Origin of the sequence: Clostridium saudiense (genome assembly GCF_000577815.1) — a bacterium.
Lineage (GTDB): Bacteria > Bacillota > Clostridia > Clostridiales > Clostridiaceae > Clostridium > Clostridium saudiense.
In genome coordinates this window covers 1-57,671 of record NZ_CBYM010000013.1, presented here as the reverse complement: position 1 = coordinate 57,671, position 57,671 = coordinate 1, and the positions used below count along the sequence as shown (strand labels likewise).

The window sequence follows — 57,671 nt, the reverse complement described above, 5'->3', positions numbered from 1 at the left end:
TTTATTTCCATTATTAAAATTTTTAACTTTTACTTTAATTACACAAGATGCTGAAGTTCCCATGCTATCAGTAACCTTATATCCAACTTTATATATGCCTTCTTTATATACATTAACATAATTATATACTACTATAATCTTTCCTGTTATATCTCCATCTTCTTTATCTGAAGCACTTACCATTGCATATGGATTATACTTTTCACCTAAAGCTACTGTTATATTATCAGCATATATAATTGGTCTTGTATTACTTTTTGGTACAACATTAATATATATTTCCTTAGTAACTCTATACCCAGCACTATCACTTACTTCAAAAGTAACTGAATACTTTCCTACTACACTTATATCAACCATATTTTCAATAACTCTTATTTTTGAAGTTAAATCTCCATCTTCAGTATCATATGCATTTACTCCATTTAATGGATTAAAGCTTTCTCCTTGTTTAATAGTTCTATCACTTGCATTTATATATGGAGCCTCATTTTCTTTTTCTAAGGGTTTAACAACTGTAACTTCAATAGTTTTCCTTGTCTTACCTCCATCTTTATCCTTTATCTCATAAGTTACTACATATACTCCTTCTTTATTGACATCAACATTACTTGATACAACAATAATATCATTAGTTATATCTCCGTCTTCTTCATCAATTGCTTTTATACCATCTAACTCATTAAATTTATTTCCTAATTCTATTGTTTTATTTTCTGCATTTATTATTGGTAATGTATTTACTACTTCTTCACCTTTTTGTACTGTTATTGATATTGTTTTAGTTGCTTCTTTATTATCATTATCTTTTACGTAATAAGTTACCTTATATTTTCCTTGCTCATTTGGATTTACTTCATTTTCTTTTATTTCAATTTTATCTGTTAAATCTTCTCCATTATTTGACTTAGCAGTTACTCCATCTAGTGGATCAAACTTATCACCAACATTTATTGTTTTATCATTAGCATCTATTATAGGTAAGTTTTCAGACTCATCTCCTGTTACAACTGCTCCTTCATTTGATTTATCTTCATCCTTGCTATCTGTTGGTTCTTCCTCTGTATTATCTTTATTTTCACTATTGTCTATAACTTCATCACTTGGCTCTTCTTCTATTACTGATGAATCTGATGTATTCTCATCACTATTAATTTCAGAGTTCTCTGCCTCATTATTATCTACTACTTGATTTTCAATAATTGGTTCTGTAACCTCTTGTATATTTTCTTCTGAAACACTTTCTAACGAACCTTTTTCTACTACATTTCCATTTACCTTTACTATTTCTAATGTAGTGATTTCTTTTAACTCTCCTATATTCTCACATTTAACATTTCCTAAATTTATTTCTTTTAAGTTGCTAATTTCCTTTAATAAAGAAAATGACTTTATCTCTATATTTTCTAAATCACTATGCTCATTTTGTAATGCTTCTATATCTATCTTAGTTATTGCTTTTAATTCATCTTTTTTTATAGATTCATCTGATAATTTACCTAAAGTATAAAGTACTATTTTAAATAAATTGGAATCATAATCACCAGGATTTAAATTATTTTCGTCACTAACATTTTCCCCATCTTGATATACTTCACCTTCATTTAATTGTATATCCTTATCCTTAGTATCCTCCTCCCCCATATCTAAAACTTCTTCTGATTCGCTACTAGTCCCGGCCTCATCATTACCTTCGGCCTTAACATAAATACTTGTACATAACAATGTTACTATTATTACGCTACTTAAAAATATTGATAATAACTTCTTCTTCATACATTCCCCCATTATATTTAGAAGTAATATACTACATGCTATGATAAATTTTATGTTATGCTACCAACTGTATTCCTTTTGTATCAAAAAACACCTTCAATATTAAAAATTAATATTGAAGGTGTTTTTACATTTTAATATTATTTTATCTATTCTTTATCCTTATATTTTAGAATAACTTTATCTTTATTTTCCCCTAAAAATATATCTAAGTAAGCTAATCTATTAAAGCAAAATTCCTCTATTAACTTTTCACTCTCTTCTCTTATATAATAATCATGAGTATATCTATTTCTTAGCTTTACAGCCATTGAAAGATATCCTTTAAGCTTATCATCAAAAAAAACATCTCCCATGCTTTATCAATAAGTCCTGTAGCCGATATTGAACTTTTTAGTTTTCCATCATTAACTATTATATAACTTTCACACATATCAACTATATATTCAGTGAAATCTTGAAAAAATGCAAACATTGCTCTTCTCATAATTCTACTATTATTTTTTTATATTCAGCTATTGCCTCTTTAAGGTCTTCTAAATTATCATATGCACTTTGATATTTTTCTAAAAACTTTTCTTTCTTATATCTATAGTATGGATTCATCAATAATACCTCCAAAGTAACTGTACTGTTCATCTATTTTTAAAGTTTTTTCTAACTTTTCATTATTTCGTGCAGCTTTTAAAACATAATGATTAAAATCATACCATCTTTCTTCTTTTAATATATACTTATTATCGCTATCTACTGCCATACGTGCATATTTATTTCCAAAATCATTAAATAATACAAAGGTCAAATGAATATTGTTATAATTATAAAACTTACTAGCTATTTTCTTTATTTCATCTTCTATATCAAATGTATCTAAAAAAGTAACTTTCGGTGCAGTTACAACAAGTAAATCTATATCACTTCTATCTTTTATCCAATCATCTGTACCATAACTTCCGAATTCACATATAGCTATAATTTCATTATGTTTACTAATTGCCTTAATAAATTCTCCCTTATCCATATAAACCTCATTATTTTTACTCACTTATCTATATTATATCCTAAATAATTACTTTGTTAAACTAATGTATTAAGCTTAGATTTTAGAGAATAAATTTATTTATATTTTTATAAATCAAAATGAAACTAAGAATTTTTTATTGAAGTACCCGTGAATAAAATACTATTCTAACATTTAACTTTAGATATAATAATTTTTAAAGAAATAAGGTTAGCATTCCTTTTAATACTAACCTTAATACTTCATTCAACGTATATATAATTTTCTACTATCTTTTTAATACTTTAACACCATATTTATTTAACTTTAATTCCCCACTAACTTCTTCATTTGTAAGCATATCAACATACTTATTATCATCTAAAACAACAGTGTTATTTTCTTCACTAAAATTCATAACAAATACATAATCATTTTCACCATCAGTTCTCATTTGAGCTGTTACTCCAATAGGTAATTCAGTATTAATTACAGGTTTAATTTCTAAGTCATTTATTATTTTAGTAAAGAACTCAGTATCAAAATCATTATTAGTTCTTGCTGCTATATAATAAGCCTTACCATTTCCATAATTGTTTACTGTTAATGCAGGCATTCCAGCATAATAATCATTTTTATAAGTTGCTAATACTTCTGCAGTTTCAGCATGAATTACATCACAATAATCTCTTAATTTATAACTTCCTTTAGCACCTAACTCATTACTATCTTTAAACTCTAAATAATTTACATCTGAATCATACAATGTGTCAATTTCTTCAGCCCAAATTCCTGTAACTTCTCTTAGTGGTCCTGGGAATCCCCCTAAGAAGCATAAATCATTTTCATCAACTAATCCACTGAAATAAGTTGTAACTAAAGTACCACCATCTTTAACAAACTCTGTTATTCTTTCAGCAACACCTGGTCTTATCATATATAACATTGGTGCCACAAGCAATTTATACTTAGAAAAATCACACTCCATATTAACTACATCTACAGGAATTCCTTTTCTCCAAAACACCTTATAATAATCTTCAACAGCTTCAAAGTATCCCTTATTATCATTTTTAAGTGCTTGGCAATCATCTATTGCCCATCTATTTTCCCAATCATAAATTATAGCTACTTCTGGTTCTACACTAGTTCCAAGTATTTCAGTTAATTTTTCTAATGTTTCCCCTACTTCTGTAACTTCTCTAAATACCCTAGTATTTTCATGTCCACAATGATCTACTACTGCTCCATGGAATTTTTCAGATGCTCCTCTTCCTTTTCTCCATTGGAAGTATTGAACTGAATCTGCTCCATGTGCCACACCTTGAAGTGATGATAATAAATGCATTCCTGGTCTCTTAGTTTTATTTACCTTATGCCAGTTAACTAAGCTTGGAGTACTTTCCATTATTAAAAATGGTTGTCCGCCCTTTAATGTTCTATATACATCATGTACAAAACTAACATTAGCTGCAGTATCATATGTCTTTTCAAAATTATTATGCCATGCTGGATAATCATCCCATGATACAACATCCACTTCTTTAGCAAACTTCCAATAATCTAATCCATTAAATAAACTCATTCTTGGATAATCACCCATGAAATTAGTTGTAACAGGTATATTAGGTGTTATTTCTCTAATTGGTGCTATTTCATTTTTATAGAAATCTATAGTTTGATCTGTAGCAAATCTCTTCCAATCAAGATTATGTCCATGAACAAACTCTTCACCATGATGTGCTGGACTTTCTATTTGTGACCAACTAGTAAATTTATGACTCCAAAATCCTGTCCACCATGCTTTATTTAATTTTTCTAAATCATTTTCATATTTAACTTTTAACCATTCTCTAAAAGCTTCTTGGCAAAGATTACAATGACACTCTCCACCATACTCATTAGATACATGCCACATTATAAGTGCAGGATGATCTTTATATCTTTCTGCTAATATTCTATTAATTTCTGAAGTCTTTTCTCTATATATTGGTGAAGTAAAGCAGTGATTATGTCTTTGTCCATGAAGTATTCTCCTTCTATCTGACCAAACACGTAAAACTTCTGGATATTTTTCTGACATCCAAGCTGGTCTTGCTCCACTTGGAGTAGATAAAATTACATGAACCCCTGCCGCGGCCATATCATCCATAACTTTATCAAGCCATTCAAAAGTATACTTACCTTCTTCGGGCTCTATTGCGCTCCACCCAAAAATATTTATAGACACACAATTACAATGTGCTAATTTCAATAATCTTACATCTTCCTTTAATATCTCAGGATAATCTAACCATTGATCTGGATTATAATCTCCTCCGTGTAAAAAACCTTTAACCTTTTCATTAACAGGTTTAAATTTTTTAATCATTTTATATTCCTCCAATACCGCTTAATTATTGCATACTTCTTCTTATCTAAAATTTTGATATTTTTAAATTAATCTTATTTTCTACAAATTCTCACTTTCCATATATTTGATTGCACTAATTTCTCTTACTTTTTATATCTCTTTATTAAAAATGGCAGATGACTATAATTTTTATAAATCTTAATCATCTGCCTATTTTAAACTGGAAACACGCTACTTACTTATGCTCGTAGGTGTAGCTTTGCCCATAATAATTACTATGAGCATTACTAATAGTGAGAAGGCTATTTTAAATGAGACACACAGTGTAATTTCAACTAACCAAATTAAAATTTGGAGTTTCAGTCAACTTCAATTAACTAAATCAAAGATTTAGAATCTTTATATGAAACACACTACTCACGTTGTTCGTAGGTGTAACTTCGATTAACTAAATCAAAGATTTAGAATCTTAGTTATATGATTTAACAAATTCTGTGGCTTGTTTTTGACATTCTTCTAATATCTTATCAAATCCAGCTTGTGTTAATTTTTCTCTAAACTCTTTAACACCAGCTTCTACATCATCAACCATTCCTAAATCTAGAGGTACTCCATATTGAGTAATAACATTACCTACTGCTGCCATTTCATTTTTAACATTAGAATCATCAAATGAAAATGCAGCTAAAGGATTAGAAACTGTATAATTGTCACTCCACTTAGTGATAGTTTCTTGAACTATTTCTGGTTCAGTAGATGAAGTACGAGCAAATTTAGTAGTATACCATCCCCACGGACAAACTTCACCTGCTGGGAATGCATCACTTCCTTCTAAAGAAGTATATTCACCTTCAGCTGAATTTTCCCAATGCTCACCTTCAATACCATACCAAGTTAAGTTATTAATTTCTTCGTCATATCTTAATAATTCAATTGCCATTAAAGCTCTTTCAGGATTTTTTGAATTAGCATTTATTGCAATACCATTGTTTGTATAAGGTTGAACAACTCTGTTAACTCCTTCACTTAAATCAAGTAATGTTGCATTCCAATCTGGATTAGCTGCATTCATTTCAACAGTTCTATTTGCTACAGTACTAAGATTCCAAGTCATTATTGCAGTTTTTCCTGCTACGAAATCTTCATCTCTAGTAGCTTGGCTTGAAATTGAATCTGCTGCCCAATAACCCTTATCAGCAAATTCCTTCATTTTCGTTACATATTCCATATATTCTGGAGTATCAACAAAGGCAAATACTTCTCCTGATGTATCATTAACATCATATCCAATCGATGGTGTTGGAGCTCCACTAACAGTTGAGAATCCATATCTTTCAATCATATATGGCCATTGTAAATTTTGTCCCCCACCATTAGCCATAACCTTAATTCCATTTCCTGATTCACCTTGTGCTACAGCATCCATAAATGCTTCAAGTTCATCATAACTTGTAATTGATTCAAATCCATATTTGCTTGCTAAATCTCCTCTATAAGCAAATACGTTTGTACCATATTCATTTCTATCATTTGGAACCATATATACTTTCCCATCAATTTTTGCTTGATTCCATGCATCTGCTGGTTCATTAGCATAAATTTGTGGAGCATATTCCTTTAATAAGTCATCTGTTAACTCTAAGAATCCATTTTTAGTTGCAACTTGGCTATAATATCCCCACCCTGCAGCTGTGAATATTAAATCAAAATCTTCACCTGATTGGAATAATAGTTGATACTTAGTTGTCATATCTGACCAAGGAATAAAATTCACTTCTAAAGTTGCATTTATTTCTTCCTTCATCTTTTCGTTAACCTTTGCATAAACCTCATCAAAATCTGCTGGTTTATCTCCTATTAAGTACATTTTCAATTTAACTTCTTTTAATTCTGAAGAATTTGATGCTACACTTTTATCATCGGATCCTTTTGACCCACATCCTACCATAAATGAACTTAACATAAGCACGCTTAAACCTATAGCTGCTAATTTTTTTATTGACCTTCTTATCATTTTAAAATCCCCCTCATAACTCATTTATAAATAAACCCTTTTGGTATTTATCCTTTTTGTATTTTTTATTAATCTTTATCCTTTAACCGCTCCTATAGTTACACCACTAACAAAGTATTTTTGAATAAATGGATAAACTAATATAATTGGTCCAGTTACTATAATTGTTAATGCCATCTTTAAAGACTCACTTGGCATATTTATTGTAGAACCTAATGAAGTTCCACCACCAGCTTGTGCTAGTATTGTTTTATATGCTTCGATATTGTTTACAATCTTATATAAATAATATTGTAATGAATATAAATTTTCATTATTTATAAATAACATTGAATTATACCAGTCATTCCAATATCCTAATGCAATAAACATTCCTATAGTTGCAAGTGCTGGTTTGACTAATGGTAATATTACCTTCATAAATATAGTAAAGTCTCCTGCCCCATCTATTTTAGCTGATTCTGTTAATGCTTGTGGAATTCCACTCATATAGCTTTTCATAATAATTATATTGAAAACACTTAACAATGGTGGTAACAATAAAGATAAATAGCTATCCTTTAAACCTAAATATTTTACCATTAAAATATACCATGGAACTAATCCACCACTAAATAATGTTGTAAAGTAGAAGAAAAATGATACTTTATTTCTCCACTTAAAGTCCTTTCTTTGTAATACATATGCTGTCATCGCTACTATAAATAATCCAATTGCTGTACCAATTACAGTTAAACTTGCTGTTACTCCATATGCCCTAAGTATTGCCATTGGTTCCTTTAATGCAGTTTTATATGCTTCTAATGACAATTCCTTTGGGAAGAAAGAGAAACCATTTGCAATGATTTCTTTTTCTGCAGTGAAAGATCCAACTACAACCATTAAAAATGGTATTAAACATATTATTGCTACTAGTGCAATTAGTGTATAACTTAAAATATTAAATACTTTTATATCTTTTGACTTCTTCATATTTTACCTCCTAGAATAATGAGTAATCTGGATCATATTTCTTAACTAAGAAATTAGTAAATACTATTGTTATAAAGCAAAATACTGATTGATATAATCCAGCAGCTGCTGACATTCCAACTTCTCCTGATTGAATAAGAGACCTAAATGTGAATGTATCTATAACATCTGTTGCATTAAATAATGGTCCATTATTACCTACAAGTTGATAAAACATTTGGAAATCTCCTCTAAAGATATTTCCCACTGCTAATAATGTTAATATTATTAAAGTCGGTACCAAACAAGGAATTGTTACTTTGAAAATTCTTTGGAATATATTTGCTCCATCAATTTGAGCTGCTTCATATATTTCTGTATCAATTCCCATTATTGCTGCTAGATATAGCACTGTTCCATATCCAACATTTTTCCATGCTGAGAAAAATACTAATATAAATGGCCAAACCCATGTTGTTCCATAGAAATTAATTTTCTCTCCTCCAAGCTTTGCAATTAATGTATTAATTGTTCCATGCTCAACATTTAAAAAATTGTAAGCAATCATTCCAACAACAACCCATGAAATAAAATATGGTAAAAACATTGCTGTTTGTGTAATCTTTTTAAAGAACTTTCCACCAATTTCTGAAATTAATATCGCAAGCCCCATTTGAAGACCTGTATTAATAACAATAAACAATACATTATAAAATATAGTATTTCTGGTTACAGTCCAAGCTTGTCCTGAAATAAAGAAATATTTAAAATTGTCAAATCCAACCCATGGACTTCCAAAAATACCATCTCTAAAATTATAATTCTTAAATGCAACAATTGAACCTGTCATAGGCAAATAACTAAATAGTAAGAAATAAGTAACTGCTGGTACAAGCATCAGTAATAATATCCTATTTCTTTTAAATTGCCTTACAAAAGAAGATTCCTCATACAAAGTATTTTCCTTATTTTTGTTTTTCGAAAAAAATCCATTTTTAATTTTTTTGCTATCTAACCCTTTCTCCATATATATCCCCCTTATAAGTTATCGTTTTCACCAACTGATATAATGATAACATCTACATAAGTAATATTTATTGGTAAAATAATTAGATACTAGTAAAATATTATTATCTTTTTTATTTTGACTTACCATTTATTATAATCTTAAATAAAACCAAATTGAATAATTTTTGTATTTTATGTTTATTGTTGAATAAATTCTAACAATAATGGTATAATTTTAACATATTTGATATAGGGGGTATATATATGGTCAAACTTTTAATTGCAGATGATGAAAGTTTTACACGTCAGGGTATATTAGAAACAATTCCATGGAAGGCTTTAAATATCAGTGAAGTACGAGAAGCATATGATGGTCAAAATGCATTAGAAATTATAAAAGATTTTGAACCAGATATTTTATTAACCGATGTAAGAATGCCTCGTTTAAATGGTATAGAATTATCTTTTAAGGTTAGAGAATTATATCCTAATTGTTCTATTATATTTATGAGTGGTTTTTCAGATAAAGAATATTTAAAATCAGCTATTCACCTTAAAGCAATAAGCTATGTAGAAAAGCCTATTGATTTAGATGAATTAGAAATTTCAATTAGAAATGCTGTCACAGAAGCTCAAAAATCAAAAATAATATATAAAAACATTAAAGATAATATAGTGTTAGATTTAATTAATTCAATTACTAATGATGAAATAAATTTACTTTTATCTTCTCATTATAATTCTGACTACTACTTGTCATTATTGGACAAGCCTTCTGTAATCGTTTGTTTGAATTTAATTAATTGTATTAATATTGATCAAAACTTAATTATTTCTAATTTACAAAACTTAATTTCTATTTACAATATGGAATCTTTGATATCGTTTATTAATAAAAAACAAATTATTATTAATTTATTTCTTAAAAATACTATAAAATCATTAATATCTAATTCTGAATTTAATTCATTGCTATTTTCGGTTAGTGAATATATAAATAACTTTACACCTTTAAACTTCTGTATAGGAAATATTTTCAACAATATATATGATATTAAAAATGCTTATACTGATATTATTAAAATAGTTAACTCTGCATTCTTTTATAATCATAATTCCGTAATTTATTTAGAAAATTTTAATCCTAAAATTTATGTACTTAATAATGATATCTATGATGATTTTCAAAAATATTTAGTTAATGAAGATAAGTCTAGTTTACTTTTATTAACTAAAGAATTAACAAATGAAATTAAAAATTATCCAAGCACCTCTATAAGTTATGTAAAGGATATCTATTATAATTTACTGCTAAAACTTATTAACTTTTCAAATGATAGAAAAATTGATATCTCAACTCATATAGATAGTAACAGTCTATTTGAAGATATATTGCAACTGAATACTATCTTTGAAATTAATAGTTACCTTATAGATAAAATAAATAATTTCTTTAAATTATTAGAAGAAAAAAATAACAATAATAAACCTATATTAAACATTTTAAAATTTATCCATGAAAACTATGCTGATGTTAATCTTTCCCTAGAGGAAATAAGTAAAAATATATTTTTAACACCAGCACATATATGCGTAATTTTTAAAGATCATACTAATACTACTGTAAATAAATATATCACTGAATATAGATTAGACAAGGCAAAAACTTTATTACAAGACCCTTCAATAAAAATGAATGAAATTGCTTCAAGTGTTGGCTATAGAGATGGCAATTATTTTGCTAAGATCTTCAAAAAGGAAGTCGGCTATAGCCCCTCTGAATATAGGCGTAAATTCACATAATGAAAGATTATATTATAAATAAAATTACTTTTTTTAGGAAACTAAATTTAATACAAAAATTTCTATTAACTTATTGTATTTTAATATTAGTTCCTTTAACAGCTTTATTTGGATACTCTTATGCTAAAATGTCCAATATCATTGAAAGTAATTTATTAAATTCTACTGAAAAGGCCTTTGAACAATCTGTTGATTTTATAACTTATAAACTATATAGAATCTTTGATATTTCTAATACATTAGCTATTGATGAAAACATTGTAACAATACTTAGGAATGATCCTGATAATTATTTACTATCTGACCAAATAAGTCATTTATCATATTTAAGATTATTTCTTTCATCATACGAAGATGAATCTGAAGTTTCTAATGTAAGTTTATATGTTAATGATAATTTTATTTACAAGAATGATAATAAAAATATTTTTAGTATGAATATATTAGATGGTACTAAAGCTATAAATTCAATAAATAGTACTAATGCCCGATTTATTTGGGGACCTAGTTCTTATTTTACTACTTATAATCCACTACCATCTGATACACTCTCACTTTTTAAAACTATAAAAAGCCCTGATAATTTTGCTGAAAATATAGGTTATTTAAAGCTTACCTTTAAAAAATCTCTAATTAGCGATATTATCAATAAAATTAATTCTGTACCTAATACTGTTAGCTATATAATTAATTCTGAAGGAATCATAATTTGTTCATCCGAAGAAAAAAATCAAAATATTGAATATATAACTGATATAAATCAAATTCAAGATTTTGCAAATATAAATAATAAGTTTTCCACTACTAAAGTTAATAATTCAAAAATTTATGTTAAATCGTCTTTAATAGATAAAACAGATTGGTATTTGGTAACCTTATTACCAGAATCAAGTATTATTGCTGCTATAAATTCTCAAAGAATCTATCTTTTCATTATAGTAGTTATTTGTGGTGGAACTTCCATAGCTTTAGCTTTTTATTTCATAAAATATATAAATAAAAGATTAAATAAAGTAGTTAAAGGGATGCGTTGTGTTCAATCCGGTGACTTTAGTCATTATATTGATCATAATGATAATGATGAATTAGGAGAATTAATTGATAGTTACAATTATATGATTGGTAAAATGTCTATATTAATTGATGAACAATACAAACTTGGTAAGAGTGTAAAAAATGCTGAATTAAAGGCTTTACAATCTCAGATTAATCCTCATTTTTTATATAACACCCTAGATATGATTAATTGGATGTCATATAAAAAAATGAACTCTGAAATTAGCCATGCAGTTAAAAATTTAGCTAAATTTTATAAGCTTTCTTTAAACAAGGGTAAGGACTTAGTTCCTATAAAAGATGAGCTACAGCATGCAACATTATTTGTAAACATTCAAAATATGAGATATAACAATAGAATTTCATTAAAATTTAATGTTGATGAATCTATTAATGATTATTTAATTCCAAAGATTACTTTACAACCTATTATTGAAAATTCTATTAATTATGGAATTCTGGGTAAAGGTGAGGGAACTGGTACTATTTCTATACTAGGATATTCTATTAACTCAGATGTGATTCTAACAATTTCTGATGATGGTATAGGAATGACTGAAGATAAACTTAAAGAACTAATCGATAATAAGCTTACCTCTTCAAAAGGTAGTGGTTATGGCTTAAAAAATATCAACAAAAGAATTAAACTGTTATATGGTGATAATTATGGCCTTTCATTTAAAAGTGTTTATAATTATGGTACTACAGTCATTATTAAAATTCCACCAATTAAAGAAATAGAAAAAAATGATTAAAATATGAGGTATTAAACTATGGGTAAACAAAAAGAATTTTATGACAAACCACTTTTTTCAATTATTAATTATATAACTTGGCTTTTATTAGGAGGACTTTATTTTATTCTCCTTAATATACCACTTATATTTTTTTATACACTAACATCATATAATGCTAGTCTATTTAGTATAGCTTTATTATTTATTTGCTTAATTCCATTTGGACCAGCTTTAGGCGCTTTATACTCTACAATGGCTGAAATAGTTAGAGAAAAAGATATTTCATTCACCTCTTACTTTTTTAACTCTTATAAAACTCAATTTAAGTCTAACTTTAAATTATGGTTTGTAGAATTATTATTATTAACTATCTTCTTTGTAGATTTTCAGTATTTTTATTTAAATATGTCTTCAAGTGGACTTCATATAATATTTTTAATATTAGGAATTTTTGTATTAATATTAGGTCTTTATGCATTTCCTATTAATTGTAGATTTCATATGAAATTAAGAGATATTGTTGCATTATCTTTTTACTATTCAATAAAGAAATTCTATATAACTTTATTAAAAATAATTGTTACATTAATAGCACTTTTCCTTGTTGCTAAAATACATGCTCTGTTAGTACTATTTATACCAAGTATACTTTGTTTTATATTAACAATTTATGATAAACCTATATTATTAGAGCTTGAAAAGAAATCATCAGTTGGAACTTTATCAGCTTCTAATTAAATGTAATATCTTCAACAAACTTTATATTGAATAAATAAAAAGTAATAACTCTGATAGAAAACTTTTAGTTTTCTATCAGAGTTATTACTTTTATCTTTTATTTATCCATTATTTATTATTTCCTGTAACAAGTCTGGATAATCGGTAAATACTCCACTTACTCCTGCTGAAATTAATTTTCTCATTAAGATTGGACTATTCACAGTATAAATATTTACATCTATATTATTTTCTTTAGCTTCTTTAATAAGCTCTTCTGATACTAATCTAATATCTGGGTGAATTGCATTTGCACCAAAATCCTTAGCATAATTAACTACATCTTTTATAGGCTGATAATATAATAATCCTGTTTTAAACTCACTATCAATTTCTCTAGAAATTTTTATAGACTCATGATTAAAGCTAGATAATATTACTCTATTCTTTAACTCATACTTGTTAACTAAATCTATTACATCTTTTTCAATTCCCTCATAATGTATTTCATCAGTTTTAAGTTCTATATTTAATATTACCCTAGAAGCTTTAACTAACTCTAAAACCTCTTCTAAAGTAGGAATTCTACACTCTAAGTTATCTTCAAAATTCTTATTTCTACACTTAAAACCCTTAAGTTCTTTAAGGGTATAATCCTTTACTAACCCTTTTCCTATAAATGTTCTTTCAATATCTTCATCATGTATTACAACAAGTTTATTGTCTTTACTCTTATGAACATCAATTTCTAAACCAGTTGCTCCTGTTTTTATGCCTTCCTTTATTGATAATATAGTGTTTTCAGGATAATACTTACTTGCCCCTCTATGTGCAAAATTTATCATACAAATTCACCTCGTATAAGATATTTAATGTACTTACTTGTACACCTTATTTATTTTATCATTTTCTTTGAGCCATTATAAGTTGCAATAAAATATCCACCATAAATAATTATAAGTACAACTAAAGTAATTAATATATATTTCATCATACTTCCATCACCAACTATAGAAACTATTCCTTGTGCAAATTTTAATCCTGCTATAGAATGAACTAATGCAAGTGCTAAAGGAATTATGAAATATATTCCTATTTGTGTAAATAAAGATTTATTAATTATTTTTTCATCAACTCCAACTTTTTTAAGTAATTCATATCTATAGATATTATCTGCTGATTCACATAATTGTTGAAGTGCTAAAACTGCTGCACTTGTTATTAGGAATATAACCCCCATATAAATTGCTAGATAGGAAACCACTGCTCCAAGTCCAGCTGTAGTTGCTTCTACATTTTCTTTACTAATATAATATATTTGAGTTCCATCCTTAGCATTATTATCTTTTATTAACTTGTTTATAGCTTCTTCTGACTTTAATTTATCATCTTTATAATTTACATTTAAATAAGTATTAATAGCTGTTAATCCATTAACTACATCATCATTTACTACAAATGTACAAATATTATTTTTAAGAGTTGAATCATAAGCTACAATATTGAAAACTTTATTACTTGAAGGACTTAATTCCTTTCCATTAATATTTATTTTAGTATTATTATCTATAGCTTCCTGTATCACAGCTTGCATATCATCTATGTCACCAAAAGCTAAATACTCATTTTGCCCTAACTCTACAGTGTCTTTTCCTAACAATATTAATAACCCATTAAAGTCTGATAATGTAATTGTATTAATATTACTATCTGCAAATACAGGATAATAACTACTTCCTTTTTCAATACCATTCTTACTTAAAAATTTGCTATAAGGTACTTCACTATTATAATTTGTGTATTCTGCATAATTAGAAATGTCATCTAAATTATTTTTTCCTAATAAGTCTTCAATATTATCACCATTTAAGTTCCATATACTACTATCAAATTGCGTTAAATCTTGAACATCTTTATTGAGACCTCTGCTAATTCCAAATCCACTTGAAAATGTACATATTGCAATAAATAACATTAAGCAAATAAATGTCATTGATATAAAAGTAGTGTTTATTTTACTGTTAATTTGTCTTAATACAAACATATTTAAATCTTTCAAGTAGAATTTTTTATTGTTTTGCATAATCTTCAATAAAAACCCTGATAGTGAGAAGAAAAATAAAAGTGTTCCTATAGATCCTAATAATACTGGAATTCCTATAGCTGTTGGACTTGCTATTGCAACTCCATTTTTTAATACTATAAAATATGCCGAACCTATCATTACTATACTAATTACAAATGTTATTACAGATATCCAAATGTTTTTTACTTTTAAGCTTTCATTTTTCTTTGCAGAAGTTAATAAATCTATTAATTTTACTTTTCTTATAGTAAATGAATTAAAAATTAAAACAACTAAATAAATTAATCCAAAACAAACTAATGTCTTAATAAATGCTATTTTAGAAAATACAAAAGTAAAATTAACTAAATTAACTTTAAATAATTTAGCAGTAAATATTGATAATCCTTGTGAAAGTAAAACTCCTAAAGCTACCCCTACTACTAGCGAAACAACTCCAATTAACATTGTCTCTATAAATATCAATCTAGAAAGTTGTTTATTTTCCATACCCAATGTCATATAAATTCCAAATTCTTTTTTTCTTCTTCTTATTAAAAAGTTATTAGCATATACTATTAAAAATCCTAAAACAAAAGAAATAAATACTGAAGCAACTCCCATAACTACATCTATTAGTTGAAATGCTGCTGCCTGCATATCAGTTAAATCCATCATTACTTTTTGTGATTCAATAGAATTAAAAGTATAAAATATACAAACTCCAAATACTAATGTTAAAAAATATATAGTATAATCTTTTAAACTCTTTTTTAAATTTCTTGTAGCTAGCTTAAAATACATCTCTTTGATCACCTCCAAGTAAGGTAACAACTTCGATTATCTTATTAAAGAAATCTTTTCTGCTATCATTTCCTCTAACTAACTCATTAAAAATCTTTCCATCTTTAATAAATAAAATTCTACTTGCATAGCTTGCTGTAAAAGCATCATGAGTTACCATCATAATAGTTGCATTTAATTCTGTATTTAAATGTTCTAAACTTTCAAGAAGCATTTTTGCAGACTTTGAATCTAATGCACCAGTTGGCTCATCAGCTAATACTAATGATGGATTAGTTATTATTGCTCTTGCACATGCAACTCTTTGTTTTTGTCCACCTGATACTTCATAAGGATACTTGTTTAATATTTCCATAATTCCAAGTTTACTTGCTACTTCTTTAACTCGAATATCAATTTCTTTATGATTAACTCTTGAAATAGTTAATGCTAATGCTATATTTTCATAACAAGTTAATGTATCTAATAAATTAAAATCTTGAAATATAAATCCAAGCTCTTCTCTTCTAAATTTTGCAATTTTTTTAGAGTTTAACTTTGTAATATCATTATTATTTATAAAAATATGACCACTGCTTACTTTATCTATTGTTGAGATACAATTTAATAATGTAGTTTTACCACTTCCTGAAGCACCCATTACCCCAATAAATTCTCCTTCTTCTACTGTAAAATTAATATTATTAATTGCTTTAGTTATATTACTCTTATTTCCATAATATTTTTCTATATTGCTTACCTTTAAAACTTCCCTTTTCATACTTTCCTCCACTGAGTTCATATTTTTCAAGACTTTCCCTTGACTATGATTAAATTTTACAATTAATATGATACTCTATCCATAGAACTATATAACAGAAACCTTACATTTTTGTTATATAACAAAAATCGCACACCAAAGTGGTGTGCGTATTTTATAATTATCGCAGATGAAAATATACATATTTTCTCCTGATACAATTTATTATTAATCAACTTATACAATATAAGATAATTATTTTTATTAAATTAAAATATCTTTTCTTTTAAAGTTAATATGCGCAATTGTATATGAAATTACAATAGTTGCAATCATAACTATTATTCCATTTTGAACTGTCATATTAGGATTATTAAACGCTAATGCACTACTTCCAGTTAATACACTAATTCCATCACCATAGTTTACAAATATTAAATGTGCAACATCTTTAAGTGAATCTATTCCTTGACTTCCTATACTTAAAAATACCGTAACAACTACTGATAATGCCATAGTTATCATACTACTTTTTATTAAAGTTGAAATTAAAAATACTACTGAACAAGCTGCTATAATAAATAATCCTTGGAATAACATAGCTTTAACAAACAATTCTCCATTAGTTCCCATGTGCCCTGATCCTACAACTTTAACTAATTCAGCTACACCTTCAGAATTTATAACCTTATTATATTGAGCTCCTAAATTAACTGGATAGCTAGCTCCACCTAGTTTACTAGTTAAATTTACAAAAGCAAATCCTATAAGTTCTCCCCCTAAAATCATAGCAACAACTGTTATTGTTACTGATATAAACTTAGATAAAAGCACCTTTCCTCTTGTTACTGGTTGTACAAGTAGGAATTTTAATGTAGCTGGCGTACATTCTCCAGAAACTATATCACTCATAAATACAGCTATCCCACAAAGTAAAAGTGCCATTCCTAAAAATTGCATAAGTGAAGTCATATAGTTATAAGCTTCATATTCCCATCCATAAAGTGGCTCAATATTATTATCCTTAAGATAATTATACATTTCTAAATTATCTTGCTCTTCCATTAAATATCTTTTTGACCACTCATCATCGTACTTTTTATAACTTTCTATAATTTGCTTACTATCCTCAATCATTTGATCTAATTGAAGCTTCCATGCCTTTTCATCTAATCCATTTTTTATTATATCTTCATAGTTTTCTATTTGAGCCTTTGAATTTTCTATAGCCTCTTGTAAATATGTTATATATTCTGGATTAACATCAGTGTCTTTATTCAGCTCAAGTTCTTCATTATAATAGTTTAAATTATCTTGAGCCATTTCTAGTTGTTTCTCTGGTGAACTCCATACTCTCATATTTTTATCGCTTCTATATTGAGCAAATATAGTTACTGCTATGAAAGCTGCAAAAAGTGCAAATACTATCCATGTCTTGGACTTTTTCATAAGTTTTATTAATTCATTTTTTATTAAAGTAAATAACATTATCTTATTCCTCCCTCAACTAATTCCATATATCTTTGCTCTAAGCCTTTTCTTTCCTTATAGATTTCTTCAATATTAAAATTATTACATGCTAAATGCTTAACCAGCTTAGACGTTGAGTTAGATTCTAATATTATTTGTAATCCCTTATCATTAATTTTACATGATGAAACATAAGTTAATTTTTTAACTTCATTTTCAATTATTTTCTTATCATCATTAGAAACGAGACAAATTATATCTTTCTCAGTATCCATAGAATTTGTATCTGAATTTATTTCTTCAACAGCCTTAATTACTCCATCATTAATAAATGCAACTTTATCACAAAGATTTTGAACTTCTGATAATATGTGAGATGATACAAATACAGCCATTCCCCTTTCCTTAGCTGCCTTTTGTACAACTTCTCTAAAATCTAATATTCCAGATGGATCTAATCCATTCGTTGGCTCATCTAAAATTAGTAGCTTTGGTTTTGATAAAAGGGACGCTGCTAGTCCTAATCTTTGCTTCATTCCTAAAGAATATTTTCTTACTTTATCATCAATCCTTCCCTCAAGACCAACAAGTTTTATAGTTTCTTCTACATCTTCTTTAGATACCTTTCTTATTCTTGCAATTTGCATAAGATTTTCTCTACCTGATAAATACTTGTATAACTCTGGATTTTCAACTACTGCTCCAACTTCACTTAAAGCATTGGTTGTATCCTTACTTAAATCATGCCCACAAATTTTTATTTCTCCTGATGTTGGTTTAATTAATCCAACTAACATTCTTATTGTAGTAGTTTTCCCAGCACCATTAGGTCCTAAAAATCCAAATATTTCTCCAGACTTTATATTAAAACTTACACCTTTTATAATTTCTCTTTTTCCTAATGACTTTCTTAAATCATTTACCTCTAAAACATTCATGTATCTTCCTCCTACACTTTTTCCATCACTCCTTGTATTATATCTATAAAATCTTACTATATATTTTAAATTTTCTTAATAATTCCTTAATAAAATATGCCTCAGGTAAAATATACATATTTTACCTGAGGCATAGATATAAAAACATTTTTTCTACATTAATTTTATTTTATCAAAATACTCTTCTTTTAAAATATTATAATATAATTCATTAACTTCTTTATTATCTAATAACGGTAGTTCCCTTATCTTTTCAAACTTAAAATTAAATCCACATTTTTCAATTACTCTTTTAGATTTAAAATTATAATCAAAATGACCACACCAAATTAAATCTAAATTTAATTCTTCAAATCCATATTTTATTAATGCTTTAACAGCTTCAGGAATATATTCATTTCCCCAATATTTAGGATTTAAAACATATCCTATTTCACGTACATTTCCACCTTGCATATTTTTATCAATCTTTTTATAATGTAACCCTACTCCACCGATAACTTTACTTTCACTTTTTAAAACTACTGCGTATTCTTCATCACCATCTATAAACATATCAACTATTTCTTTACTATCTTCTATAGTTTTATGTACAGGCCACCCTGCATTAGGTCCTACTCTATCATCACTACCATAGTCATACATATCTAAATAATCATCTTTACACCATTTTCTTAATATTAATCTTTCTGTTTCAATACTCTTCATAAACTTACTCTCCCTTTTAGCACTAAAATTTCATCATATCATTTATAGGAAATAATATAGTTACCTCTGTTCCTTCATTTTCCTTTGATTTAATATTTATACCTAATCCTAACTTTTCACAAAGCTTTTTACACAAATATAATCCCATGCCAGTAGATTTTCCAAATCTTCTACCATTTTCACCTGTATACCCTTTTTCAAAAGCTTTAATTACAGACCTTTCATCCATTCCAATTCCATTATCACATATTTTTAAAATAACGTCATTTCCTATATTCTCACTATATATTTTTAAAACACTTTCTTTCTTATCCATATATTTAATACTATTACTTACTATTTGACCTAAAATAAATTCTATCCATTTACTATCACAGGATACTATTTTATCAACATTCCTAATATCAACTTTAACCCGTTTTTCAATTAAAGTATTAGCATTTTTTCTAATTACAGAATTAATAGATTTCTTTAAATTAATTTCTTTAATCAAATAATCTTTTTCTACTGCATTGCTTCTTGCATAAAATAAAACCTGTTCTATATAATCCTCAACCTTTGTTACCTCTTCTCCTATACTTTCAGTAACTTCATTATCATTATTTTCAATAAGTAATTTACAAGTTGCTATAGGAGTTTTTATTTCATGTACCCAAAGCTCTATATATTCTTTATAATCATTGCTATTTCTAATAGATTCACTTATATCATCCTTCATTGATTTTGTTGCTTGACTTATAATTTCAAATAAAATTTTACCCTCTAAAAAATCTTCTTCAGTAGCAACATCACCAATAAAATACTTTTTATCCAATTCATCTAATCTCTTTAATAAACTACTATAATACTTACTTTTTCTTAAACAATCATAAATAAAAAAAGATATACTGGCTAAAAAATTCAAAATACATATTATAAAAATTGCATAGGAAGATACATTTAATCCAAACAATAAATAAGATGTAATAACTAAAACAATTATATTAATTATTATAAATATAACTTTATCTTTAAAATATTCTATAAAGCTCATATTAAAATATACCCCTGTCCCCTCTTTGTTTGAATATAATCAACAGCACCTATTTCTTCTAATTTTTTTCTTAACCTATTAATATTAACAGTCAAAGTATTATCATCTACAAATTCATCATCCTGCCACAAAGCTTTCATTAAATCATTTCTCGAAACAATCCTCCCTTTATTTTTCATTAATGTAAAAAGAATTTTACTTTCATTTTTTGTTAACTCACACTTTTTATTATCAAATGTCATTTCACTAGTAGACATGTTATATTTTAAACCCTTAAATTCGAAAACTTCACTATCTAAATTTTGATATGTTCTTCGAATAATTGATGCAATCCTAGCAAGTAAAATTTGAGTATTATAAGGCTTAGTTATAAAATCATCTGCACCTAAATTCATACTCATAAGCTCATCTACTTCACTATTTCTACTTGTAACTACTATTATTGGAACATTAGATTTCCTTCTTATTTCTCTGCATATATAATAACCATCATAATACGGTAAATTAATATCTAACAATATTATATCTGGCTCCTCCTTCAGGGAAATATCAACTATATTTTCAAAATCTGTGGAATAACTTGTTTCATAACCATATCTATTTAAAAATGTACTTAACTCTAACCTTATTTTCTCTTCATCTTCTATAATAAAAATTTTATTATTCATTTATAAAACCACCTCTTTTTCATAATTATATCCATAATTTCTAGCAAAGCACAATTATTATATTTATAAATTAATTTCTATGTTAAAATATTTATTATACTTTTTCTTTTATATTAATTTAAAGATGGGGTGAAACTATTATGAAAGCACTTATTTTGTATACAAACACAGGTGCCGGACATGCTTCTGCTGGAAAAGCAATTTGTAATGCACTTGATAACTTAAATATTAAGACTGTAGAAATAGATACCTTAAGCTTTGCAGGAAAAAACACATCTAAAAAAGTAGAAAATTCTTATGTTAGCATAGTAAAACATAGTCCTAGATTTTTTGGATCACTTTATAAAGCTGGCGTAAAAATTAGTAACCCTAAGATAAAATCTATAATTTACATTTTAAATTCTCTTTATGCAAATAAAATATATAATGTTATTACTTCTGAAAATCCAGATATAATTATTTGCACTCATATATTTTGTGCCCAAACAATTTCTTATTTAAAAAATAAATATCCATTTAACTCCATTACTGCTGCTATTATAACTGATTATACCTGTGCACCTTTTTGGGAAGAAACAAATTTAGATTATTTTCTTATTCCTCACAAAGATTTAATTAATGAATTTATTAGTAAGGGAATAGATAAAAATAAACTTCTGAGCTTTGGATTACCAGTACATTCCAAATTTAAACAACACAAATCTAAAGTTGCTACAAAAAAAGAACTAAACCTTGATCCTAATATGAAACATATATTATTAATGGGTGGCAGTATGGGTGCAGGCAATATACTTGAAAGTACCAGAATCTTATCTGATAAACTACCTAACATTCAGGTTACGGTTATTTGTGGACATAATGAAGAATTATTTAAAGAATTTAATAAAGTAAAACTAAATAAAAATATTAATATATTATCTTTTACAGATTCTATTGATTTATTAATGGATGCAAGTGATATTTTAATTACTAAACCTGGTGGATTGACCACAACAGAAGCAATGACCAAAAATTTGCCTATTATAATGATAAACCCAATTCCTGGCGTAGAATCTGCTAATTGTAATTTTTTTAAAAGTCATGGGATGGCACTAGCTTCTAATTCAGTAAATGAAACTTTATCTCTGTGTAAATCTTTATTAACTGACGATTCATTATGCAATTCTATTATTCAAGCACAAAAGAAAAATATTAACTTAAATACGGCTGATGATATTGCTAACTTTCTAATAAAACAAGCAAATCATAGGAGGGAATAACCTTGTTTTTTAGAGATATTTTATTAATTATTTTATCTTTTTTATCAGGATCTATTATGTATTCTTATTTAATTCCTAAATTAGTTAAAGGCATTGATATAAGAAAAATATCAGATGATATGAATCCTGGTTCAGGAAATGTTATTAAATATTGTGGAATACCTTTAGGAATACTATGTATAATTTTAGATTTATTTAAAGCTTTTATTCCTGTTTTTATTTCTATTAATTATTTTTATACAAGTAACATAGCAATTATTTTTATTGCAATTTCGCCAATTTTAGGGCATGCTTATTCACCATTTTTAAAATTTCAAGGTGGAAAGGCTATTGCATCTACATTTGGTTCATTTTTAGCATTATATCCTATAAGTTATGTTGCATTAATATTTGCACTCATATTAATATTTTTTAAATTTATTTTAACTATTAAACCAAACTCTAGTGTTATTTTAGTTAGTATTTTATTTTTAGATATACTAGTATTTGCTTCTAATTCCAGTATTCATATTAAATTAATAGTATTTTTATCATCAATAATTCTCGGGCATAAGCATAGGGTAAATAGAAATGACGGTGATATAACAATCTCATTATTTAATAAATACTGTAAAAAAATTCTTTATCATAATCAAATTACTTAGTAATAACTATATAATTTTTCTATAAAATAATGAGTAGCAGATTTAGATATTTTGATTACTAAATTTGCTACTCATTCTTTCATTACATTAACTTAAGATAATTAATTTATAACTCTATACTATTCACTTTTTTCTAATTTAGAAATCTGCTTTTCTCCTAAATCAGCTAACTCCTTAAATTGACTTATAGTTTCTTTAAGCCTTGGTAATGCTTCTTGTTTATATGAACTAATTGCATTTAATGCCTCTAAAGTATCAGAAAAGGCAGATTTTAAAGTATCTACAGAAATATTAGATTCAATTGATTGCCTTTGAATTTCTGCTCCTTGCTCCTTAAGCATTTTTGATGTTCCGCTAATTAAATCATTTGTAGTTTTATTTAATAAATCTATCTTTTTCAAAACTATTTTTTGATTATATAGTGCACTAGCAACTATTGTTGCAGTTCTCAAAGCAGATATAGTTACATTTTTAGCTCTATCAACACCTCTTATAAGCTCTTTATTATTTCTTCTTATAACTTCAATTGCTATTATCCCTTGCTGATTAACAACTATCATTTGCTGCATATCCATAATTCTTTGCCTTAAAGGAAATAATATCTCCTCCGAAACAAAACTAATTCTATCCGGATCATCATTATTAACTTTTGCTTTATTTAAGGCATCTGAAATCTCCTCATCCATCATTATTCCCATTTCTATTTCTTTAGCTAACTTTTTTGTTAAATCCCTCATAGATAACTCTTCTATTTCCAAAGTAGTATTATCATTTTTTAAGGTTATCTTACCTTTTTCCAAAGATTCCATGATATCATTAATAACATTATCAGCTTTTTGATACTTATCAAAATAAGTACGTATTGGATTTGCAACCCTTCCGAAAAATCCTTTTTTTGTGAAGTCTATCATACTTGGATCAAGATCTTTCATTGCCCTTTGTAATTCTGTTAACCCAATAGCAACTTCTCCTCCTTCATCCCCCATTTTAGATAGATTTTTTATACTTACTTCTAATAAGGCGTTTTTTTGAGATGATTTTTGCATAGTATCTAACCCAAATTCATCAATTGATTTTAAAATCAACTTTCTATCCTCTAATGAATCCATATCTAAATTCATAACTGCTTCTACATTATTATCGCTTAATACTTTTAACTTTTTTACTTCTTCTTTTTCTGGCTTTACAGCTTCTATAACCTCATTTTTAATTTCTTCGGTATCACATACATTCATTGAAAATCCCATGTTCTCCCCCCTATTTCTCTACATCTCTGCATTAAATAAACTTCCTAACTTATAAATAACATCATCAGAATCTGCATTAATACTTGTTGCCTCATTAATTGCAGAAATATTTTCTAACGCCTTAATATTTGCATTATATCCAATAGTATGAACTGGTATTTCAACTGCTTCTAGGATTTCTTTTATATCTTCTAAAGAATGTCCAATATTAGTTTCACCATCACTTAATACAAAAAGCATTAACTTAGTATCTGGATTCTTTTCCTTTTCTTCTAAAAGCATTTTAACAGCTACAGCAATTCCATCAAATGTTGCTGTTCCTCCTCCAGCATCCATATCTTGTACAGCTCCAGTAAATAGTGATCTTTGATTTAAATCGAACTTTCCTATAGGAAGATTAATATTAACATCATTTGAATAAGTTACTAACCCTATAGAATTTTCTTCTCCTATATATTGTGATCCATTCAACAATGATTTTTTTAGCTCATTTAATGGTTCACCCTCCATGCTTCCAGACACATCTGCCACAAAAACTGCAGCTATAGGCTTATTACTATTTTTGTTTTCCTTCCATAGCTTTTGAGCCTGTATTATTACATCTCCTTCTAACTCTCCAATTTCACATTTATAATCTTCTAAGTTATTGAATCCATATTCTGTAGCTAAATCTTGATATTTTTCTCCTTTATAAAATTCAATGAATCTATTTAATATTTCTTTCTTTTCTTCAGATAAATTTCCAACTGCATATAATGGACTATCATGTCTATACCCAAATGGTGTAAATACATAATCTGCTTTTAATTCTGGTGAATTTATATATGTTTGATATTCCATAATAAATCCATCTAAAATACCTGATTCAGCAGAATTTCTTAATTGAAGTGTTGTATATGCTACTAATGGTATATTAGTTTGAAATTCATTAAAGCCCTCAATTGCTTTTTCACTTAATGGATCACTTGAATCAAATGTGCTTAATGTTGATACTAAAAAATTTAATCCTGTTGCACTTGCAAATGGATTTGTATATCCCATATTTATTTCTCCATTAGCAACAGCCTCTGTAACATTCTTCAAGTTAATTGAACCATACTTTTCTATTAAATCATCATACTTTTCCTTAGACATAATAATGCCAGCCACATTTCCAACCATTTTTTCATCATATAATTCAATTGTCTTGCCATTGGCTTTTATCATTTCTCCCCATAGCTCATTTGATGGATTATACGCATCTGGTAAATATTTCTCTGAAACTATATAATCCATTCCAAGCCCTGATGCTACTTGCCTTATCTTAACTGAAACAGTTTTCCCATTCACTTCTATTCCTGCCTCATTAAAATCATTAGCTACATCTATTAACCAACTATCCTTTCCAGTACCAGTTTTCTCACCTGTAGAAAATATTTCAATATAAGTGTCAGTAGTATTCTCAACTTGTGCTGGATACTTTTCAATATCCGGAATAGTATCTTTTACATCCTCAACGCCTAAATCTATGGCTGCTTTTCTAGGTTCTATTTCATTAATATCAATATCTTTACAAATCTTATTCAACTTATCAGTTGCATTTTCTTCAGATATAGCTTCTTTACTTTTTCCCCAATTTTTAGTTAAAGTTATTCCGCCATAAACTAATCCCAAAATTACAATAGCCATAACTATCAAAATACCTGCAAGTTTTCCACTTTTCTTACCACCCACTAATCCATACCCCCTACTTCTTTTATTTATCTACTTATAAAATTTTATTTTATTAATTAATTCATCAACATCCTTAATTGCACTCATATTTTCTAACTCTCCATCTTCTAAACTATTAAATTTTGATAACTCAAAAAGAAATTTATCTAATTTCAATAAAATCTCCTCATTATCTTCTATAGAATCTTTCACAAAAAATATATATTCATCAAACATATCTTTTTTCTGCTCTTCTATTTTTCCATTAAGTTTCCCATTTTTAATGTCCTTTTTTATTTTTTCATATTCTTGTTCATCAAAAATATTTATTTTATTGATAACACTCTTTATATTTATATAAAAAACATCTCTTACTTCAGTTATTGTCTTTTTAAATTTTATATAACTCATTTCATTTACAGTAAATTTTTGCAATAGTATATCATCTATTTTTTCTTGCTTTTTGTCCATTCTTTCTATTTGTTCTAATAAAATATCAATATCCTTTGAAAAAACTCTTTTACTGCTATTCTCCTTTAATGCTTCTATGTAATCTTCACTATCATCTAATTTAGAAATATCAATTTCATTATCTTCTTTTATTAATATTTTGTAATTTCCAATAATGAAAATAATAAAGCTCATTATGATTATTGTTATACCTATTGATGTTTGAAATATATTAATAAAATCTATTTTAATATTAAATAATCCTGGTGAAAAAATAATAATATTAAGCATTACAATTGCAATATTCAATCCTAGTAATGAACTTATTCTTTTAACCTTCAAATTGCAACACCTCTTTTTTTCGTTTTTTATATTAAAATATATTCTCTTTTATGCGTGAATATTTATTTTTATAAAAAAACTCTACTCTAAAAATAATTGCCCTCTTTATGATTTCAAATAATATTTATAATTTTTATAAATATGCTTATCTAAAAACAAAAAAGTCCTATATTAAGGCTTAACTTATATTCAACCTTAATATAGAACTTAATTTTTTATCTAAATGCAGATGGAGATATCCCGTAATACTTTTTAAATAATTTACTAAAATGATACGCATCATTATATCCAACTCTTTGAGCTACCACTTTAATAGGAATACTTTTATCTTTTAGTAAATCTTCTGCTTTTGATAATCTTATTTTAATTAAATGATTTATTGGAGAATCTCCAATCTCTTCCTTAAATATCTTTGAAATATAAACAGGACTTAAATACATATTCTTAGATATCTTGTCCAATGAAATATCACACATATAATTTTCATTCATATAATCAATAATTTCCCTAACTATATTTTGTTTTTCAGATGATTGAAATGAACAATTATATTCATCTTCCTGCTTTTCTTCGCTTTCAAATTCCCTACATAAAATAATCAACAATTTCATTACTAAAGATTTAAGTACTAATGGATATCCCACCCTTTTCATTTTTTCCTCTTTAATAATTTCATCACAGCACTTTAAAAATTCATTTTCATATTTTTTTAATTTTATTACAGGGCCTACTCCTTTATTATCTATGTAATTCTCTCTTATATCACTCAATTTAAAATTATGAACACCTATGTGCAATTGAGTATATTTAGAATACTCACCAGGTGTCTCCATATGATATAATCCTGGATTTGAAATTAATACTTCCCCTTTTTTTATCGTATAATTATTACCATCAATACAATAGTCAGCTACTCCAGATGTTACTATTGACAACTCTAAAAAATCATGACAGTGATACTTAAATTCCCAATGATTATCACTTCCATTTAAACTTGCTTGAAAAGCAAATAATACTTCTGGATTATATTCCTCTGTTCCTCTACCCCATTCAAACATTTCTTTCTCCTTGTCTCATAAACTTCATTATAATTATAACTTTATATAATAATATACATCAATAGTTTAAGATATCACATTTCATTTTTATACCTAAAATTATAATCTATATAAGGAAATTATATTGAATAAAAACGGAGGTAACTGTTATGGAAAGTTTAAAATGGATAATTGGGTATTTAAAATACCACATTCCCAAATACAGTATTGCATTAATTTTAGTATTAATAACTTCACTATTAAGTATGATTAATCCTTTCCTAGCTGGAGATATAGTTGATAGGGTTTTAAATGGAAATGAAAAGAATATATTAATTCCTATTCTAATCATTATGCTAGTTGTTGTTGTAATAAAAGGAATACTTACTTATACGTATCAAATGATTTTTGAAAGAGTATCACAAGACATACTTCTTAATATTCGTAAAGATTTATATTCTAAATTATTAAAATTAGATTTTGACTATTATAATAATACCAAAACTGGTGATATTATGGCTAGAATGACTGGTGATACCGATGCACTTCGTCATTTTATAGCATGGGTTGTATATAATATTTTATCAAATTTAAGCGTATTTATATTTGCAATTATTTCAATGGCTATTGTAAGTCTCCCTTTAACTCTATTTATGCTTGCTATTTGTCCTATAATTGCAATAATAACTATAAAAATGGGAGTTCAAATTTCTCCTACTTTTTATAATATAAGAGAAGCTTATTCAAGGCTTAATTCTGTTACTCAAGAAAATATAAGTGGTAATAGAGTTGTAAAAGCCTTTAGTAGAGAAGATTATGAAATAGAAAAATTTAATAAAGAAAATTTGAATTATAAAGAAAAAAATATGGATACTACCAAAATTATAGGTAAATATATGCCTGTATTAGAATACTTATCAAGCTTTTTATCAATAATAATGATACTGGTTGGAGGTATTTTAGTAATTAATAAATCTATGACATTAGGTGATTTAGTCATATTTAATGGATTACTTTGGGCATTAAATAACCCTATGAGAATGGCTGGATATTTAATTAATGATACAGAAAGATTCATAGCTTCTTCAATTAAAATAAGGGAATTATTAAATACAGAATCAAATATTAAAAACTCTAAAGCTCCTGTTAAATCAGAAAGAATTCATGGTGATATTTTATTTGATAACGTTTCTTTCAACTATGGAGATACTGCAGCCCTAAAAAATGTTTCTTTTGAAGCTAAGTGTGGACAAACTATTGGAATAATAGGGCCTACTGGAGCTGGTAAATCTACTTTAGTAAATTTAATTTGTAGATTTTATGATGCAACAGAAGGTGAAGTTTTAATTGATTATACACCAATAAAGAATATAGATATCAAGCAATTGAGATCTTCAATAGGAATGGCAATGCAGGATATATTTTTATTTTCAGATACCATTGAAGGTAATATAGCTTATGGTAACCCATCAGTATCTCTAGATAAAGTTAAAGATATTGCTAAGCTTTCAGAAGCACATGGATTTATCTCTGAAATGCCTGAAGGTTATGACACAATTATTGGTGAAAGAGGTGTAGGTTTATCAGGTGGACAAAGACAAAGAATATCTTTAGCTAGAGCCTTAATAACTAATCCTTCAATATTAATCTTGGATGATACAACCTCTGCTGTTGATATGGAAACAGAATTTAAAATTCAAAAAGAAGTTAATTTAAATAATCCAAATAGAACTAATTTTATAATTGCTCACAGAATATCTTCCGTTAAGTCTGCTGATTTAATATTAGTTCTTGATAATGGTCGAATTATTGAAAGTGGCACACATGATTCATTAGTTAATAATAAAGGATACTACTATGAAGTATATAAGACTCAGTTTGGAGACTTTAATTTATCTAAGGAGGTAATATAAATGGCTAGAAATAAATATGATATTGATGAAGAGTTACAAGAAGGTTTTAACTTCTCTCATCTTAAGAGACTTACAAAGTATATGAAACCATATAAAAATAAAATTACTATATCAGTTGTATTAATGTTAATTTCAAGCTTTGTTTCACTTCTTGGGCCCTACTTAATAAAAATAGCTTTAGATGATATTATACCATCTGGTAATCTAATAAATTTAATAATTTTATCACTCATTTATGCATTATCACTTATATTAGTTAGTGCTTTTATGAAGCAACGTATACTTACAATGGGTGAGGTTGGACAAGATATTCTTGTAGATATGAGAAATGATTTATTTGTTAATTTGCAAACTCTTCCATTTAGTTATTACGATAGTAGACCTCACGGAAAGATTTTAGTAAGAGTTGTGAATTATATTAATTCATTAAGCGATTTATTGTCTAATGGATTTGTTAATTTAATTGCTGATACTGTAACTCTTTTAATTACTATTATATTTATGTTTTGTTTAGATTATAAACTTGCATTAGTTAGCTTAATTGCTTTACCAGTTTTAATTGCTGTTATGATGTCTCTAAAAAAAGCACAAAGACTTGCTAATCAAAAACTAAGTTCTAAACAATCTAATATGAATGCCTATGTACATGAAAGTATAAATGGAATTAAAGTAACACAATCATTTTCTCGTGAAGAAGAAAATATGAAAATTTATGAGGATGTTTGTAAACAATATAGTGATTCTTGGATTGATTCAGTTAAATTAAATTTCTTGGTTTGGCCATCTATAGATATTATTTCGGTTGCTTCTATTTCTTTAATTTATTTATTTGGTATTTTAATATTTGATTCATCAATCAAGGTAGGGGTACTAGTAGCATTTATCGGATATGTGTGGAGATTTTGGGCTCCTATAACTAATATAGGTAACTTTTATAATACAATAATAAATGCTATGGCTTATTTAGAAAGAATCTTCGAAACAATGGATGAAAAACCATTAATACATGATGAACCTAATGCAAAGATTCTTCCTTCAATTGAAGGTCATGTTGAATTTAAAAATGTAACTTTTATGTATGAAGAAGATAATCCTATATTAAAAAATATTGATATGAACATTAATAGTGGTGAATCTATAGCTCTAGTTGGGCCTACTGGAGCAGGTAAAAGTACTATTGTAAGCTTAATAAGCAGATTTTATGATATTAATGAAGGTGAAATTTTAATTGATGGTATTAATATTAAAGACGTAACTTTAAAATCTCTTAGACAACAAATGGGTATTATGCTTCAAGATTCATTTATCTTCTCCGGAACTATAATGGATAATATTCGTTATGGTAAGCTTGATGCAACTGATGAAGAAGTTATTGAAGCTGCTAAAATAGTACAGGCTCATGAATTTATAATGGAATTTGAAAATGGATATTACACTGAAGTTAATGAAAGAGGTTCAAGGCTTTCTGTTGGCCAAAGACAACTTATATCATTTGCAAGAGCATTACTAGCTAATCCTAGAATCCTAATATTAGATGAAGCAACTTCTAGTATAGATACTCAAACAGAACTTCTGCTTCAAAAAGGATTAGATGAATTATTAAAAGGAAGAACTTCCTTTATAATTGCTCATAGATTATCTACAATTAAAAATTCTTCAAGAATAATGTATATAGATGACGGACGTATTGTTGAATGTGGTACTCATGATGAATTAATGTCATTAAAAGGACATTATTACAACCTTTATCAATCACAATATGCTCTTTTAAAAGAAGCAATTTAAAGATAGTTAATAGTGATAAGTTAATAGTTAATGAATAAATTTAGCTTGAGCTGAATTTAGGAGAAATACATTTTAGAAACTCCATAAGGAGTTTCTACCTTAACTCTTAACTATTAACTATTAACTATTAACTCTTAACTAAATCAGTGTATTATTAATTTTACTCCAAAATATCCAAAGGATATCAAAACGGTATTCCATATGCTAATTCCGAGTGATGAGTATAATACAAACCCCCAAAAATCTGTTCGAACAACTCCTGATACTAATGATATTAATGTTCTTATTACCGGTATTAATCTACAAATAAAAACCGCTTTATTACCATACTTTTTAGAATAGCTTAATATCTCTTTAGTATATTTTTCGGTTTTAGGTGCTTTTTTATTAAACCATTCTAGAATCGGAGTTCCTATGTAATAACCTATGATATAAAAAGCTATACTTCCAAACACAGCAGCAGCTATAGATATTAAAATTACTAGAAATAAACTATTTTTTGTTTCTGCTACAAAAGCTCCTATTGTAGGCATAACTACTGTAGCAGGAACACCTGGACAATTTAGATGTTCTAAAAAAATAACTATAAATAAAAAAATAAGTCCATATTTAGAAAAATACTCTAATACAATGCTAGTCCCCATTACATACTCTCCTCTTTATTGGAGTTTTTAAATAATTATTATATTAATATGTTAACTTTCTACCATATATACTTAGAATATTTTATTTTGAACTGTAATTATAAATTTTTTCTTAATTATTTTATGTTATCGATTTCACGTTGTTGGAATATTTATATATTAGTTGTATAATAATCTATGATTTAATAGTGAATTAACTTTTTTTTACAAATATTTAACTTTAAAACAATCATAGGGGGATTTTTATATGAAACTTTCTTTTACCGAGCAGTCGAAACGCTCATTTTTGAAATTTTTATTTGCTCCATTAATTATTAACTTTATTATTGAGCTTTGTAGTAGAAGAAACCTACTAGATACTTTTGGATATATCTTTGGTTCTCCATTAGTATTTTTATATAATTCATTAATTATTTTATCAACTTTATCAATAGTACTATTATTTAAGAGAAGAACTTTCTTCTTCACATTAATTACAACTATTTGGATTGGTTTTGGTGTGACAAATGGTATTATATTAAGTAATAGAGTTACACCATTTACAGCAACTGACTTAACTCTTGCAGAATTTGGACTAGGTATTATTTCTAAATACTTATCTCCTTTCATGACAAGCTTAATTAGTGTTTTCTTAATAGTATTAGTAATAGGAATTGTAATTTTATTTTTCAAAGGACCAAAATTTAAAGAAAAAATTAATTATAAAAGAAATATTTTAATTGTTGCTGCAGCATGGACAATTTTATTTGGATCAACTAAGCTTGCAATAACTACAAATGTTATATCTTCTTATTTTGGTAATATTGCATTTGCATATTTAGATTATGGTTTTCCTTATTGTTTTGCAAATACTTTATTTAACACAGGTATTGATAAACCTAATGATTACTCAGAAGAAAAAATGGCAGCTATTTCGGATTTAATTACTACTAAAGATACAACTAATGTTGCTACTACAACTGAAACTAATAATGATGATATTTTATTAGCTAGTACTGAAGGTGGATTAAATCAAGATGAAACTGAGAAAAAACCTAATATAGTTATGGTGCAATTAGAATCATTCTTTGATCCAACACTAGTGAATTTTTTAGAATTTTCTCAAGATCCAGTTCCTAACTTTAGAAGTCTTATGGAAAACTATCCATCTGGATACGTAACAGTTCCATCTGTTGGTGCTGGTACAGCAAATACTGAATTTGAAGTTCTTACTGGAATGAGCCTAAAGTTCTTTGGACCTGGTGAATATCCTTATAAAACTATTCTTCAAGAAAGTACTGCTGAAAGTATAAATTATGACTTAAAAGATTTAGGTTATTCAACTCATGCTATTCATAATAATAAAGGTACATTCTATAATAGAAATTTTGTATTTTCACAATTAGGATTTGATACTTTTACTTCACTAGAATATATGGAAGTTGAAGAATTTACTTCAAAGGATTGGGCAAAAGACTTTTATTTAACTGATGAAATATTAAAATCGCTTGACTCTACAGATGGTTCAGATTTCGTTTATACAATTTCTGTACAAGCCCATGGTGATTATCCTAAAGAGCAAGTATTAGAAAATCCAATAATTACAGTTGGTGGTTTACCTGATGAAGGAACTACTAATGCATTTACTTACTATATAAATCAACTTTACGAAGTAGACCAATTTATAGGTCAATTAACAGAAGCTCTTTCTCAAAGAGATGAAGATACTGTATTAGTATTATTTGGGGATCATTTACCTACTCTTGGATTTAAAGATGAAGATTTAGATAATGGTTCTATATTCCAAACTGAATATGTTGTATGGAGTAACTTTGATCTTGAAAGAGAAGATGAAGATTTAACAGCTTACCAATTAACAGCTTCAGTATTAGACAGCTTAAATATTGATAGTGGTGTTTTAACTAAATTCCACAACCAATTTAAAGATTCAGAAGATTACCTATCTGATTTAAAATTATTACAATATGATATGCTATATGGTGAAAAATATATTTACGGTGGTGAAAATCCATTTATAGCTACAGATTTAAAGATGGGTACTTATGATATTACTATAACTAATGTTTATGAAGAAGATGGTAACTTAATAGTAAAAGGTGAAAACTTCAATAAATACAGTAAAATTTATATCAATGAGCAATATACAAAAACTGTTTTTGTTGATGAAAACACATTAATGGCACAAAATATTACCTTAGAACCTGATTCATCAATCGTTGTAACTCAACGTACTAGTGGTGGTGGAAAATTAGGTTCTACAAATACTTTTACTTATACAGTTGATGATGGAGATGTAATTGAAGTTCAATAATATAATTTTAGGGATGTATCAAAATATTTTGATACATCCCTATTTTATTTTTATTATAAACCAGATTCCTCTTTTAATACCTTTAATTCTTCTTCAGTTATATTTCTCCATGTTCCATACTCAATATCATCTAATTTAATATTCATTATTCTTATTCTCTCAAGCTTAATTACCGTATATCCAAAAGCTTTAGTCATTCTTCTTATTTGCTTATTTAAGCCTTGAGTTAAAATTATTTTAAAAGTATTATTATTTATTTTTTCAACTTTACATGGCCTAGTAATTACATCTCCTATGTCAACTCCATCTGCCATTTTTCTGATAAAATCATTATCAAAATCCTTATCAACCGTAACTACATACTCTTTTTCATGTAAATTATCTGACTCTAATATTTTATTTGCAAGTACACCATCATTAGTCATTATTATTAATCCTTGAGATTCCTTATCCAATCTTCCAACAGGAAATATATATTGATCATAATTCATATAGCTAATTATATTATCTTTAACTTCTTCAGCAGCTGTACAAGTTACCCCTACTGGCTTATTTAATACTATATAAACCTTATCCTTAGACTTAACTTTTTGTCCATCTAAAAATATTTCATCTTCCTCTTCTACCCATTGCCCAGGCTCACATAAAACACCATTAACTACAACTCTTTTTTCTTCAATTAATCTATTAGTTTCTCTTCTAGAGCAAATACCCAAATTACTGAAAAGTTTATTTATTCTCATTAATTAATCTAATCCTTCCTAAATTTATCTTACGACTTATAACACTATTATAAATAATACCTATGCTTAAATAAAATGACAAGTAAAATAAAAGATAGTAACTATAATCTTATATACATAATAATTACACATTCACAATATTATTTATCCTAATATCTATAAAAAAAGTGGCTTTCGCCACACAATATAATAAATAGGTAAAAGTTAAAATATACAGATAAAACACTATTTTATCTTTTTTAGCCTTTACCTATTCTTATTATCTATTGTCCATTGCCTTTTCCCTATTATAAGGTTCTGCATGAATATTAATTTCTTTTATATAACTCAAATTAGCTATTATATTTTTCTCTAAATTATCAGCAATTTCATGTGCTTCTTCTAAACTTTTAGATTTATCAATAAAAATACTCATATCAATATAAGCAACTGACCCATATTTTCTTGATTTAAAATCCTTAATTCCATAGATTTTATCATCAGTACTTATTATATCTTCAATCTTAACTATATCCCTTTTATTAATCGAACTATCCATTAATTCTGCACATGCTGATTTCAAAATATCTATACCAACCTTAACAACAACTATAGCAACTATAATAGATGCAATTGGATCTAATACCTTAAACCCTAGCATTGCACCTCCTATCCCAATAAACGCAGCTATAGAAGATAATGCATCCGATCTATGATGCCATGCATCAGCCTTTAACGAAGAAGAGTTAATCTTATTTGCTACTCTTATAGTAATTTGATATTGATACTCCTTAACACCTATTGAAATTAAAGCTACTATAAGTGGTAAAACACTAGGCAGTTCAATTGTATTAATATTAAACAATTCAATAGCTCCATTATATCCTATTTCTAAGGCCACAATTATAAGTACCGCTGCTAAAATAAATGATACTAAACTTTCAGCTTTCTCATGACCATATTGATGTTCTTCATCCCTTGGTTTTCTAGAAATTTTGTTACCTATAAGAATACCAATTGAAGTTATAATATCAGAAGCTGAATGTAGCCCATCTGCAATTATTGCAGATGAATTTCCAATAAATCCAGCTACTATCTTCATTATTGTTAATCCTATATTAAGTAAAATCGATAATATTGTTACCTTATTCGATTCATCATATCTATTCTTCATTGTTATCACTCCATTATCATTTGATAGAATTATTATATGTTTTACATCCATAAGTGTACACATTTTCTCTTTGTTAATTATTATCAATTGATAATTAAACAGCTTCATTGATATCAAAAAATTACAAGGAGTAATTAATTACTCCTTGCACTATTTTTAATATACAAACTCTAAATTTTCTTTTATATTAAAGAAATCTGAATAATCTATATCAAATAATGGTTTTTTAACCTTTGATACATTAATATTTTCCTTAATCAATTGAGTTAAAACTCCTGCATATGATAAATCACCTTGAATTATTGCCCCATAAATACATCCATCTTTATAAATTATCTTTTTATAATCATCTCCATTTTTATCTATAACTTCTTCATAACTATCATCTGGCTTATTTACAACTCCAAGGGACATAGTTGGAAGTCCTAAAAAACTCATAGTATTTTTACTTCCAAAGAAATCATTCATAAATGCAACTTTTCCACTCATATTACTTGCAGCTATAATGCCTTCCTTAACAGCTGTTGGCCAAATAGGATTTCTTCCACTTATATCCCCAGCTGCATATACATCTTTTGCATCAGTTTCTCCCTTTTCATTTATTATTACTCCAAACTTATCGCAGGTTACTGAAGTTCCCTCTAAAAATTTAACATTTGATCTAACACCAGTACAAGCTATTACAAGCTCACATGGTATCTCTTCTCCTGTATTAAGCCTTAATGCTACTGGATTTTTATTATCATCTACTATTAATTTTTCAGCTTTTACACCAAATTTTAAATTTACTCCCCTATCTTCAAGAAGTCTTTCATATCTATTTGCTGCATATTTATCTAATTGAAGTGGAAGTATTCTATCTCCCATTTCAACAAGTGATAAGTTTATATCATAATCAATTATTCCAGCTAAAGCATCTATACCAACTAATCCTCCACCTAAAACAACAACATTCTTAACTTTATTTGCAACTTCTTTTATTTTAAGAGCATCTTCTAAATCTCTAAGTCCTACAACATTATTAGCTTCCCTTAAATTTTCTATTGGTGGTATAAATGAATATGCCCCTGTTGCTAATAATATTTTTTCATACTTAATTTCTTGCCCATCATCTAAAGTCACACTATGCTCTTCAGGCTTTATTTTAGTTACTTCTTTTCCTTTAATCCATTTTATATTGTATTTATCAAAAAATTCTCTTGGAGTAAAATCTAAATCTTCTACGGTTCTTCTTCCATCTAAATAATGATGTAAAATACATCTAGAATAAACATGTTCATCTTTTGAAATTAAAATAATTTCTGCATCTTTATTATATTCTCTTAAAGTTCTAGCACCATTAATTCCTGCTGCTGAAGCTCCTACTACTACATATGCCATTAATCCTCTTCTACCTCCTCTAATGTTAAAGCTGCCATTGGACATCTTGCTACACATTGTGGATAATTTTCCTCTGTTGACCTACACATATCACATTTCATTACTTCCTTATCTGTTGCACTATCCATCTTTAATACTCCATAAGGACATGCCATTATACACATAAAACAACTAGCACATCTTGATTTATCATATAAAACTAATCCTGTTTCATCATCCCTTCTCATTGCACCAGTCATACAAGTATAAACACACTCCGGCTTAGAACAATGCCTACAATATATTGGAGCATATCTTCCCTCACTATTGATAGTAATTCTACCTCTTGTATCACCACCATGTGCAACTTTACAAGCAGTAGTGCATGTTAAACATCCTATACATTTTTTTCTATCTATTTTTATTCTCTTCATATCTCTCACCTAGCCAATCTTTTCTATTTTTACAGGTACATATTTAAAGTTAGGTTCTTTTGAATATGTGTCAAATATTGAAGGCAAAAGTGAATTGGCTTCTATATAGTGCATAGGTGCATAAATTTGATTTTTCTTAACAGTTCTTGATAGCTTAACAAGGAAATCATTACTTATTCCATTTGGAGAAGATATTCTAACTATATCATTTTCCTTAATATTTAATTCTTCTGCTAATTCATTATTAATATTTACGTAACCTCTATGAGGCACAATTGCACTTACATCATTTATTTCACGTGTTCTTGTTTGTGTATGCCATTGGCCTACTGTTCCTCTTCCAGTATTAAATAAATAAGGATATTCTTCGCTTGGTTCTATTGGTACTTGCGCTACATCTTCATACATAAACTTTGCCTTTTTACTAGGTGTAAAATATTTATTATCTTCAAATAATCTTCTTTCATCTTCTTTAATTTCTTCACCTTTTCTACAAGGCCATTGTACTCCTCTAGAATCCTTTAAAGAATCATAATCTACACCAGTAATATCACATGGCATTCCTTTTGAACACTCTTTCATTAACTCAAAAGCCTCTCTAGGAGTTTTCCATTTATCTAGAAGTTTACCCATTCCTAAAGCCTTCCCTACTCCAAGCATAATATCATAATCTGTTAATTCATTATCCTTCTTTTTAAGTACTGGGTTTAATTTTGATAATCTTCTTTCTGTATTTATTATTACGCCTTCTTTTTTTAATCCATTTGCTGAAGGTAATAATAAATCACAGTAATGAGCTGTTTCAGTATCAGCATAAATATCTTCTACTACCAAAAAGTCTATCTTTTCAGCAGCTTTTTTAAACTCTAAATTATTAATCCATGAACTTAATGGATTAGTTGCAACAACCCATAAAGCCCTTATTTCTCCCGAATTTATTTTATCTATAATTACGTTATAAGGTAAAGTTGGCTTTGTAGGTAGCATTTCTTCATCCATATCTAACACTTCTGCTATACGCTTTCTTCTTGCTGGATCGCTATACTCTCCACCGCCATAAAATCCTGTTGTATTGCTAAATAATCTTGATCCCATTGCATTACATTGCCCTGTAATTGAATTAGCCCCTGTTCCTACTCTACCTATATTTCCTGTCATTAATGCGATATTTATTATTGCTTGAGCATTTCTTACTGCTTGATATCCTTGATTTATTCCCATAGTCCACCAAAGTGATACTCTTTCACCTTCATGAATTATTTTTGCAAGCTCTAACATCCTCGCACTAGATATTCCTGTTTGGTCTTCTACCTTATCTAAAGTAAAATCTTTTACCTGTTCTTTAAAGCCTTCAAAATCCTCAGTATACTTTTCTATGTACTCTTTATCAATCCAATCTTTTTCTATTAATATATTTGCTAAAGTGTATAAAAATGTTAAATCACTCTTAGGTTTTATATCATACCAAATATCACAATTTGTTACTGTTTCTGATCTTCTTGGATCAACTGCAATAAGTTTAGCATTACGTTTATTCTTTCTTACTCTACTCCAAAGAATTGGATGACATACTACTGGATTGGACCCTATTAATATAATTACATCTGATTCTTCTAAATCTTTTAATGTGTATGGTGGTGCATCAAAACCAAAACTTTGTTTATATGCTACTACTGATGTTGCCATACAAAGTCTAGTATTACCATCTCCATTTCCACCTAAAAAGTTTCTTCCTATATGTCCAATTAGGGCCATTTCTTCTGTTGCTAATTGTCCTGTACTTATAAATGCAAAGCTTTCTTTTCCATATTTACTTTGAATATCTAAAACTCTATCTGCAAAAAGTTTAAATGCTTCATCCCATGAAATTTGTTTCATAAGTCCATCTTCACCTCTCATTAGAGGTAATACAGGATTGTGAACTTTTGTATTTTGCTTATCTAAGTTTAACCCCTTTGTACAGCAAAAACCTTCATTTACCGGATAATCTTTTGTAGGGACAACTTTTTTTATTTCATCATCTTCTACATGAAAATCTAGATTGCATGCTATAGAGCAATAGTTACAAGTTGATCTTATTACTTCCATTTAAAACACTCCTTACTTAAGTATAAATAATAAAATATTTACATATCATTAAGCCATTAATTAACTAAACAATAATTAATAATTTTGTTTTTGATATTATTTTATTTCCTCATATAATGCACTCCTGCCCAATTTACATTTTCACTAACTTCAGCTATTTCTGGTAAGTTAACTCCATCTAGAGCCCATTTCTTATATTCCTTATATCCAACTCTGTCAACAATATACCCAATATGCTCTTTTCCATAAGGTGCATCTGGACTTATATATTCCCTAACAAATTTATAAGTATTATCTATAACTTTTAAAACAGTATCTTCATCAGCCCATTTTATAAAATCTTCTGCAATTCTTGGATTTGTTTTCCCAGTTCTACCCATAATAACAATTCTATAATACTTTTTAGGACTTCTGGTCCATGCGTTGTTAGGACATGCTAAAACACATTCTCCACAACCAATACACTTACTTGGATCTCTTACAACTTTATAATTCTTTGCACTTAATGCTGTAGTTGATACTTGTTTACATTTCTTTACACAGGCCCCACAAGATATACACCTATATGAATCATAAACTGGCAAACACATTCCTATTATTCCTATATCATGCATTCTAGCTTTTATACAATCATTAGGACATCCTGTTGCTGCAATTTTTACATGTAAGTCATCGGGATAAACCATATCTTCAATTTTTCTTGCTAATTCTGTTGTATTATACTGAGCCTTAGGACAAATATTATTTCCAATACAAGAAGTTATATTTCTTGTACCTGCAGAAGGATATCCTGATCCCTTATGCTTTTGATTAGTACCCATATTATCAATAATAGGTTGAAGTGCTTCATTTACTTCATCCATACGCTCCATTGGAATTCCTAATACTTCAAATCCCTGTCTTGTTGTAACATGAACCCTTCCATCTCCATATTTATCAGCTAAATCAGCAACTAATTTTAATGTATCTGTACGAATTGATCCTCCTGGAATTCTGATTCTTACTGCTGTCATATATTTATTTTTAGTTATTCTAAATGCATTTTTCATGGTCTTTCTTGTATTTAAATCATGTATAAGTGCCATAGCCTATCCCTCCTAATCATATAATGTCTTTCCAAAAGCATAATTAAATACTGGTCCATCTGTACATATATAAGTAGTATCCATTCTACAATGGCCACATTTTCCTAATCCACAACACATTTTTCTTTCATATGAAACCCAAATATTATAATCCTCTATACCTATCTTTTGGAATTCTGCTATTGTAAATTTCATCATCATTGGAGGTCCTACAATTACTGCTGAAACACTTTCTTTATCCTTTATTTTAAGCTCTGGTATATATTTAGTTACAAGGCCTACATCGCCATCATAATTCTCTTCAGCTTTATCAACTGTTAATATAACATTAAATTTTGACTTCCATTTTTGTATATCTTCTTTAAATAAAACATCTTCAGGAGATCTAAATCCACAAACTAATGTTACACTTTTACATTCATCTATATTTTCATAAAAATATTCCAAAATCCCTCTAACTGGAGCTAATCCACTTCCCCCTGAAACTATTATTATTTCTTTATCCTTATAATTTTTAATTTCAAAACCATTCCCATATGGTCCTCTTAATTGTATACTGTCTCCTATATTTAACTTAAATATCTCTTCTGTAACCTTACCAACTTCTCTAATTGTAAAATCTAAATATTCATCACTAAATCCTGATACTGATATTGGTGATTCCCCATATTTAGGCATTGAAATTTCAAAAAATTGTCCTGGATTTATTTCATCACATTTTCTATTTACTCTAAAGGTCCATTCTTTTGGAGTATGCTTTATAATATCTAAAATTTTCACTTTATAAGGAATATACTCATTTACCATCTTCTAATCCTCCCTTTGCTTACTTTTAACAAATTGAGTTACTTTATTCATAGCAGTTGATATTGATATATATTGAGGACATACATCATCACATCTTCCACATCCTATACACATTTGTGGTCCAAATCTTTCACCATAATCGTACATTTTATGCATCGTTCTATATCTCATTCTATCTCCATTTCTTACTCTAACATCATGTCCTCCAGCCATTAAAGAAAATCCTGGTATTTGACATGATGCTCCAACTCTCCTTCTTTCACCACATCTTGCATTATCCTGACTCACTACATCTTGCATCGTATAGCAGGAACATGTTGGACAAGAAAGATTACACCTCCCACATGCTATACATCTATAATCATATTCTCTCCAAAGCTCTGCTTCTGCTACCTCTAAAGGATTTAATTCTTCTGGCAATGTTACTTTTACTTCATTAGAGGATACAAATTCAATATTAAAGTCTGTTTCTGTTCCTACAAAAATATCTTTAAACTCATCATCCTTAACATCTATATAAACATCACCCTTATCAACCTTAATTGCTAGTGAATAATCATCAGTCTTATTAGTACCAAAACTTACACAAAAGCAATTTCTAAAGCTTTCTGCGCATCCAATTAATACTATCTTAACTTTATCCCTAAGCCTCTTATAATAATAATCAGGTTCTTTACCATTGTTTAAGTAAACATTATCTATACGATGTAATCCATGAATATCGCAAGAACGCATAAAAACTAGCATTTCTCGCTCATCTATTGATGGAATTTTATATTCATCTTCATTGTAATAAAATAATGTTTCTGTAACTGGCATAACTACTTCTTTAGCAGTAAAATGTGATTTACGGTCAAATTCAACTTCATTAATACTTTTGATTTCTTCATATCTAATTACATCTGTATCTGAATATTGACCTGCGTATGGTATAGATACTGGAGCAATAACTTTATATTTATCTTTAAAGTTGCTTATTATATTGTCAAATTCTTCAACAGTCATTTTAATTTTCATTAGTTCCACCTCACTTTTGTCATAAGTTTATCTTTTGTAAAATTATTCTTATATATTCATAATTTTAATTGCACATTTAAGTTTAAAATTTTCTAAGGCTTAATAAATTCTATAAAAAATAGAGAGATGTTTTTACATCTCTCTACTAATAGAAATCTTTTTTTATACTACTACTGTTAAAATATCTTCACTATAATTTGCTCTTTTCTTATCTGTTTCAACTATATCTAAGTAACTATCTGAATTTGTAACTATTACTGGAGTTACCACTGAATATCCTTCAGACTTTATAGCATTTATATCAAACTCTAATAATACTTGACCCTTTTTAACTTTCTCACCTTGTTTAACTTTAGGAATAAAATGCTTTCCTTCTAATTGAACTGTATCCATACCAACATGTATCAATATTTCAGCTCCACTATTTGTAGTAATTCCTAATGCATGAGATGTTGGAAATAATGTTGTTAATGTACCGTCAGCTGGAGAAAGAACTTTTCCTTCTGTTGGAACAATTGCAATTCCCTTTCCTAAAGCACCTGACGCAAATGCTGCATCTTTAACTTCTGATAAAGATACAATATCACCTTTTAATGGGCTAACTAATACTTCTTTATTAACTAAAACTTCTTTGTTTTTTTCTACAACTGTTTCATCTTTCATATCTTCTTCTGGTAATTTAGCAAATAACATTAATAAGAAACCTACTACAACACCTACAGCCATAGCTAAAACCATACCTAAAAATCTACTATCTATTCCATCTGGTCCAATATAACTAGGAAGTGCGAATATACCCATTCCTCCTACCATGTAACCTCTACAACCAAATAATCCAATAATTCCTCCTGTTACTGCTCCACCAATACAGCTTAGAATGAAAGGTTTTTTTCTTGGTAATGTAACACCATAAATAGCCGGTTCAGTTACACCAAACATTCCTGAAATAGCTGCTGGAATACAAATTGATCTTAATTTTTTATTTTTAGTTTTTACTAATATAGCCAAAACAACACCTGTTTGAGCAAAGCATACAGCTACTGAAGTTGCTAATACTGTATCATATCCAACCGTTGCTAAACTATTAAATGCTATTGGAACTAACCCCCAATGTAATCCAAACATTACAAATACTTGCCATAACCCTCCAATAAATACACCTGCTACTACTGGACTGAAATTATAAATTGCCATTGTTACGTCACCTAAAATATTAGCCGCATATGTTGCAACTGGACCAATTGCCATAAATGTTACAGGAACTATAATTAATAGTGTACAAAATGGAACTAAGAAAGTTTTAACTACATCTGGTATAATCTTTTTAAATATTTTTTCTAATTTTGATGCTATGAATACAGCTAGTATTATAGGAATAACTGTTGAAGTGTATCCACTGCTAGGCATAACTACTGGAATTCCAAAAAATCCAACCGTTTGTCCTGCTAGCCCTACTATATCTGGATAAACTAGAGCTGCTCCAATTGCCATACCTGTAAATTGACTTAACTTGAATTTTTTAGCTGCTGTAAATCCTAAAAAGATCGGAAAGAAATAGAATAAGCAATCCCCAATTGCATTTAATATCATATATGTTGATCCAGTACTATCAACTAAATTTGCCGCTGATAATATAGCTGTTAACCCTTTTATCATACCTGTTGCACACAATACAGCCAATATAGGTTGGAAGACTCCAGAAATTATGTCTATTAATGCAGCCAGTGGTCCAACTTTTTCATTTGCATCTCCATCTGAAGCTTCAGAAAATCCTCCTACTGCTACTACATCTGCGTAAACATCTGGAACATGGTTTCCTATAACTACTTGATATTGTCCACCACTTTTAACTACAGTAACTACCCCATCCATCTTCTTCAATACTTCTGTATTTGCCTTACTTTCATCTTTAAGTTTAAAACGTAATCTCGTAACACAATGAGTTAAGCTGTTAACGTTTTCTTTACCGCCAACGTTCTTAATAATATCTTTAGCTAATTTTTCATACTTCATAACCATTCTCCCCTTTATTATATATTTAAATTTTATTTATATTTATAAAAAAAAAGCGAAACCAATACTTATGAAATAATATAAATAATTATATTTATTCCATAAATTCTGGTTTCGCCTGATTTAACAGTAACAATCCCTACTAAATTATATTTAATCTTATAAATTAGTATTTTCTTAATTTAGTTTTAAAATATAAAAACCTCAACTAATCAAGATAGATAAAGCAATAATATCTCATCTTCATTAATTAAGGTTTCGCCTGATCGAGTCAGTAACGATCTCATATTTTCTTGTAAACATTTAACTTATATATTTATAATAAACTATCTTGTAAACATTGTCAATAAAATTTTATTATTTTTTTTATAAAAACAACAAAAGAATTTAAATATCTATATTTATTAGTATTCTATATTCTTTTGCTGCTATTAATTATTCTCCTACCTTGCTGTAACCCTTTGAATATGCAATGTTAAATAAAGTTTTTCTGATTGCGATAACTTCTGACCTAAATACTTTTCTACCTTTAACATACATTCATAAGCTTTCTTATATTTATCTTTCACTTGCTCTAATAAAAAATCATCCTCTTCTTCAAGAACATTTTTATTATTAAGTCTCTTAAAGAAAAACCTTAAGTGTGTAACAAATCTTTCATAATTCAATGAATCTTCATCTAATTGAATATTATATGTGTACTTTACTATATTTAAAATATCTTGAACCATTTGTGTTAATTTTGCTGCATCACCAGCACAAGTGCTACTCTTGTTTATCTGAGCATTAATTAAATGTAAGGCAATACTTCCAGCCTCATCATCATCTAACCTTTATCCAGTTTCCTCTTCTATTAAATCTAATGACCTTAATCCTATCTTAAATTCTTTAGGATAAAACTTTTTAATTTCCCACATTAAAACATTAGAACGCTTTATACCATCTTTATTTAATTTTAGTGCATAACTTATATGATCGGTTAGTGTAACATATATATAATCATTTAACTCTATATCTAACATATTTTTAGCATATTCAATTATATCATAACATATTGATACATGCTCCGCGGGAATATCTTCTAATAAGAGCTTAAATTTTTCTGATGCATCTTTTTGTTTAAGAATAAATGTTTTTTCTATAGAATTTTCATTTATTTTATCTCCTACTTTTTTCTTGAATGCTATTCCACATCCCATTGCTACTAATTCATCTTTTGATGAATTCTTAGCTAATACAACATTGTTATTAAATATTTGTTTAATTACCATCTAACCACCCCATTAAATTATTAGTATTACTTAAGAAGAAATTTTTCAATAAAAAAAACCTCTCTAATAAAAACGATATAGATATATATCGTTTCTTAGATAAGGTTTCGCCTGCTATTCAGTAACGATCGCAATAATATCCAGTAAACGTTTATATATAATATATACCATTTATCTATTATTTTGTCAATTCAATCCCAATACGTCTTTTCTCAAAGAAAAAAGTTCTTATTAATCTCATTCATCTATTGATAACTTATTTAAAAACTCACGTATTTCTTCTTGATTTAAATATACATCACCAATCATTCCATGAACTCTATAATATTCAATATAATCATGAAAATCTGATCCTGCAGTATATATCATATTTCTTTCCTTAGCTATATTAATTAAATACTTAGTATCTTCTTCAGTGTTTTTATAGTACTTTGCTTCTATTCCATCAAAATCAATATTAATTATATTTTCAAAATCCTTTTTGCATAATAGTACAGGATGTGCTAAAACAACTGTAGCTCCAAAGAATTTTAATATATCAACTCCAGTTTTAACACATAGCTTATCCTTGTATCCACAAAAATCTATATTATTATAAAATATTTTTCTTAACTCTTTTATATTTCCTTGCCTAACCTTTAAAAGAACAATTTTAAGTAATTCATTATTATAGCTATCATCTTTAAAATAACCTAAAACATGAACTCTACACTTATTATATCGAGTCGATAATTCTACGCCTGGTATTACTCTTATTGCCTGGCTTTTACCTTCTTCTATGGCTTCATCTATTCCATCTGTATTATTATGATCTGTAATTGAAATAATATCAACTTCTTTTCTTTTTGCAAGTTTAACTATCTCACTTGGTGTTAAGCCTCCATCAGAACAAGTTGAATGTATATGAAAATCACCTTTTGTATACATATTTCTTCCTAATAATTATTTACTTTTTATTATATGTTATTTTTCATTTTATGCACACTAAAATAAAAAAGGCAATCCTTTCGGATTGCCTTATGTAAACAAATTATATTTATAATTATTTGTTTAATTGAGCTTTTGCAGTTTCTACTAAGTTTGCAAATGCTTTTGGATCGTTTATAGCTATTTCAGATAACATCTTTCTGTTCATGTCGATTCCAGCTAATTTGATTCCGTTCATGAATCTTGAATATGAAAGACCATTCATTCTTGTAGCAGCATTAATTCTTGCTATCCATAATCTTCTGAAATCTCTCTTCTTTAATCTTCTTCCAACGTATGCATTTCTTAAAGCTCTTATTACAGATTCGTTAGCAGTCTTGAATAATCTGCTCTTCCCACCGTAGTAACCTTTTGCAAGCTTTAATACTTTTTTATGATTTTTACGAGAATTTACCGCTCTCTTAACTCTTGCCATTTTGTATTCCTCCTAAGTCCTCTATATTATAGGTATGGTAATAATTTCTTCATTGCTTTTTCTTGAGTAGTTGAAACATAAGCAGCTTTTCTTAAGTTTCTCTTTCTCTTAGCGCTCTTCTTTGTTAAGATATGGCTCTTGAAAGCTTTTGCTCTTTTTATCTTTCCAGTACCAGTCTTCTTAAATCTTTTAGCTGCACCTCTGTGCGTTTTCATTTTTGGCATGATTATATTCTCCTCTCTGGTTATGCTTTTTTAGGGGCTAATACCATTGTCATGTTTCTTCCCTCTTGTTTTGCTGCCTTTTCAACAGTACAAACATCTTCAAGTTTTGAAACAAAGTTTTCTAAGATTTTTAATCCTAGGTGACCTAATGTTGCTTCTCTACCTTTGAATCTAACAGTGACTTTAACTTTATCCCCGTCTAATAAGAACTTTCTAGCATTTTTAGCTTTGATAGCTATGTCATTTTCTTCAATAGTTAAACTACATCTGATTTCTTTAATGACAGTTACCTTTTGCTTTTTCTTAGCTTCTTTTTCCTTTTTAGATTGCTCGTAAATGTATTTGCCTAAATCCATTATCTTACATACTGGTGGCACTGCTGTTGGAGATATCATTACTAAATCTAAATCTTTCTCCTCAGCCATTTGTAAAGCTTCTTTTGTGGAAATTACTCCTAATTGATTACCTTCTGAATCAATTACTCTAATTTCCTTTTCTCTAATACTTTCATTACAAGTAAAGTTTTTACTGATAACATTCACCTCCGATAAAATCTATCAAGAAAAATATATAAATAAAAGGGCGACATATAATGCCGCCCTCGTATTATTTAGAAAATCTAGACATACTTCTAGATGAAAATCCAATAAACTCATTACCTTACTAAGCTATGCCGTAAGGCGAGAAACGGCAGTTTCTTCTTGACGAAATTTATTATATCATTAGAATAACTCATTGTCAATTTTTTTGTTAATGGTTATTCTAGAAAAATTTAGATTCTATTCACATATGCTAATTTCTCTTTTCATATTTCCCTTTGTCATATAGCACTTATCAAGTATTCTAAAACCAGCTGAAATTATTATATTATCCATATCTTCAAAAGTAATTATAACTAGTCTACGAGCTATCCTTCTTGAAGTATTGATTATATCCACTTGTTCTTGTACAGTAATAGGTGAATATAATCCATAAGGAATATCAACTATGGCAACATCATATTTTTCTTTTATATCATGCATATCTCCACTAGTTATTATTTCTCTATTATACCCTAAATACTCGATATTATTCCTCGCATTGCAAGCAATAGATTTACTAATTTCATATCCTCTTACATCAAACCCTAAATCTAAAGCCTCTATGACAACAGTTCCAACACCACAGCATGGATCTATTATATTTAAACTTCTATCATCACAAGTAGCAATATTAACTAATGCTCTTGCCATTCTTAATGGAATCGCATTTGAATATGAATATGGTTTATCATTGTGTTTTTGCCACTTAAAATCATTTTTTATAAGTTCTCCAAATATCCACTTATCTTTAAATTTTGTAACTGCAAGCTCTACCTTGGGATTGTGCATATCTGGAAGGCCTGTTACAACAAATCCTATTCCTCTAATTGCTTTAAGACGTTCTTCATAGCTAACATCGCCATCTTCGCTCTTCATATAATTTACTTTAAAATCATCATATTTAATTTCTTCATCTCTGATTTTATTAATAATTTCTTCAACTGAATCTTCCACATATCTAATATTAATTTTAAATTTTATAAATGGACTTCTTGATGGATCAAAGTCTTTGTTTGAAAATAAAATTTTATCTTTGGGAACTTTACCAAAAATACTTTTCATTTCCATATCACATAAGTCTTTTTCCATATCAGAACAATTTATAAAATAAAAATATTGCTCTGGGATGTTTTCACACTCACTTTTTACCATTGCATTATTCATTTAAACACCCCTCTTTTTTTAGTTAAGAGTTTTGAGTTATTAGTTTTTAGTTAAGGAATAAATTCAGCTTAGACTGAATTTATAGGATATTTTAGAAACTCCTAAGGAGTTTCATCCCTAACTCTTAACTCTTAGCCTCTCTAGTCTTTTTTACAATACTCTTCAATAGATTCTGCAACTACCTTTGCATAAGCAGCTGCATGAACTACAGTGTTAGCACCTGTTACAACATCACCTGATGCAAATACACCTTCTCTTGTTGTATGCCCTTTGTCATCAGTAAGTACTAATCCCCATTTGTTAGTTTCAATTCCTGTTGTATTAGCTACTATATTTTTTCTAGGTGATTGACTTACTGCAATTATTACAGAATCACACTCAAACATTCCTTCAGTTCCATCTATAGTAACTGTTACAACTTTTCCATCTTCTTTGACTTCATTTTTTGTTTCTATGTATTTAACACCGTCTTCAGTTAATTCAATTGGTGCTTTAAATAACTCAAACTTAATATCGTCATCTTTAGCTTCTTGTAATTCAACCTTAGTACAAGGCATATTTTCAAAGCCTTTTCTATAAAGTATATATACCTCTTCTGCTCCACTTCTTTTAGCAACTCTTGCTGCATCCATAGCAACATTTCCTGCTCCAATTACTGCAACCTTTTTACCCAAATTGTAAACATCCGGTGATTTTAAATAATCTATTGCATAATGAACATTTCCTAAAGATTCTCCTTTAATGTCTAAAGTCTTAGGATTCCATACTCCTGTTCCAATAAATACAGCCTTATATCCATCAAAGAATAATTTATCTAAAGTAATTACAGGACCTATTAAAGTATTAGGTCTAATTTTTACTCCTAATGCTAGAAGAATTTCTTCATACCTATCCATAACTGAGTTAGGTAATCTATATTCTGGAATACCATATCTCAATACTCCGCCAATTTTTTCATGAGCATCAAATAAAGTAACCTTAAAGCCTTTTTTAGCTAAAATAATAGATAATGTAATCCCAGCTGGACCAGCACCTATAATTGCTATTCTCTCATTTCTCTCTGCCGTCTTTTCTAATTTTATCTTTTTTAAATATTCATTAGATATTAGTTCTTCGATTTCACAGAAACTTACCGGCTCACCTTTTATTCCTCTAATACAATTTCCCTTACATTGATCTTCATGAGGACAAACTACCGCACATACTGCTGATAATGGGTTATTTTCAAATAACATCGCTCCAGCTTCATCTAGTTTTCCTTCCTTAAATAGCTTAACTACTTCAGGTATCTCAGTATTAATAGGACAGTTTGCCTTACATCTTGCATTTTTACATAATAAACATCTATCTGCTTCTAATAATAATTCTTTCATCATTTGCATTTATCCTTTACTTTATATAATATTATAATTATTTAAGTATATCTAAAACATAAGCTTTAAATTCTTCAAAGCTTCCTTTTTCACTACTAGTACCCTTATTAATTTTCTTAGTTGCAAAGTTATACTCAACAGTTCCATAACTAAACTTAGGACTTGATATCATAATTTTATCTTCATGTGCACTAAAAATCCCCTTATTAACCATTGCTATTTTACATAATTCTAAGAAGCTTTCTTCATTTTCTAATTCTCCAGAATTAATTTTATCAATTACAAAATTAAATAATGAAAAACCTCCACCTAAAGATATCATACTGCTGTTTTCAATATAAAAAACTTTATCAGTATTATAAAAATATTTCATTTTTCCATAAGATATAGTTTTAAATTGTGAATTTACTTCTATATTAGATATATTGAAAGCTTTAATAGAATCTTCGATATCACACCAAGAATTACTTTGTTCAATAGCATTATTTTTTACTACTGCATTAAATTTAAGTAATGCTCCTTCCATTTCTTTATCTGTATAGACAACATTTTCATTTAAAGCTACATTAAATTCTCCATTTTCATATGTTAATGTTATTTTATTTCCCATAATAGACTCCTTTTCTTTTCATCTCTATAATAAACTAAATTCTTAACTTAAGATTAAGTTTTAACTCCATCTTAAGGTTATATTTGTTATACCCCAAGGGCACCTAGTCTAGTGGCGTGTCTGCTGTTATCTCCCATATAAAAACTTGAGAGTGTTACACCAACTAGCTCTTAGATAAAAATTATTATATCATATTTATTATTATAAAAATAAACTTTATTTTCTATTATAAAAATAGTGTGCTAAAAATTATTTAATAATTTTTATAGCACACCATAATATATTATTTAACTAGTTTTGCTGTATCTCTTGCAATCATTAACTCTTCGTTAGTTGGTACTACATATACCTTAACTTTAGAATCTTCATTAGATATTTCTTGGATATGACCTCTAAGTTCATTTTTCTCATCATTAATTGTAAATCCAAAGAATTCTAATCCTCTTAATATCTCTCTTCTAGTAATAGAAGAGTTTTCTCCTATACCTGCTGTAAATACTATTACATCTACTCCTCCCATAGCACCAGCATATGCTGCTATTTGAGTTCTAACTTTATAGTAGAATATTTCTAAAGCAAGTTTTGCTCTTTCATTTCCAGCTTCCCCTGCTGCTAAAACATCTCTAAAATCAGAAGATACTCCTGAAATACCTAAAACTCCTGATTTTTTATTTAATAATTCATCAATTTCTTCAATAGTATATCCATGTTGTTCAATTAAGAAACTGATAACAGAAGGATCGATACTTCCTGATCTTGTTCCCATCATTACTCCAGCAAGTGGTGTAAAGCCCATAGATGTATCAATAGATTTTCCATTTTTAACAGCTGCTAAAGAACATCCATTTCCTAAGTGACAAGTAATTATTTTTAAGTCCTTAATATCCTTACCCATTGCTTCTGCAACCTTATTAGAAACATATTTATGTGATGTTCCATGGAATCCATATTTTCTTACACCATACTTTTCATATAATTCATATGGTAAAGGACAAATATATGCGTGCTTTGGCATTGTTTGATGGAATGCTGTATCAAATACTGCTACCATTGGTGTATTTGGCATTAACTCTTTACAAGCTTCTATTCCAATTACATTTGGTGGATTATGTAAAGGTGCTAATACTATGCAATCCTTTATTGATTGTAATACTTCATCATTAATTAGTACTGAATCAGAATACTTTTCTCCTCCATGAACAACTCTATGTCCTACTGCTGATATTTCATCCATAGATTTAATAACACCATGAACTGGATCAACTAAAGCTTCTAAAACTAGTCTTATTGCTTCTTTATGATCTTTAATATCTGAATTTATTACATATTTATCTTTTCCCTCAACTTTTTGAGTTAATATAGATCCTTCAATCCCTATTCTTTCTACTAATCCTTGAACCATGCAATCTTCTGTCGCCATATCTATTAATTGATATTTTAAAGATGAACTACCGCAATTAATTACTAATGTTTTCATTATTCCCACGCTCCTTTTATATTGCTTCTGTATATAAATATAATACCACTAAAAATCCTAAATAACCTAAAAGTTTAATTATTCTTTTTTATCTGAAAACTTTTTATATTAAAAAAAAGGCATATACTTTAAATCATAAATATATCCCTCATTTATATTTTTATGCAATTTTTCAAATTATATTACAATTAATTTCTATTTATTGATTTCGTTAAAATAAATTTCTAAAGACTTAATATTCATTAACATATACTTATACTGTGGATAGTCGCTAAGAATTCTATTAATACATCTTATACAGAAGTCTCGTCGTTTATTAAAGTCACTCTTCATTTCTTTTTTATATCCCCATGTATGTGTAAAAAGTTTTTGATTTTCACTAAATAAATTTTCTAAAGCCATTATTTCATTAATTTTTATATTTTTTCTTTCTGCACACATAGATATTAACCTTTGTTCTGCAAAGACCATATTAACTATTCTATCATCACTATCCAATAAATTTTCCATAAATTTAATTGATTCAGTTGTATAATATTCTTTAAATTTATTATCACCAATATAAACAAATGCCGTATTGCTTGGTAATACAGTCCAACTCCACTTCTTATCAAATAAATAACCTTTTTTCATAATAAAGTGTTCTTTACTAGGATAAACACATGGATTAATTTCTTCCTTATGAATTACACTTATCTCCGATTTTAATAGTAAGTCCTCAACTTTATTCCACACAATAAAATCAGTATCAATCATTACACAAGGAGCTTCTTGATTTTTTAATGCATATATTTTCCCTGCTGCCCAAAATAAATTGCTATCAATATTATTGTTTATTCCTTCTAATGATATATCAATTCCTAAGTCCCATATACTATCAATGCCTAACCTTCTATAATAATTAGCACCAATTTCATCTGTAACCATCTTTATACTACCATTCTTTTCTCTCCACTTTAATGCTGATATTATAGTAGTTAAAATTTCAAAATCTTCTATATAATATTCTTTATTTGGATTCATTTTAAAGAAAGGGGTAGTCCAATTAGAATGAAATGCCTTTATCATTATCTCTCCACCTTTAAAAATATTTATATAATATTTAATCCATATCCTCCAACCCCTGAGCTAACTAAATTAGAAGAAATATCAATTTTACTTGTAGTACCAAATATCACTCTATTAATTAAAGTAACATTATTAATATTATTATTTGGGATAGTATTTTTTTTAAGCCTATCTTCTTGCTTTAAATCATCAATATTTTTTTTCCCCATATATTCTCCTCTCAAAAAAATATTATAGCACCGCAAACTTCTACAAATTCACAAGTGCTATAATATATTATACTTTTATTCTTCTAATAAGTCACGTATAACTCTTGTTGCGTCCATATAAGAAGCAATAGATTTATCATAATTCAACTTATTAATTATTTTTGCTACTAATTCTGACATATCAACAGGCTTATACCATTTTGCAGACTTTAATTCATCAGAAATATATGTTAAATTAGTTGAATAAACTCTTGAAATAATTCCATCTTCATAGAATCTATTAAACTTTTCTAGTCCTTCTGTAAAGAAAGCAAATGTAGTAGCTACATAAACATTTCTTGCTTTTCTTTCTTTTAATTCCATAGCTATATCAAGAACAGATTCTCCAGATGCTATCATATCATCTACTATTAATACATCTTTTCCTTCAACATCTCTTCCCATATACTCATGTTGAACAATAGGATTCTTACCGTTTACTATTGTTGAATGATCTCTTCTCTTATAGAATAAACCTACATCTACACCTAAAACACTTGAATAATAAATTGCTCTATCCATTGCACCTGTATCTGGACTTATAACTATAAGCTTGTCTTTATTCAGTTCTAAAGTTTCTTCATTTTTAATAAGTGATTTAACTATATCGTATGTTGGATAAAAGTTTTCAAAAGATAAAAGTGGAATTGCATTTTGTACGTTAGGATCATGTACATCAAATGTTAATACTTCATGTACTCCTAATCTTTCTAATTCTTGAAGCGCTAAAGCACAGTCTAGAGACTCTCTTCCCTTGCGTCTATGTTGTCTTGATTCATATAAAAGTGGCATTATTACTGTAATCTTTGCAGCCTTACCTCTTATTGCAGAAACTGTTCTTTTTATGTCTTGGAAATGTTCATCTGGACCTTTATGGTTAATAAATCCAAACATTTTATATGTACAACTGTAATTGCCAATATCACATAATATATATATATCCTTTCCTCTAACACTTTCTGAAATCTTTACTTTTCCTTCTCCGTTAGAAAATCTTATCTCATTGATTGGTATTAGGAATGACTCACTAGTATTTCTCTTTTCTTGAATAAATTTATCAACAGCTTTTCCAAGTTCTTTGCAACTTTCTAGTGCAATTAATCCTAATTCATGTCTTAATTCTGTCATCAAACTTTCCCCTTTACATTTTTATTTCAAAGATTCAAATTTAATAATATACATAATTTGATATGTCTTCCATCAAATATTTATAAAATTCCAATCATTAATAGTATATACTAATAACGAACATTAATAAACACTTATATTAAATTATTCTCTTTTTTTGGACTTTTTCTTTTATATTTATTATAATTAATTGAATTTAGTATTTCTATACGTATTTATTACAAATATTTTATAATATTTGTACTTTATTATATTTACGGAAACGCTCTATATTTTTTATTAAAAGGAAGGACACCTTATGGAAGATTTGTACTATGAAAAATTATTTAATATTAAAACTACTGGAGAGCAACAAGGATTTTATGAATCCCATCATTATAATCGATATGAGGCTACTTCCTATCTAGCCTTAGAAACATTATTTAAAGAATATTGTGTTAATGATAAAGATTCTGTTGTTGATTTTGGTTGTGGTAAAGGCCGCTTACCTTTTTATATAAATTATTATTATAATTCAAAAGTAACAGGTATCGAAATGAACAATAATTACTTTGAAATTTGTATTAATAATAAAAAAAGTTATCTTAAACATCATAATAAATCTAGAGATAAAATTGAATTTATAAATACATTTGCAGAAGAATATCAAATATCTAATAGTGATAATAAGTTTTACTTTTTCAACCCATTTTCTGTTCAATTATTTATGAAAGTAATTAAAAATATTCTTTTATCTGTTGAAAGCTTTCCAAGAGAAATAGATTTAATTTTATATTATCCTTCTGAAGAGTATCTATATTACTTAGAAAATTATACTGGTTTTATATTATCCCAAGAAATTAATATTCCAAATTTAAGTATTATTGATAAAAGGCAAAAATTCTTAATATATAAATTAATATGTTAAAAATAATTAAATCCTTATTTCTAAATATAATCAATTGATTAACTATATTTTTATATAAGAGGTACTTAATTTAAATTAAGTATCTTTTTTAATATTAACTATAATTTAATATAACAAAAAGGTACTTAGTTTTATACTAAGTACCTTGAATTACCTGGCAACGTTCTACTCTTCCACACAGTCCCCCGTGCAGTACCATCGACGCTGTAGAGCTTAACTTTCCTGTTCGGAATGGGAAGGAGTGTTTCCTCTACGCCATCATCACCAGATGCTATGCTTTTCTAAATCTTCGATTTAGTCAAAACCTTTTAGAGATATTGTTATCTCAAAATTGCACATGAATCATATTTTTATT

At 27.7% G+C, this 57,671-nt stretch carries 51 protein-coding genes, 1 rRNA gene and 1 pseudogene (1 of these 53 running past the window's edge); 9 read left to right on the top strand and 44 right to left on the bottom strand.

The features are described from left to right. The 9 genes from TY07_RS17250 to TY07_RS08395 all read right to left on the bottom strand — a co-directional run. Positions 1–1,776, bottom strand: the 5' portion of a protein-coding gene (locus TY07_RS17250) for an immunoglobulin-like domain-containing protein (protein WP_052330656.1). It extends 615 nt beyond the left edge of the window; 1,776 of the gene's 2,391 nt are visible here — the first part of the coding sequence; the start codon lies at positions 1,774–1,776; its stop codon lies beyond the left edge, outside the window. A 149-nt stretch (positions 1,777–1,925) separates the two neighbouring features. Further along, positions 1,926–2,132 (bottom strand): hypothetical protein, encoded by a 207-nt coding sequence (locus tag TY07_RS18555; RefSeq protein WP_242833241.1) that lies wholly within the window; start codon positions 2,130–2,132, stop codon positions 1,926–1,928. Further along, positions 2,078–2,263, bottom strand: a complete 186-nt coding sequence (locus TY07_RS18550) for a hypothetical protein (protein WP_242833240.1) — start codon at positions 2,261–2,263, stop codon at positions 2,078–2,080. The genes TY07_RS18555 and TY07_RS18550 overlap by 55 nt, the downstream gene beginning before the upstream one ends. Further along, complete coding sequence (locus tag TY07_RS18720) at positions 2,260–2,382, bottom strand: hypothetical protein (RefSeq protein ID WP_260457792.1); 123 nt, start codon at positions 2,380–2,382, stop codon at positions 2,260–2,262. The genes TY07_RS18550 and TY07_RS18720 overlap by 4 nt, the downstream gene beginning before the upstream one ends. Continuing rightward, positions 2,366–2,797: a nucleotidyltransferase domain-containing protein gene (locus TY07_RS08415; RefSeq protein WP_042398054.1), complete on the bottom strand. Its 432-nt coding sequence runs from the start codon at positions 2,795–2,797 to the stop codon at positions 2,366–2,368. Before TY07_RS08415 ends, TY07_RS18720 begins: the two co-directional genes overlap by 17 nt. A gap of 268 nt (positions 2,798–3,065) precedes the next feature. Next, the gene (locus TY07_RS08410) at positions 3,066–5,147 is read right to left on the bottom strand and encodes a beta-galactosidase (RefSeq protein ID WP_042398052.1); all 2,082 of its coding nucleotides are present in this window, start codon (positions 5,145–5,147) and stop codon (positions 3,066–3,068) included. A gap of 451 nt (positions 5,148–5,598) precedes the next feature. Continuing rightward, positions 5,599–7,143: an ABC transporter substrate-binding protein gene (locus TY07_RS08405; protein ID WP_042398050.1), complete on the bottom strand. Its 1,545-nt coding sequence runs from the start codon at positions 7,141–7,143 to the stop codon at positions 5,599–5,601. Positions 7,144–7,218: 75 nt separating this feature from the next. Further along, positions 7,219–8,115, bottom strand: a complete 897-nt coding sequence (locus tag TY07_RS08400; protein ID WP_042398048.1) for a carbohydrate ABC transporter permease — start codon at positions 8,113–8,115, stop codon at positions 7,219–7,221. Between the two features lie 10 nt (positions 8,116–8,125). Next, complete coding sequence (locus TY07_RS08395) at positions 8,126–9,121, bottom strand: ABC transporter permease (protein ID WP_078061315.1); 996 nt, start codon at positions 9,119–9,121, stop codon at positions 8,126–8,128. 245 nt (positions 9,122–9,366) lie between these two features. Here TY07_RS08395 and TY07_RS08390 point away from each other — a divergent pair, with 245 nt between their 5' ends. From TY07_RS08390 to TY07_RS08380, 3 genes are read left to right on the top strand one after another with little or no spacing between them, the layout of a single operon-like run. Beyond that, on the top strand, positions 9,367–10,905 hold the full coding sequence (locus TY07_RS08390) for a response regulator transcription factor (RefSeq protein WP_042398046.1): 1,539 nt from the start codon (positions 9,367–9,369) through the stop codon (positions 10,903–10,905). Continuing rightward, entirely contained in the window at positions 10,905–12,716 is a 1,812-nt protein-coding gene (locus TY07_RS17245; RefSeq protein WP_052330655.1) for a sensor histidine kinase, read from the top strand. Before TY07_RS08390 ends, TY07_RS17245 begins: the two co-directional genes overlap by 1 nt. 18 nt (positions 12,717–12,734) lie before the next feature. After that, entirely contained in the window at positions 12,735–13,436 is a 702-nt protein-coding gene (locus TY07_RS08380) for a DUF624 domain-containing protein (RefSeq protein WP_042398044.1), read from the top strand. A 101-nt stretch (positions 13,437–13,537) separates the two neighbouring features. Here TY07_RS08380 and TY07_RS08375 read toward each other — a convergent pair whose 3' ends face one another. The 8 genes from TY07_RS08375 to TY07_RS08340 all read right to left on the bottom strand — a co-directional run bounded on the left by TY07_RS08375 (position 13,538) and on the right by TY07_RS08340 (position 21,840). Further along, positions 13,538–14,260: a glycerophosphodiester phosphodiesterase gene (locus TY07_RS08375; protein WP_042398040.1), complete on the bottom strand. Its 723-nt coding sequence runs from the start codon at positions 14,258–14,260 to the stop codon at positions 13,538–13,540. A gap of 50 nt (positions 14,261–14,310) precedes the next feature. Further along, entirely contained in the window at positions 14,311–16,284 is a 1,974-nt protein-coding gene (locus tag TY07_RS08370; protein ID WP_042398038.1) for an ABC transporter permease, read from the bottom strand. Beyond that, positions 16,274–17,044: an ABC transporter ATP-binding protein gene (locus tag TY07_RS08365; protein WP_042398036.1), complete on the bottom strand. Its 771-nt coding sequence runs from the start codon at positions 17,042–17,044 to the stop codon at positions 16,274–16,276. The genes TY07_RS08370 and TY07_RS08365 overlap by 11 nt, the downstream gene beginning before the upstream one ends. Positions 17,045–17,287: 243 nt before the next feature. Beyond that, positions 17,288–18,511 carry an ABC transporter permease subunit gene (locus TY07_RS08360; RefSeq protein ID WP_042398035.1) on the bottom strand — a complete coding sequence of 408 codons (1,224 nt, stop codon included), beginning with the start codon at positions 18,509–18,511 and terminating at the stop codon, positions 17,288–17,290. Beyond that, on the bottom strand, positions 18,511–19,431 hold the full coding sequence (locus tag TY07_RS08355; RefSeq protein WP_042398033.1) for an ABC transporter ATP-binding protein: 921 nt from the start codon (positions 19,429–19,431) through the stop codon (positions 18,511–18,513). The genes TY07_RS08360 and TY07_RS08355 overlap by 1 nt, the downstream gene beginning before the upstream one ends. Before the next feature lie 153 nt (positions 19,432–19,584). Next, entirely contained in the window at positions 19,585–20,139 is a 555-nt protein-coding gene (locus tag TY07_RS08350) for a GNAT family N-acetyltransferase (protein WP_042398031.1), read from the bottom strand. Positions 20,140–20,161: 22 nt separating this feature from the next. Beyond that, on the bottom strand, positions 20,162–21,172 hold the full coding sequence (locus TY07_RS08345; RefSeq protein ID WP_042398029.1) for a sensor histidine kinase: 1,011 nt from the start codon (positions 21,170–21,172) through the stop codon (positions 20,162–20,164). Further along, complete coding sequence (locus TY07_RS08340; protein WP_042398027.1) at positions 21,169–21,840, bottom strand: response regulator transcription factor; 672 nt, start codon at positions 21,838–21,840, stop codon at positions 21,169–21,171. Before TY07_RS08340 ends, TY07_RS08345 begins: the two co-directional genes overlap by 4 nt. Positions 21,841–21,980: 140 nt before the next feature. Between TY07_RS08340 and TY07_RS08335 the strand changes: the two genes are divergently transcribed. Further along, positions 21,981–23,099 (top strand): MGDG synthase family glycosyltransferase, encoded by a 1,119-nt coding sequence (locus TY07_RS08335; RefSeq protein ID WP_042398025.1) that lies wholly within the window; start codon positions 21,981–21,983, stop codon positions 23,097–23,099. 2 nt (positions 23,100–23,101) lie between these two features. After that, complete coding sequence (locus TY07_RS17240; RefSeq protein WP_052330654.1) at positions 23,102–23,743, top strand: glycerol-3-phosphate acyltransferase; 642 nt, start codon at positions 23,102–23,104, stop codon at positions 23,741–23,743. Between the two features lie 119 nt (positions 23,744–23,862). On the opposite strand, the gene TY07_RS08325 is transcribed toward TY07_RS17240, so the two are convergent. The 4 genes from TY07_RS08325 to TY07_RS08310 form a co-directional block, all read right to left on the bottom strand. Further along, positions 23,863–24,990, bottom strand: a complete 1,128-nt coding sequence (locus TY07_RS08325; protein WP_042398022.1) for a toxic anion resistance protein — start codon at positions 24,988–24,990, stop codon at positions 23,863–23,865. 18 nt (positions 24,991–25,008) lie between these two features. Next, positions 25,009–26,703 carry a vWA domain-containing protein gene (locus tag TY07_RS08320; protein ID WP_242833239.1) on the bottom strand — a complete coding sequence of 565 codons (1,695 nt, stop codon included), beginning with the start codon at positions 26,701–26,703 and terminating at the stop codon, positions 25,009–25,011. A 30-nt stretch (positions 26,704–26,733) separates the two neighbouring features. Continuing rightward, positions 26,734–27,474, bottom strand: a complete 741-nt coding sequence (locus TY07_RS08315) for a hypothetical protein (protein WP_042398019.1) — start codon at positions 27,472–27,474, stop codon at positions 26,734–26,736. 215 nt (positions 27,475–27,689) lie between these two features. After that, positions 27,690–28,532 (bottom strand): AraC family transcriptional regulator, encoded by an 843-nt coding sequence (locus TY07_RS08310; RefSeq protein WP_042398016.1) that lies wholly within the window; start codon positions 28,530–28,532, stop codon positions 27,690–27,692. A 149-nt stretch (positions 28,533–28,681) separates the two neighbouring features. Between TY07_RS08310 and TY07_RS08305 the strand changes: the two genes are divergently transcribed. After that, positions 28,682–30,424, top strand: coding sequence for an ABC transporter ATP-binding protein (locus tag TY07_RS08305; protein WP_042398014.1), 1,743 nt, complete (start codon positions 28,682–28,684; stop codon positions 30,422–30,424). Beyond that, the gene (locus tag TY07_RS08300) at positions 30,425–32,209 is read left to right on the top strand and encodes an ABC transporter ATP-binding protein (RefSeq protein ID WP_042398012.1); all 1,785 of its coding nucleotides are present in this window, start codon (positions 30,425–30,427) and stop codon (positions 32,207–32,209) included. Between the two features lie 143 nt (positions 32,210–32,352). Here the strand turns inward: TY07_RS08300 and TY07_RS08295 are convergent, their stop codons facing one another. Then, positions 32,353–32,853: a DedA family protein gene (locus tag TY07_RS08295; protein WP_042398009.1), complete on the bottom strand. Its 501-nt coding sequence runs from the start codon at positions 32,851–32,853 to the stop codon at positions 32,353–32,355. A 247-nt stretch (positions 32,854–33,100) separates the two neighbouring features. Between TY07_RS08295 and TY07_RS08290 the strand changes: the two genes are divergently transcribed. Beyond that, positions 33,101–35,164: an LTA synthase family protein gene (locus tag TY07_RS08290; protein ID WP_052330653.1), complete on the top strand. Its 2,064-nt coding sequence runs from the start codon at positions 33,101–33,103 to the stop codon at positions 35,162–35,164. Positions 35,165–35,217: 53 nt separating this feature from the next. Here the strand turns inward: TY07_RS08290 and TY07_RS08285 are convergent, their stop codons facing one another. The 21 genes and pseudogenes from TY07_RS08285 to TY07_RS08185 all read right to left on the bottom strand — a co-directional run bounded on the left by TY07_RS08285 (position 35,218) and on the right by TY07_RS08185 (position 56,409). Continuing rightward, positions 35,218–35,907: a pseudouridine synthase gene (locus tag TY07_RS08285; RefSeq protein WP_042398005.1), complete on the bottom strand. Its 690-nt coding sequence runs from the start codon at positions 35,905–35,907 to the stop codon at positions 35,218–35,220. A 259-nt stretch (positions 35,908–36,166) separates the two neighbouring features. Then, a complete protein-coding gene (locus tag TY07_RS08280) occupies positions 36,167–37,060 on the bottom strand; it encodes a cation diffusion facilitator family transporter (protein WP_042398003.1) in 894 nt (297 codons plus the stop codon). A 156-nt stretch (positions 37,061–37,216) separates the two neighbouring features. Next, the gene (locus tag TY07_RS08275; RefSeq protein ID WP_042398001.1) at positions 37,217–38,440 is read right to left on the bottom strand and encodes an NAD(P)/FAD-dependent oxidoreductase; all 1,224 of its coding nucleotides are present in this window, start codon (positions 38,438–38,440) and stop codon (positions 37,217–37,219) included. Further along, complete coding sequence (locus TY07_RS08270) at positions 38,440–38,853, bottom strand: 4Fe-4S dicluster domain-containing protein (protein WP_042397998.1); 414 nt, start codon at positions 38,851–38,853, stop codon at positions 38,440–38,442. Before TY07_RS08270 ends, TY07_RS08275 begins: the two co-directional genes overlap by 1 nt. A 9-nt stretch (positions 38,854–38,862) precedes the next feature. Continuing rightward, entirely contained in the window at positions 38,863–40,941 is a 2,079-nt protein-coding gene (locus TY07_RS08265; RefSeq protein ID WP_042397995.1) for a molybdopterin oxidoreductase family protein, read from the bottom strand. Positions 40,942–41,042: 101 nt separating this feature from the next. Then, positions 41,043–42,026, bottom strand: a complete 984-nt coding sequence (gene asrC, locus TY07_RS08260) for a sulfite reductase subunit C (protein WP_042397991.1) — start codon at positions 42,024–42,026, stop codon at positions 41,043–41,045. Positions 42,027–42,038: 12 nt separating this feature from the next. Continuing rightward, a complete protein-coding gene (gene asrB, locus TY07_RS08255; protein ID WP_042397989.1) occupies positions 42,039–42,833 on the bottom strand; it encodes an anaerobic sulfite reductase subunit AsrB in 795 nt (264 codons plus the stop codon). Between the two features lie 3 nt (positions 42,834–42,836). After that, entirely contained in the window at positions 42,837–43,850 is a 1,014-nt protein-coding gene (asrA, locus tag TY07_RS08250) for an anaerobic sulfite reductase subunit AsrA (protein WP_042397986.1), read from the bottom strand. A gap of 162 nt (positions 43,851–44,012) precedes the next feature. Then, a complete protein-coding gene (locus TY07_RS08245) occupies positions 44,013–45,863 on the bottom strand; it encodes a beta-glucoside-specific PTS transporter subunit IIABC (protein WP_042397983.1) in 1,851 nt (616 codons plus the stop codon). 443 nt (positions 45,864–46,306) lie between these two features. Next, a pseudogene (licT, locus tag TY07_RS08240) lies at positions 46,307–47,134 on the bottom strand (BglG family transcription antiterminator LicT). A gap of 237 nt (positions 47,135–47,371) precedes the next feature. Further along, entirely contained in the window at positions 47,372–48,061 is a 690-nt protein-coding gene (locus TY07_RS08235) for a PHP domain-containing protein (RefSeq protein WP_042397980.1), read from the bottom strand. A 115-nt stretch (positions 48,062–48,176) separates the two neighbouring features. Then, on the bottom strand, positions 48,177–48,536 hold the full coding sequence (rplT, locus tag TY07_RS08230; protein ID WP_042397977.1) for a 50S ribosomal protein L20: 360 nt from the start codon (positions 48,534–48,536) through the stop codon (positions 48,177–48,179). A gap of 26 nt (positions 48,537–48,562) precedes the next feature. After that, positions 48,563–48,760, bottom strand: coding sequence for a 50S ribosomal protein L35 (rpmI, locus tag TY07_RS08225; protein ID WP_042397974.1), 198 nt, complete (start codon positions 48,758–48,760; stop codon positions 48,563–48,565). Positions 48,761–48,780: 20 nt separating this feature from the next. After that, on the bottom strand, positions 48,781–49,302 hold the full coding sequence (gene infC, locus TY07_RS08220) for a translation initiation factor IF-3 (protein WP_042397970.1): 522 nt from the start codon (positions 49,300–49,302) through the stop codon (positions 48,781–48,783). Between the two features lie 237 nt (positions 49,303–49,539). Further along, entirely contained in the window at positions 49,540–50,505 is a 966-nt protein-coding gene (locus TY07_RS08215) for a DNA methyltransferase (protein WP_042397968.1), read from the bottom strand. Between the two features lie 140 nt (positions 50,506–50,645). Then, complete coding sequence (locus tag TY07_RS08210; protein WP_042397965.1) at positions 50,646–51,887, bottom strand: NAD(P)-dependent oxidoreductase; 1,242 nt, start codon at positions 51,885–51,887, stop codon at positions 50,646–50,648. A gap of 28 nt (positions 51,888–51,915) precedes the next feature. After that, complete coding sequence (locus tag TY07_RS08205; RefSeq protein WP_042397961.1) at positions 51,916–52,488, bottom strand: hypothetical protein; 573 nt, start codon at positions 52,486–52,488, stop codon at positions 51,916–51,918. 283 nt (positions 52,489–52,771) lie between these two features. After that, positions 52,772–53,965: an acetate/propionate family kinase gene (locus tag TY07_RS08200; protein WP_042397959.1), complete on the bottom strand. Its 1,194-nt coding sequence runs from the start codon at positions 53,963–53,965 to the stop codon at positions 52,772–52,774. Between the two features lie 195 nt (positions 53,966–54,160). Beyond that, entirely contained in the window at positions 54,161–55,033 is an 873-nt protein-coding gene (locus TY07_RS08195; RefSeq protein WP_042397955.1) for a DUF6734 family protein, read from the bottom strand. Positions 55,034–55,056: 23 nt separating this feature from the next. Continuing rightward, on the bottom strand, positions 55,057–55,242 hold the full coding sequence (locus TY07_RS08190) for a hypothetical protein (protein WP_042397951.1): 186 nt from the start codon (positions 55,240–55,242) through the stop codon (positions 55,057–55,059). 75 nt (positions 55,243–55,317) lie between these two features. Further along, entirely contained in the window at positions 55,318–56,409 is a 1,092-nt protein-coding gene (locus TY07_RS08185; RefSeq protein WP_042397948.1) for a ribose-phosphate pyrophosphokinase, read from the bottom strand. Positions 56,410–56,707: 298 nt separating this feature from the next. Here TY07_RS08185 and TY07_RS08180 point away from each other — a divergent pair, with 298 nt between their 5' ends. Next, entirely contained in the window at positions 56,708–57,316 is a 609-nt protein-coding gene (locus tag TY07_RS08180) for a methyltransferase (protein ID WP_042397946.1), read from the top strand. Positions 57,317–57,468: 152 nt separating this feature from the next. On the opposite strand, the gene rrf is transcribed toward TY07_RS08180, so the two are convergent. Then, positions 57,469–57,585: ribosomal RNA gene (gene rrf / locus TY07_RS08175) — 5S ribosomal RNA — on the bottom strand. Between the last annotated feature and the right edge of the window lie 86 nt (positions 57,586–57,671).

Coding starts and splice junctions, on each gene's coding strand:
- TY07_RS18555 (WP_242833241.1), bottom strand. CDS start 2,132: ATGGGAGATGTTTTTTTTGATGATAAGCTTAAAGGATATCTTTCAATG.
- TY07_RS18550 (WP_242833240.1), bottom strand. CDS start 2,263: ATGAGAAGAGCAATGTTTGCATTTTTTCAAGATTTCACTGAATATATA.
- TY07_RS18720 (WP_260457792.1), bottom strand. CDS start 2,382: ATGAATCCATACTATAGATATAAGAAAGAAAAGTTTTTAGAAAAATAT.
- TY07_RS08415 (WP_042398054.1), bottom strand. CDS start 2,797: ATGGATAAGGGAGAATTTATTAAGGCAATTAGTAAACATAATGAAATT.
- TY07_RS08410 (WP_042398052.1), bottom strand. CDS start 5,147: ATGATTAAAAAATTTAAACCTGTTAATGAAAAGGTTAAAGGTTTTTTA.
- TY07_RS08405 (WP_042398050.1), bottom strand. CDS start 7,143: ATGATAAGAAGGTCAATAAAAAAATTAGCAGCTATAGGTTTAAGCGTG.
- TY07_RS08400 (WP_042398048.1), bottom strand. CDS start 8,115: ATGAAGAAGTCAAAAGATATAAAAGTATTTAATATTTTAAGTTATACA.
- TY07_RS08395 (WP_078061315.1), bottom strand. CDS start 9,121: ATGGAGAAAGGGTTAGATAGCAAAAAAATTAAAAATGGATTTTTTTCG.
- TY07_RS08390 (WP_042398046.1), top strand. CDS start 9,367: ATGGTCAAACTTTTAATTGCAGATGATGAAAGTTTTACACGTCAGGGT.
- TY07_RS17245 (WP_052330655.1), top strand. CDS start 10,905: ATGAAAGATTATATTATAAATAAAATTACTTTTTTTAGGAAACTAAAT.
- TY07_RS08380 (WP_042398044.1), top strand. CDS start 12,735: ATGGGTAAACAAAAAGAATTTTATGACAAACCACTTTTTTCAATTATT.
- TY07_RS08375 (WP_042398040.1), bottom strand. CDS start 14,260: ATGATAAATTTTGCACATAGAGGGGCAAGTAAGTATTATCCTGAAAAC.
- TY07_RS08370 (WP_042398038.1), bottom strand. CDS start 16,284: ATGTATTTTAAGCTAGCTACAAGAAATTTAAAAAAGAGTTTAAAAGAT.
- TY07_RS08365 (WP_042398036.1), bottom strand. CDS start 17,044: ATGAAAAGGGAAGTTTTAAAGGTAAGCAATATAGAAAAATATTATGGA.
- TY07_RS08360 (WP_042398035.1), bottom strand. CDS start 18,511: ATGTTATTTACTTTAATAAAAAATGAATTAATAAAACTTATGAAAAAG.
- TY07_RS08355 (WP_042398033.1), bottom strand. CDS start 19,431: ATGAATGTTTTAGAGGTAAATGATTTAAGAAAGTCATTAGGAAAAAGA.
- TY07_RS08350 (WP_042398031.1), bottom strand. CDS start 20,139: ATGAAGAGTATTGAAACAGAAAGATTAATATTAAGAAAATGGTGTAAA.
- TY07_RS08345 (WP_042398029.1), bottom strand. CDS start 21,172: ATGAGCTTTATAGAATATTTTAAAGATAAAGTTATATTTATAATAATT.
- TY07_RS08340 (WP_042398027.1), bottom strand. CDS start 21,840: ATGAATAATAAAATTTTTATTATAGAAGATGAAGAGAAAATAAGGTTA.
- TY07_RS08335 (WP_042398025.1), top strand. CDS start 21,981: ATGAAAGCACTTATTTTGTATACAAACACAGGTGCCGGACATGCTTCT.
- TY07_RS08325 (WP_042398022.1), bottom strand. CDS start 24,990: ATGGGATTTTCAATGAATGTATGTGATACCGAAGAAATTAAAAATGAG.
- TY07_RS08310 (WP_042398016.1), bottom strand. CDS start 28,532: ATGTTTGAATGGGGTAGAGGAACAGAGGAATATAATCCAGAAGTATTA.
- TY07_RS08305 (WP_042398014.1), top strand. CDS start 28,682: ATGGAAAGTTTAAAATGGATAATTGGGTATTTAAAATACCACATTCCC.
- TY07_RS08300 (WP_042398012.1), top strand. CDS start 30,425: ATGGCTAGAAATAAATATGATATTGATGAAGAGTTACAAGAAGGTTTT.
- TY07_RS08295 (WP_042398009.1), bottom strand. CDS start 32,853: ATGGGGACTAGCATTGTATTAGAGTATTTTTCTAAATATGGACTTATT.
- TY07_RS08290 (WP_052330653.1), top strand. CDS start 33,101: ATGAAACTTTCTTTTACCGAGCAGTCGAAACGCTCATTTTTGAAATTT.
- TY07_RS08285 (WP_042398005.1), bottom strand. CDS start 35,907: ATGAGAATAAATAAACTTTTCAGTAATTTGGGTATTTGCTCTAGAAGA.
- TY07_RS08280 (WP_042398003.1), bottom strand. CDS start 37,060: ATGAAGAATAGATATGATGAATCGAATAAGGTAACAATATTATCGATT.
- TY07_RS08275 (WP_042398001.1), bottom strand. CDS start 38,440: ATGGCATATGTAGTAGTAGGAGCTTCAGCAGCAGGAATTAATGGTGCT.
- TY07_RS08270 (WP_042397998.1), bottom strand. CDS start 38,853: ATGAAGAGAATAAAAATAGATAGAAAAAAATGTATAGGATGTTTAACA.
- TY07_RS08265 (WP_042397995.1), bottom strand. CDS start 40,941: ATGGAAGTAATAAGATCAACTTGTAACTATTGCTCTATAGCATGCAAT.
- asrC (WP_042397991.1), bottom strand. CDS start 42,026: ATGGCACTTATACATGATTTAAATACAAGAAAGACCATGAAAAATGCA.
- asrB (WP_042397989.1), bottom strand. CDS start 42,833: ATGGTAAATGAGTATATTCCTTATAAAGTGAAAATTTTAGATATTATA.
- asrA (WP_042397986.1), bottom strand. CDS start 43,850: ATGAAAATTAAAATGACTGTTGAAGAATTTGACAATATAATAAGCAAC.
- TY07_RS08245 (WP_042397983.1), bottom strand. CDS start 45,863: ATGAAGTATGAAAAATTAGCTAAAGATATTATTAAGAACGTTGGCGGT.
- TY07_RS08235 (WP_042397980.1), bottom strand. CDS start 48,061: ATGTATACAAAAGGTGATTTTCATATACATTCAACTTGTTCTGATGGA.
- rplT (WP_042397977.1), bottom strand. CDS start 48,536: ATGGCAAGAGTTAAGAGAGCGGTAAATTCTCGTAAAAATCATAAAAAA.
- rpmI (WP_042397974.1), bottom strand. CDS start 48,760: ATGCCAAAAATGAAAACGCACAGAGGTGCAGCTAAAAGATTTAAGAAG.
- TY07_RS08215 (WP_042397968.1), bottom strand. CDS start 50,505: ATGAATAATGCAATGGTAAAAAGTGAGTGTGAAAACATCCCAGAGCAA.
- TY07_RS08210 (WP_042397965.1), bottom strand. CDS start 51,887: ATGCAAATGATGAAAGAATTATTATTAGAAGCAGATAGATGTTTATTA.
- TY07_RS08205 (WP_042397961.1), bottom strand. CDS start 52,488: ATGGGAAATAAAATAACATTAACATATGAAAATGGAGAATTTAATGTA.
- TY07_RS08200 (WP_042397959.1), bottom strand. CDS start 53,965: ATGAAAACATTAGTAATTAATTGCGGTAGTTCATCTTTAAAATATCAA.
- TY07_RS08195 (WP_042397955.1), bottom strand. CDS start 55,033: ATGATAAAGGCATTTCATTCTAATTGGACTACCCCTTTCTTTAAAATG.
- TY07_RS08190 (WP_042397951.1), bottom strand. CDS start 55,242: ATGGGGAAAAAAAATATTGATGATTTAAAGCAAGAAGATAGGCTTAAA.
- TY07_RS08185 (WP_042397948.1), bottom strand. CDS start 56,409: ATGACAGAATTAAGACATGAATTAGGATTAATTGCACTAGAAAGTTGC.
- TY07_RS08180 (WP_042397946.1), top strand. CDS start 56,708: ATGGAAGATTTGTACTATGAAAAATTATTTAATATTAAAACTACTGGA.